The organism is Streptococcus sp. 27098_8_99, assembly GCF_041431935.1.
Lineage (GTDB): Bacteria > Bacillota > Bacilli > Lactobacillales > Streptococcaceae > Streptococcus > Streptococcus parasanguinis_D.
This window is the reverse complement of record NZ_JAPVYQ010000008.1, coordinates 1-57,671: the sequence shown is the minus strand read 5'-3', so window position 1 is coordinate 57,671 and position 57,671 is coordinate 1. Positions and strand designations below refer to the sequence as shown.

General features: G+C 42.9%; 49 protein-coding genes and 2 pseudogenes (1 of these 51 running past the window's edge). 44 read left to right on the top strand and 7 right to left on the bottom strand.

Annotated features, from left to right (window positions below):
* The 9 genes from O3605_RS06170 to O3605_RS06130 form a co-directional block, all read left to right on the top strand.
* Positions 1–133, top strand: the final stretch of a protein-coding gene (locus O3605_RS06170; RefSeq protein WP_023918495.1) for a dTDP-4-dehydrorhamnose 3,5-epimerase family protein. 461 nt of this gene lie to the left of the window's left edge; 133 of the gene's 594 nt are visible here — the last part of the coding sequence; its start codon lies beyond the left edge, outside the window; it ends in the stop codon at positions 131–133.
* A 269-nt stretch (positions 134–402) separates the two neighbouring features.
* Positions 403–1,449, top strand: coding sequence for a dTDP-glucose 4,6-dehydratase (gene rfbB / locus O3605_RS06165; RefSeq protein WP_003002700.1), 1,047 nt, complete (start codon positions 403–405; stop codon positions 1,447–1,449).
* 122 nt (positions 1,450–1,571) lie between these two features.
* Positions 1,572–2,651, top strand: a complete 1,080-nt coding sequence (locus O3605_RS06160) for a hypothetical protein (RefSeq protein WP_049498021.1) — start codon at positions 1,572–1,574, stop codon at positions 2,649–2,651.
* Between the two features lie 112 nt (positions 2,652–2,763).
* Positions 2,764–3,855, top strand: a complete 1,092-nt coding sequence (locus O3605_RS06155; protein WP_049498022.1) for a DUF1720 domain-containing protein — start codon at positions 2,764–2,766, stop codon at positions 3,853–3,855.
* Between the two features lie 141 nt (positions 3,856–3,996).
* Positions 3,997–4,635 carry a uridine kinase gene (gene udk, locus O3605_RS06150; protein WP_003002524.1) on the top strand — a complete coding sequence of 213 codons (639 nt, stop codon included), beginning with the start codon at positions 3,997–3,999 and terminating at the stop codon, positions 4,633–4,635.
* A 192-nt stretch (positions 4,636–4,827) separates the two neighbouring features.
* On the top strand, positions 4,828–5,508 hold the full coding sequence (locus O3605_RS06145; protein WP_049498023.1) for a YoaK family protein: 681 nt from the start codon (positions 4,828–4,830) through the stop codon (positions 5,506–5,508).
* A gap of 482 nt (positions 5,509–5,990) precedes the next feature.
* The gene (gene msrC, locus O3605_RS06140; RefSeq protein WP_049495976.1) at positions 5,991–6,488 is read left to right on the top strand and encodes a free L-methionine (R)-S-oxide reductase MsrC; all 498 of its coding nucleotides are present in this window, start codon (positions 5,991–5,993) and stop codon (positions 6,486–6,488) included.
* Positions 6,488–8,164: a DNA polymerase III subunit gamma/tau gene (gene dnaX, locus O3605_RS06135; protein WP_049495970.1), complete on the top strand. Its 1,677-nt coding sequence runs from the start codon at positions 6,488–6,490 to the stop codon at positions 8,162–8,164. The genes msrC and dnaX overlap by 1 nt, the downstream gene beginning before the upstream one ends.
* Positions 8,165–8,202: 38 nt before the next feature.
* Complete coding sequence (locus O3605_RS06130) at positions 8,203–8,400, top strand: DUF3272 family protein (RefSeq protein WP_371585564.1); 198 nt, start codon at positions 8,203–8,205, stop codon at positions 8,398–8,400.
* Positions 8,401–8,442: 42 nt separating this feature from the next.
* On the opposite strand, the gene O3605_RS06125 is transcribed toward O3605_RS06130, so the two are convergent.
* Positions 8,443–9,987 carry a helix-turn-helix domain-containing protein gene (locus tag O3605_RS06125; protein ID WP_371585562.1) on the bottom strand — a complete coding sequence of 515 codons (1,545 nt, stop codon included), beginning with the start codon at positions 9,985–9,987 and terminating at the stop codon, positions 8,443–8,445.
* On the bottom strand, positions 9,968–11,635 hold the full coding sequence (locus O3605_RS06120) for a sensor histidine kinase (RefSeq protein ID WP_371585560.1): 1,668 nt from the start codon (positions 11,633–11,635) through the stop codon (positions 9,968–9,970). The genes O3605_RS06125 and O3605_RS06120 overlap by 20 nt, the downstream gene beginning before the upstream one ends.
* A gap of 194 nt (positions 11,636–11,829) precedes the next feature.
* On the opposite strand from O3605_RS06120, the gene O3605_RS06115 reads away from it, so the two are divergent.
* The 9 genes from O3605_RS06115 (at position 11,830) to O3605_RS06075 (ending at position 21,503) form a co-directional block, all read left to right on the top strand.
* Complete coding sequence (locus O3605_RS06115) at positions 11,830–12,747, top strand: ABC transporter permease (protein WP_371585558.1); 918 nt, start codon at positions 11,830–11,832, stop codon at positions 12,745–12,747.
* Positions 12,748–12,762: 15 nt separating this feature from the next.
* Positions 12,763–13,659, top strand: a complete 897-nt coding sequence (locus O3605_RS06110) for a carbohydrate ABC transporter permease (protein WP_371585557.1) — start codon at positions 12,763–12,765, stop codon at positions 13,657–13,659.
* A 9-nt stretch (positions 13,660–13,668) separates the two neighbouring features.
* Positions 13,669–15,231 (top strand): type 2 periplasmic-binding domain-containing protein, encoded by a 1,563-nt coding sequence (locus O3605_RS06105; protein ID WP_049497847.1) that lies wholly within the window; start codon positions 13,669–13,671, stop codon positions 15,229–15,231.
* A gap of 104 nt (positions 15,232–15,335) precedes the next feature.
* Positions 15,336–15,974 (top strand): YesL family protein, encoded by a 639-nt coding sequence (locus tag O3605_RS06100; RefSeq protein ID WP_049497846.1) that lies wholly within the window; start codon positions 15,336–15,338, stop codon positions 15,972–15,974.
* 181 nt (positions 15,975–16,155) lie between these two features.
* Entirely contained in the window at positions 16,156–17,418 is a 1,263-nt protein-coding gene (locus O3605_RS06095; protein WP_049497845.1) for an ABC transporter permease, read from the top strand.
* Between the two features lie 6 nt (positions 17,419–17,424).
* Positions 17,425–18,066 (top strand): ABC transporter ATP-binding protein, encoded by a 642-nt coding sequence (locus tag O3605_RS06090; protein WP_049497844.1) that lies wholly within the window; start codon positions 17,425–17,427, stop codon positions 18,064–18,066.
* 12 nt (positions 18,067–18,078) lie between these two features.
* Complete coding sequence (locus tag O3605_RS06085) at positions 18,079–19,455, top strand: ABC transporter permease (RefSeq protein WP_049497843.1); 1,377 nt, start codon at positions 18,079–18,081, stop codon at positions 19,453–19,455.
* A 72-nt stretch (positions 19,456–19,527) separates the two neighbouring features.
* Entirely contained in the window at positions 19,528–20,181 is a 654-nt protein-coding gene (locus O3605_RS06080) for a response regulator transcription factor (RefSeq protein WP_009731294.1), read from the top strand.
* Positions 20,178–21,503 carry a sensor histidine kinase gene (locus O3605_RS06075; RefSeq protein WP_049497842.1) on the top strand — a complete coding sequence of 442 codons (1,326 nt, stop codon included), beginning with the start codon at positions 20,178–20,180 and terminating at the stop codon, positions 21,501–21,503. Before O3605_RS06080 ends, O3605_RS06075 begins: the two co-directional genes overlap by 4 nt.
* Positions 21,504–21,543: 40 nt before the next feature.
* Here the strand turns inward: O3605_RS06075 and birA are convergent, their stop codons facing one another.
* Both birA and O3605_RS06065 read right to left on the bottom strand, forming a co-directional pair.
* Positions 21,544–22,479 (bottom strand): bifunctional biotin--[acetyl-CoA-carboxylase] ligase/biotin operon repressor BirA, encoded by a 936-nt coding sequence (gene birA / locus O3605_RS06070; RefSeq protein ID WP_049497841.1) that lies wholly within the window; start codon positions 22,477–22,479, stop codon positions 21,544–21,546.
* 29 nt (positions 22,480–22,508) lie between these two features.
* The gene (locus O3605_RS06065) at positions 22,509–23,510 is read right to left on the bottom strand and encodes a LacI family DNA-binding transcriptional regulator (RefSeq protein WP_003002635.1); all 1,002 of its coding nucleotides are present in this window, start codon (positions 23,508–23,510) and stop codon (positions 22,509–22,511) included.
* Between the two features lie 141 nt (positions 23,511–23,651).
* On the opposite strand from O3605_RS06065, the gene O3605_RS06060 reads away from it, so the two are divergent.
* The 10 genes and pseudogenes from O3605_RS06060 to O3605_RS06010 all read left to right on the top strand — a co-directional run.
* The gene (locus O3605_RS06060) at positions 23,652–24,818 is read left to right on the top strand and encodes a galactokinase (RefSeq protein WP_371585555.1); all 1,167 of its coding nucleotides are present in this window, start codon (positions 23,652–23,654) and stop codon (positions 24,816–24,818) included.
* A gap of 9 nt (positions 24,819–24,827) precedes the next feature.
* Positions 24,828–25,487 (top strand): HAD family hydrolase, encoded by a 660-nt coding sequence (locus O3605_RS06055; protein WP_371585553.1) that lies wholly within the window; start codon positions 24,828–24,830, stop codon positions 25,485–25,487.
* Positions 25,484–26,956: a UDP-glucose--hexose-1-phosphate uridylyltransferase gene (gene galT, locus O3605_RS06050; RefSeq protein ID WP_070506298.1), complete on the top strand. Its 1,473-nt coding sequence runs from the start codon at positions 25,484–25,486 to the stop codon at positions 26,954–26,956. The genes O3605_RS06055 and galT overlap by 4 nt, the downstream gene beginning before the upstream one ends.
* Before the next feature lie 63 nt (positions 26,957–27,019).
* The gene (galE, locus tag O3605_RS06045) at positions 27,020–28,018 is read left to right on the top strand and encodes a UDP-glucose 4-epimerase GalE (RefSeq protein ID WP_371585551.1); all 999 of its coding nucleotides are present in this window, start codon (positions 27,020–27,022) and stop codon (positions 28,016–28,018) included.
* Between the two features lie 129 nt (positions 28,019–28,147).
* Complete coding sequence (locus tag O3605_RS06040; RefSeq protein WP_302692253.1) at positions 28,148–28,732, top strand: DUF1307 domain-containing protein; 585 nt, start codon at positions 28,148–28,150, stop codon at positions 28,730–28,732.
* Between the two features lie 134 nt (positions 28,733–28,866).
* Entirely contained in the window at positions 28,867–29,196 is a 330-nt protein-coding gene (locus tag O3605_RS06035; protein ID WP_371585550.1) for a hypothetical protein, read from the top strand.
* Between the two features lie 40 nt (positions 29,197–29,236).
* On the top strand, positions 29,237–30,088 hold the full coding sequence (locus tag O3605_RS06030) for an Imm63 family immunity protein (RefSeq protein WP_371585548.1): 852 nt from the start codon (positions 29,237–29,239) through the stop codon (positions 30,086–30,088).
* A gap of 284 nt (positions 30,089–30,372) precedes the next feature.
* Positions 30,373–30,612 carry a disulfide bond formation protein gene (locus O3605_RS06020; protein WP_371585545.1) on the top strand — a complete coding sequence of 80 codons (240 nt, stop codon included), beginning with the start codon at positions 30,373–30,375 and terminating at the stop codon, positions 30,610–30,612.
* 129 nt (positions 30,613–30,741) lie between these two features.
* Positions 30,742–31,164, top strand: coding sequence for a hypothetical protein (locus O3605_RS06015; protein WP_371585543.1), 423 nt, complete (start codon positions 30,742–30,744; stop codon positions 31,162–31,164).
* A 228-nt stretch (positions 31,165–31,392) separates the two neighbouring features.
* Positions 31,393–31,716, top strand: a pseudogene (locus tag O3605_RS06010) (transposase); the annotation flags it as partial.
* 180 nt (positions 31,717–31,896) lie between these two features.
* Here O3605_RS06010 and gshAB read toward each other — a convergent pair.
* Entirely contained in the window at positions 31,897–34,161 is a 2,265-nt protein-coding gene (gene gshAB / locus O3605_RS06005; protein ID WP_371585541.1) for a bifunctional glutamate--cysteine ligase GshA/glutathione synthetase GshB, read from the bottom strand.
* 381 nt (positions 34,162–34,542) lie between these two features.
* Between gshAB and O3605_RS06000 the strand changes: the two are divergent.
* The 5 genes and pseudogenes from O3605_RS06000 to trxA all read left to right on the top strand — a co-directional run.
* Positions 34,543–34,749 (top strand): annotated as a pseudogene (locus tag O3605_RS06000) (IS3-like element ISBt2 family transposase); the annotation flags it as partial.
* A 550-nt stretch (positions 34,750–35,299) separates the two neighbouring features.
* Entirely contained in the window at positions 35,300–36,337 is a 1,038-nt protein-coding gene (locus tag O3605_RS05995; protein ID WP_371585539.1) for a M42 family metallopeptidase, read from the top strand.
* A gap of 124 nt (positions 36,338–36,461) precedes the next feature.
* Complete coding sequence (locus O3605_RS05990) at positions 36,462–38,447, top strand: peptide ABC transporter substrate-binding protein (RefSeq protein WP_371585538.1); 1,986 nt, start codon at positions 36,462–36,464, stop codon at positions 38,445–38,447.
* A gap of 119 nt (positions 38,448–38,566) precedes the next feature.
* Positions 38,567–41,596 carry a CocE/NonD family hydrolase gene (locus O3605_RS05985; protein ID WP_371585536.1) on the top strand — a complete coding sequence of 1,010 codons (3,030 nt, stop codon included), beginning with the start codon at positions 38,567–38,569 and terminating at the stop codon, positions 41,594–41,596.
* Between the two features lie 97 nt (positions 41,597–41,693).
* Positions 41,694–42,008 carry a thioredoxin gene (trxA, locus tag O3605_RS05980; protein WP_371585533.1) on the top strand — a complete coding sequence of 105 codons (315 nt, stop codon included), beginning with the start codon at positions 41,694–41,696 and terminating at the stop codon, positions 42,006–42,008.
* Positions 42,009–42,196: 188 nt separating this feature from the next.
* On the opposite strand, the gene O3605_RS05975 is transcribed toward trxA, so the two are convergent.
* Positions 42,197–43,678 (bottom strand): alpha-amylase, encoded by a 1,482-nt coding sequence (locus O3605_RS05975; protein WP_371473637.1) that lies wholly within the window; start codon positions 43,676–43,678, stop codon positions 42,197–42,199.
* A gap of 182 nt (positions 43,679–43,860) precedes the next feature.
* Here O3605_RS05975 and O3605_RS05970 point away from each other — a divergent pair, with 182 nt between their 5' ends.
* From O3605_RS05970 to O3605_RS05955, 4 genes are read left to right on the top strand one after another with little or no spacing between them, the layout of a single operon-like run.
* Entirely contained in the window at positions 43,861–46,959 is a 3,099-nt protein-coding gene (locus O3605_RS05970) for a CocE/NonD family hydrolase (RefSeq protein WP_371585531.1), read from the top strand.
* 22 nt (positions 46,960–46,981) lie between these two features.
* Positions 46,982–48,613, top strand: a complete 1,632-nt coding sequence (locus tag O3605_RS05965; protein ID WP_371585529.1) for a M20/M25/M40 family metallo-hydrolase — start codon at positions 46,982–46,984, stop codon at positions 48,611–48,613.
* A 38-nt stretch (positions 48,614–48,651) separates the two neighbouring features.
* Entirely contained in the window at positions 48,652–49,395 is a 744-nt protein-coding gene (locus O3605_RS05960) for an ABC transporter ATP-binding protein (RefSeq protein ID WP_003010968.1), read from the top strand.
* Positions 49,385–51,031, top strand: coding sequence for a hypothetical protein (locus tag O3605_RS05955; protein ID WP_371585526.1), 1,647 nt, complete (start codon positions 49,385–49,387; stop codon positions 51,029–51,031). The genes O3605_RS05960 and O3605_RS05955 overlap by 11 nt, the downstream gene beginning before the upstream one ends.
* A 193-nt stretch (positions 51,032–51,224) precedes the next feature.
* On the opposite strand, the gene O3605_RS05950 is transcribed toward O3605_RS05955, so the two are convergent.
* Positions 51,225–52,067, bottom strand: a complete 843-nt coding sequence (locus O3605_RS05950; protein ID WP_049498226.1) for a DegV family protein — start codon at positions 52,065–52,067, stop codon at positions 51,225–51,227.
* 129 nt (positions 52,068–52,196) lie between these two features.
* Between O3605_RS05950 and O3605_RS05945 the strand changes: the two genes are divergently transcribed.
* From O3605_RS05945 to O3605_RS05915, 7 genes are all read left to right on the top strand, one after another.
* Positions 52,197–52,766: a TetR/AcrR family transcriptional regulator gene (locus O3605_RS05945; protein ID WP_371585524.1), complete on the top strand. Its 570-nt coding sequence runs from the start codon at positions 52,197–52,199 to the stop codon at positions 52,764–52,766.
* Between the two features lie 114 nt (positions 52,767–52,880).
* A complete protein-coding gene (locus O3605_RS05940) occupies positions 52,881–53,843 on the top strand; it encodes a hypothetical protein (RefSeq protein ID WP_342983370.1) in 963 nt (320 codons plus the stop codon).
* A 69-nt stretch (positions 53,844–53,912) separates the two neighbouring features.
* Positions 53,913–54,569 carry a DUF443 domain-containing protein gene (locus tag O3605_RS05935; protein ID WP_080978992.1) on the top strand — a complete coding sequence of 219 codons (657 nt, stop codon included), beginning with the start codon at positions 53,913–53,915 and terminating at the stop codon, positions 54,567–54,569.
* Between the two features lie 72 nt (positions 54,570–54,641).
* Positions 54,642–55,331 carry a DUF443 domain-containing protein gene (locus O3605_RS05930; protein ID WP_049498228.1) on the top strand — a complete coding sequence of 230 codons (690 nt, stop codon included), beginning with the start codon at positions 54,642–54,644 and terminating at the stop codon, positions 55,329–55,331.
* A gap of 12 nt (positions 55,332–55,343) precedes the next feature.
* The gene (locus O3605_RS05925; RefSeq protein ID WP_049498229.1) at positions 55,344–56,036 is read left to right on the top strand and encodes a DUF443 family protein; all 693 of its coding nucleotides are present in this window, start codon (positions 55,344–55,346) and stop codon (positions 56,034–56,036) included.
* Between the two features lie 2 nt (positions 56,037–56,038).
* Positions 56,039–57,019 (top strand): hypothetical protein, encoded by a 981-nt coding sequence (locus tag O3605_RS05920; RefSeq protein ID WP_350007285.1) that lies wholly within the window; start codon positions 56,039–56,041, stop codon positions 57,017–57,019.
* A gap of 27 nt (positions 57,020–57,046) precedes the next feature.
* A complete protein-coding gene (locus O3605_RS05915) occupies positions 57,047–57,616 on the top strand; it encodes an HD domain-containing protein (protein WP_350007286.1) in 570 nt (189 codons plus the stop codon).
* Positions 57,617–57,671: the final 55 nt, after the last annotated feature.

The window sequence follows — 57,671 nt, the reverse complement described above, 5'->3', positions numbered from 1 at the left end:
TGCTTTTGTCAACTACGCAGACCCAAGCCTAGACATCCAATGGGAAAATTTGGAGGAAGCTGAAGTCTCAGAAGCAGACAAGAACCACCCATTGCTCAAAGACGTCAAACCCCTAAAAGCAGAAGATTTGTAAGAATGAAGCTCTTAAAACAATCAAGAACATCATTATATAGTTTTTAGCTTTGCTATAAACGAGCGAAGCGAGCTATGTACTTAGCTTTCCGCCGTGAGAAAAGCAACTGAACCACTTTTGTTTCAGGTGCTCGGAAGTTTTGAGACACTAGGCTCAAAACTTAGTCATGGAACTTCGAAGAAGTTCGCTGACGTCCGTACTCACCTAAGGAAAGCTAAAAAAAGATTGATTTAAGGAACAATCAAAACTAAAAACTATTTGGAGAAAAAATGTCAGAATATAAACATATCATCGTAACTGGTGGAGCTGGTTTCATCGGTTCAAACTTCGTACACTATGTCTACAACAACCATCCAGATGTCCATGTGACAGTCTTGGACAAACTTACTTATGCTGGTAACCGTGCCAACATCGAAGAAATCCTTGGAGATCGTGTTGAGTTGGTGGTGGGAGACATCGCTGATGCTGAATTAGTTGACAAATTGGCTGCCAAGGCTGATGCTATTGTTCACTATGCGGCTGAAAGCCACAATGACAACTCCCTCAAAGACCCATCTCCATTTATCTATACAAACTTTGTTGGAACTTACACACTCTTGGAAGCAGCTCGTAAATACGACATTCGTTTCCACCACGTGTCAACAGACGAAGTCTATGGAGACCTTCCATTGCGCGAAGATCTTCCTGGACATGGAGAAGGTCCTGGTGAAAAATTCACTGCTGAAACCAAATACAACCCATCATCACCTTATTCATCAACCAAGGCTGCTTCAGACTTGATCGTGAAGGCTTGGGTTCGTTCCTTTGGTGTTAAAGCAACGATTTCTAACTGTTCAAACAACTACGGGCCATACCAACACATCGAAAAATTCATCCCACGTCAAATCACCAATATCTTGTCTGGCATCAAGCCAAAACTTTATGGTGAAGGGAAGAACGTCCGTGACTGGATCCACACCAACGACCACTCAACTGGTGTTTGGGCTATCCTCACCAAAGGCCGTATCGGTGAAACTTACTTGATCGGTGCCGATGGTGAAAAGAACAACAAGGAAGTGCTTGAGCTCATCCTTGAAAAAATGGGTCAACCAAAAGACGCCTACGACCGTGTAACAGACCGTGCTGGTCACGATTTGCGTTACGCCATCGATTCAACCAAATTGCGTGAAGAATTGGGTTGGGAACCACAATTCACAAACTTCGAAGCAGGTTTGGAAGATACCATCAAGTGGTACACAGACCACCAAGACTGGTGGAAGGCTGAAAAAGAAGCTGTAGAAGCCAACTACGCGAAAACACAAAAAGTTTTGAAATAATGAAGAAGGTCCAAGTGGAACATCGCTTGGACTTTTTCTTTTTTTCTGAAAAACAGTGATTGCCCTTTCATGTATGGTATAATAGGATCAGTTTGAAAACAATCATCGATTAGGAGGAATAGATGAATCAAAAAGATTGGGTTGACTATTTTGAAGCACTCCATAACCGGAAGCCGAGTCTGCAAGAGTTTCAAAATGCACGAGCGAATGGTGAGTTTGTAGTGGAACGAAAAGAGACCGTTCCTGAAGCACCAGTTCCATCAGCGGTAGCCTTACGAGAGAAAAGTGAGCAGGCTCAAATGCCGTCACAAGTGGAGTCAAGGCCTGAGACTCCAGCTATCAAACGCTTTAGTGTGAAATGGAATAAGCAGACAAAATGGGCTTTATCAGGTATGGGAATACTAGCTATCTTTGTACTGGCTTACTTCTTTTTCTTCCAACCGACTCCAAGTTTGGAAGGAATTTGGGTTGGGCCTGCTGATTCAACAGCAGTAGTTTATGAGTTAAATCAAGAAGAGCCACGATCGTATGGTAAGTATAAGATTGAGAAAGTTTATAAAGGAAATGAAGCAAAACAAGAGTTTCAGAAGGCTTTGAACCAGTTAAACTACTACAAGCTGAAAACCTTAGCAGATGTTGATAGAAAATTTGACCTCCACACAAGGGAAGTTATCATCATTAAAGACGAGCATGGGCTTGTTTATAATCTACTCCAAAGCAATGGGAGCAATGTGATTTTAGCCAATGACTTGATGGATTTGGTTACCTATAGTGATCATTCAGAGAGCTTTAAGAAGAATGCTATTTTTCACAAGACAGAAATTCCCAAAGTGCTAGTTGGGAAATGGAAAATTGAGCGTTCTTATGATGATGAAACCAATTATCTTGAATTAAATGCTCGTGGTATTCTTACTTATAGCGAATTTGATAGTAGCGAAGGAACGGCTTTTTATAGCCTAGAAGAGCTCCAAAAGATGCCTTCAACTAAGTTTGATCAAGAAAAGACAGCTGACAAAGTGAAAGAGGCCTATGAAGATCTTCAAGATGCGGTCGATTCTCAAGATTACCAGCTAACTAGTATGAAAGACGTGTACAAGCAACTAGGATCTGATTTTTATTATGTCCCTGTAAATGGAGGGAAGACAGTCCTTGTTTTCACAGAAGACTATCATTTAGTTGAAAAATTGGAAAAAGTGAAATAAATCAGAAGGGCCGAAAGGTCCTTTTCATTTATTTTCTGAAAATCACAAAATAAACCATGGATTTGTGGTATAATATGGTTAGTTTTTATAATGAATCAATAAGGGGGATATGATGAATCAAAAAGATTGGGTTGAATACTTTGAAGCGGTTAATGGTCGCAAGCCAAGTATGCAAGAATTTCAAGAAGCGCGTGAAAAAGGGGAGTTTGTCGTAGAGCGAAAAGAAGCACCAGCTCCATCAACTGAAGCGCAGGCTCCTTCTCAGGAAGCACCTGTTGCACCTAGTGCGCCTCTTTCACAAGAGCAGACGGGTTTTGTCCAACCACAACCATCTGCGAAAACCTTGCAACCTGTGCCAAGACCGAAAAAATTGACATTTTCTTTCAATAAACAAACAAAGATTGGGGTCGCAGTTGCGGGACTTGTCGCAGTGATTGCTCTTGCTTGGTTCTTTTTCTTTTCAGGTGGACCAAGTCTAGATGGGGTTTGGTTGAGAAATACGGATTCTAGTCCGGTTACTTATGAACTAAGTGGAAAGAAACAAAAAGTCAATGGTGGTGAGACCATCAAAAAGGTTCTCAAGGGGAATGAAGCGAAAAAAGAATTTAATACAGCACTTTCTTTGTTAAATGCAACAGACTTGCATTCACTTGCGGATGTCGATAAGAAATTTAACCTGAAGACGACAGAAATTGTTGTTATTAAGTCTGGTGGGAACACACGCTATAACTTGCTCCAAAAAGACGGAAGCAATATTATTTTAAGAAATGATTTATTCGACTTGAAAACTTATAAGTCATACAAAGGAAACTTTGAAGATAATTTGGTCTATCACAAGGTTGAAACACCAAAGGCCATGGTTGGAAAATGGAAGAATGTGACAGAAGGAGATAATACAACTGTTCAGATTTCAGATCATGGAATTATAAGTGATAAGTATTACGATAACAAGGCTTACGCATTCTATTCTCTAGCTGATCAAGAAAAGTATGATGGAGACACGACTTCTAAAGAAGAGATTGAACACACATTTGACGTAATTCAAGAAGCGGTGAAATCAGAAGGCTATCAAGTGAAGAGCGCTAAGGAAGTCTATATACAAGCTAATTCAAATTATTGTTTCGTACCTGTCAACGGTGGAAAAAATATACTCGTCTTACGTGGTGGGAATGAATTTGCCGCAAAATTAGAAAAAGTGAAATAATGAAAGGACCGCAAGGTCCTTTTTGTTTCAAAACTTCTTACTGAAAAACTATTCATGTCTAGGCAAAAATATGGTAAAATGGATAAGATGTGTCTGAGATGTCTATTGTTTCTCAGACGACTACAGGTAATGGAGTAGAAAATGCAAAATAGACCTATTATTATTGGTGTTACTGGTGGCTCTGGTGGTGGAAAAACCAGTGTGTCTCGTGCCATTTTGGCCAATTTTCCGAATGAAAAGATTGCCATGATTGAGCATGATTCTTATTACAAGGACCAAAGTCATTTGACCTTTGAGGAGCGGATCAAGACTAACTATGACCATCCTTTTGCCTTTGATACGGACTTGATGATTGCGCAGATCAATGAACTCTTGGAGGGTCGTCCGGTAGATATTCCAACTTATGACTATGCTGAACATACGCGCAGCAGCAAGACCTATCGTCAGGAACCACAAGATGTTTTCATCGTGGAAGGAATCTTAGTTCTTGAAGACAAGCGTCTTCGGGACTTGATGGACATCAAGATTTTCGTTGATACGGATGATGATGTGCGGATCATTCGCCGGATCAAGCGAGATATGGAAGAGCGTGGCCGGAGTCTGGATAGTGTCATTGAGCAATACCTTGGTGTAGTAAAACCGATGTACCACCAGTTCATCGAGCCAACCAAGCGTTATGCGGACGTGATCATTCCTGAGGGCGTGACCAACACAGTTGCGATTGACTTGATCACAACCAAGATTGAAAAAATCCTCAACGAAGCGCGTGAAGGAAAATAAAGATAGGGAGCAAGAGGGCAATCGCTCTCCAATCCTTTCACATTAATTGAATAATTGAATGTCGCAGTAGTTGGTGAGACTCTTCATTCGCTAAAAGACTCGAAAGAGTTCTCAATCAACTTTGCGGGGGTGGTACGGGAAACGTTATGTAACGTTCTGTACCACTCCCTCTTTTTCCTAGGGAGAGTGGAAATGAAAAGGGAGTTTCATTCGCGGACCAAGGCGTTCGCTTGTTTATTGACCATGTGTGCTGGTTTTTCAGACGCTTATACCTTTATCTGTCGGGGTGGGACCTTGGCGGCAGGCCAGACGGGGAATGTGGTCTTTCTATCGGTCGGCTTGATTGGCCATCAGATCTCGGATGTAGAAGTAAAGTTGGCAACCATGCTGTCTTTTATGCTGGGAATCTTTTTGATGACGGTTTTGCGGCGTTTGATTGACAATTCAGTCTGGCGCCTCAGTACCTTGGTGCCCTTTATCCTCACGACCTTGGTGACGGGATTTTTGCCAGCATCGGTAAAAAATGTCTTCATCGTGCCTTTTTTTGGCTTGAGTTTAGGAATCGTAGCGACCTCTTTTGGAGAAGTGGATGGCTACGCATATAATCATTCCTTCATGACGGGAAATCTCAAGAAAACCATGGTGGCTTATGGGAATTTTGCCAGAGAAAAGCAGAAGAAATTCCTTTGGGAAGCCATCTTTATGACCTGTTTGATCGGGAGCTTTGTCTTTGGGGCCATTTTTTCAACCTACTTGATCCAGTTTTATGGATTAGAGACCATCTGGCTGGTATCCATTATCTTGACTATCTTTTTAATCTATCGTGCCATTCAGTATTTTGAAGTCTTTCACTTCAATCGGCGACATGAATAGATAAAATAATTTTTAGAAGAATGAGTTAAATGATTCTGCAAAGAAATAAAACTGAGATTTCATTTTTAAAATGAATCAAGAATATATTGAAACTTTCCGCCGTGAGAAAAGTGCTAGAAACAAAATTGTTTCTAGCACTCGGAATTATTGAGACCTTAGGCTCAATAATTAGTCATGGAACTTCTTTGAAGTTCGCTGACGTCCGTCCTCACCTAAGGAAAGTTTCTAAGATAACTTTATCTATATTCCAGAGGCTGGGACAAAAGTCCTAGCCTCTCAATTGTTTTTGGATTGTCGAGCAAGACGCAGTGGTTGAGTGGGCTCTACTACGCTGATTTCATCAGCTTTTACAGTCCTACTCAACTGTGCGGAGGTGGGACGACGAAATCGAATTCTAACGAATTACTGATTTCTGTCCCACTCTCTTTTCTTTCGCTGTTTGAAGCTTAATTTTTGGGCAAAGATTTGGTATAATGGAAGGTATGAAACATTCGGAAAAAGAATCACAATACCAGCTCTTGCTGGCTCAATTAGATGCTCTCTTAACTGGAGAAACCAATGCCTTGGCTAATCTGTCCAATGCCAGTGCTCTCTTAAATCAAGCCCTGCCTCGTTCGGTCTTTGCGGGTTTTTATTTGTATGACCAAACGGAATTGATCTTGGGACCTTTTCAGGGAGGTGTTTCTTGTGTCCATATCGCTCTTGGAAAGGGTGTCTGTGGAGAAGCCGCTCAAAAGCGGGAAACCATGATTGTCGATGATGTGCGCCAACACGCTAATTATATTTCCTGTGATAGCCGGGCTATGAGTGAGATTGTGGTGCCTATGATCAAGGACGGTCAGCTCCTTGGGGTTTTAGATCTAGATTCAGAGTGTGTCTCTGACTATGATCAGCTGGATCAAGAGTATTTAGAAAAGTTTGTCGCTCTCTTGATCGATAAGACAAACTGGGACTTTAAGATGTTTGGAGTTAAGAACTAATGTATCAAGCTTTATATCGGAAATACCGTAGCCAGACCTTTGGCCAATTGGTCGGACAGCAAGTAGTGGCACGGACATTGAGACAGGCCGTCGAGCAGGAGAAGATCAGCCATGCCTATCTCTTTTCTGGTCCTCGTGGTACTGGGAAAACCAGTGTGGCCAAGATCTTTGCTAAGGCTATGAACTGTCCTAATCAAGTCAATGGGGAGCCGTGTAACGACTGCTATATCTGTGAATCCATCACCAATGGGAGCCTAGAAGATGTTATCGAGATCGATGCGGCCTCTAACAATGGGGTCGATGAAATTCGGGATATTCGCGACAAATCCACCTATGCTCCGAGTCTAGCCAAGCATAAGGTCTACATTATCGATGAGGTCCATATGCTCTCGACAGGGGCCTTTAACGCCTTGTTGAAGACGCTGGAAGAGCCGACGGAAAACGTAGTCTTTATCCTCGCAACAACGGAGTTACACAAGATTCCTGCGACCATTCTGTCACGGGTGCAACGCTTTGAATTTAAATCCATCAAACTGCCAGATATCGTTCACCATTTGGAAAGTATCTTAGCTACTGAAGGCATTGCCTATGAAGCAGATGCTGTTCAGATCATTGCCCGGCGCGCTGAAGGTGGGATGCGGGATGCCTTGTCCATTTTGGACCAAGCCCTGAGTCTGACTGCGGGTAGTGAGTTGACGACAGCAATCGCCGAAGAGATCACCGGCTCTATCAGCCTAGCTGCGCTTGATCAGTACGTAGCTGCCATTCTGGCTCATGATGCGACAGCGGCGCTGGATCAGCTGGCGATTATCTTTGATAATGGGAAGAATATGGCCCGTTTCGTCACGGACTTACTTCAATACTTGCGGGATCTTTTGATTGTCCAGACAGGTGGAGAAAATACCCACAATAGTGACTTGTTTGCCGTTAATCTTGAAGCCGATCAAGCCCGTCTTTTTGCCCTGATTGACCAGGCGACGACCAGTCTAGCGGATATCAAAAATAGTCTGCAACCGCGCATCTACACTGAAATGATGACCATTAAATTGGCTGAAAGCACAGGCCAAGTTTCTAACTCAGCTACTGTGGAGGTTCCTTCCAATCTGCTAGCTCAGCTGGAAGATTTGAAGAAGGAAGTCGCTCAACTCAAGCAACAGTTAGCGCAATCAGGTAGCAGTCTTCCTGCTTCAAAACCAGCAGTAGCTCGTCCAACCAAGTCGAGCAAGGGCTACTGTGCAGATCGAAACAAGGTCAATGCCATTTTACAAGAGGCGGTTGAAAACCCAGAGTTGGCACGAACCAACTTGATCCGTCTTCAGAACGCTTGGGGGGAAATCATCGAGAGCTTGGCAGGTGCGGATAAAGCCCTCTTAATCGGATCCCAGCCGGTCGCTGCCAATGAAAATCACGCTATTTTAGCCTTTGAGTCTGCCTTTAATGCTGAACAGACCATGAAGCGGGACAACCTCAATACCATGTTTGGAAATATCCTCAGTAATGCTGCCGGTTTCTCGCCAGAGATTTTAGCGGTTTCGATGGAAGAATGGACTCAAATTCGGGCAGAGTTTTCGGCTAAGGCGCGTGGGCAAAAAGCGGAAGTGGTGGAAGAAGAGGAAAGTGTCATCCCTGAGGAATTTCACTTTTTATCCGATAAAATCACCCTGCAAGACGATTAATACATGAATTTTTTACTGAATCATGGTAAAATAATTTTATGAATAGAAAACAATTTGCAGTGATAGCAGTCTTTACTGCTATGGAGACATACTTTTTCAATGAAGCGACCATGGCGGGTCAAATGCTCTTTGCATGCTTTTGGGCCCTCTTGATCTTGCGCAATCTCCAGACGGCCTATATTGTGGAGAAGATTGCTAGTGCCATTGAAAAAGAAATCAGAAAGAAAAGAAAATAAAACCTTTGAAAAGAAATCCTTTTTCAAAGGTTTTTTCTTGTTTTAAAAGGCTTCTTGGCATTGTTTGCGGTAATCTCCTGGGGAGAGGCCGACCTTTTGTTTAAAAGCCTTTGTAAAGTAGGAGTAGTTGTCATAGCCCACCTGGAGGGCGACTTGGTAAATGGGGGTATCGCTTTGCGATAGCATCTCTTTTGCGGCGGCCATCCGTTTATCGGTGATGTATTTCACCAGGGTTTCGCCGGTGTCGCGCTTAAACATCCGTGCTAGATGATCTGGACTAAGAAAAACCATCTCTGCCAGCTTGGTGCGACTGATTTCTTCCTTGTAATGGTGGTCGATGTAGTCGGTGATCCGCTGGATGAGATTGGATTGGTGTTCTAGATCGATCACATAATGGCGAGCAGAGCTCCAGTAATCCCCAATATAGGCTTCAAAAGCTTCGATGGCATGAAAACGCCGTTCGAAGAGAAATTGATGGTGTTTGTTTTGAAATAACTTGTGGGCGAGAATGCCGTTCTTGTCCAGATAAATCCCAATTTGCTGGGTCCAGTCTAGCTGGAGTTCACTCAGAGCTGAGAGCGGGATGCGATCTTGAGTCTCTAAGCTATGGATGATTTGGAGAAGCTGTTCCGTCTCTAGTTGATTTGTAAAAGTAAGCGATGTCCGATGAGCGGGCTTTTGAGGTTGTGGACCCAAAGAAGCATAGGAGTGGATACTGTTCCAATGGAAGACTTGTTCTTCACTGTATTGGCAGAGTTGCAGAGCCTTCATCAAGAGCGTCTCAAGGGAAATAGCATCTGAATAGAGAAGGATAGAGGATCGGTCTAAGTCTTGCTGGATCTTCTGCTGGATAGCCTCTAGGAAGTCTACACACTCTGTAGTCTGATTCTTTTTGAAGAGGCAGAGGTAGCGATCGGTCTGGCTTTCGATTTTACTGAGGGCGCAGTAGTGGACAGGGAAATCCAGGGAGAGATCCTTGATACAATGGCGGAGCTGCAAGCGCCAAGAAGGGACACTTGGCTGAAAGTCTTCTTCAACTAAGTGGAGGGTGATGAGGACCAAAAGGTAGTCTTCATGTGGGTTGGGACTATAGCCGTGCTTCATGACTTCTTGAAGGAGCTGTTCTACCTGAGATGGACGCGGTTTTCGCAGATAGTCATGCCAAAATTCAGCTTCTCTTTGTCCTTGCTGGGCTAATTGGGCTACACTCTTGTGGCGCTTGATCTTATTGAGGGCTTTTTGAATGATAAACTCTAAGCGATCTGGGTCAATCGGTTTAAGGTAGTATTCAAAACTTTGGAGTTCAATGGCTTTTTGAGCATAATTGAAATCAGCATAATTTGTGAGGAAGATCGTTTGAATATCATATTTTTCTGACCGGACCCAGGCTAAGAGATCTAGCCCACTGCCTTGTGGCATCTCGATATCACTGATCATGAGCGCGATTGGGTGGTTTTGAATGATGGCTTGGGCTTGGCTCAGGCTGGAGGCGGTATATACCTGCTCAATACCCAAGGCTTCCCAATGAATGGTTTCCTCAAGGGCTTTAATGATAAAACGATCATCGTCAACGAGTAGGATATTCATGTGTGTCTCCTTTGTAGGGTTTATAAGGCAAGCTCAATTGGATGTGGGCTCCTCCTTGGGATCCATTTGAGAATTGAAGCGTGTAGTGATCTGGATAGAGGAGATCCAGTCGCTCCCGTGCATTGGTCAAACCAATGTGGTGGCCATCTTCTGTGACTAAGGATTTTTTCTCTGCTAGATCTTGTAAGATAGCGGAGCTAAAACCAGGACCATTATCCTGAAGGCAAATGGCAAGGTGTTGGTTTGCTTCTTCATGAATAGAAAGCTGGATGTGGAAGGAATCTTGGAAAGAAAAGCCGTGTTTGATGGCATTTTCTACAAAGGTTTGTAGAAGAAGGGGGGGAATAGCTGCATCTTTCAGACCAGGATCCCAGTCTAGGTCAAAGTGGATGCTATCCCCATAGCGGATTTTCTGGATTTCTAGGTAATTTCGGATATGTTGGATTTCATCTGCTAGGCGATTAAAATCTTGGTGGGCTTGAAAGAGGTGACGCAAGTAATTGGAAGTCACCTTGGTCAACTCCTCGATTTCCTTATAGTTCTTGGTTTGGAGCATGCTGTGAATCATGGAAAGCATGTTGAGGTAAAAATGAGGTCGGACTTGATTTTTGAGGTAATTGAGTTCGACTTTTTTGAGGTTGAGTTGCGCGTGGTAGGCTCGAATTTGGAGGTCTTTCATGTGGATCAGCACCTGATTGAGCTTGTGATTGGCCTGATCGATCTCTAAGATCCCTTGGTCTTCGATCACGTCGAGCTTAGTTGAAGCAGCATCCAGCTGAGAAAGCCGCTGGGTGAGTCGTTTCATCGGCTGGATCATTCGCTGACGAATATAAAGGATAAGAACGGTGGAGAGAACAGCGATGATCAAAGGAACCAAGGAGAGTAGAGTTTCTAGAACGATATTTGTACGGAAAACATCCCCGTAATCGACCGTCACATAAAGATCAAAAGGCAGATGGGTTTGATTGCTGTCGGCTTGAATGACGGAATCTGACGCATGGACCTGGTTAGGGCGATCGATGGCTAAGCGTCCTTTTTTCCCGATATTGAGCTTTTGCAAGGGTTTTAAAATATCCTGGGTGGAAATGATGGCATAGATGGCCTTACCCTTGTAATGGAGGGATTTCAAGAGGTAATCATGCTGGTTCAGGCTGATCCGTTGCCATTTTTGACTGGTGCCGTCAGCGTCTTTGTCATAGGTTTTAAGATGATCTTTCAATTGCACATAGTCCAGGTAGGGCAGTTGAAGACTGGAGGCATTGAAAAAATGGGGGATATCTCTTGTCTCTATGAAAAAGGTAATGGGGCTATCCACCTGGTACTGAAACTCAGTGAAATCAATCCGCAGTTTTTTTAGGTTTTCTTGGAAATCCGTGAAATCAAGCGGACTATTGAGTTCTGTCAAATAGTCATTGTGACTAATAGTACTGTACATAAAACGCTCAACGGAGTGAAGCTCTGTATTTAAGGAGTCCGCATAGATATGAATGGAGTCCTCTAAATGGAGCATATTTTGGTGTTTAATAAAATTTCGGCTAATCCCGCCAATCAGAAGGTTGATCAAGGTATTGACGACCAAGAGAAGAAAGAGTAAGCGTGAAAAAAATTGAATCGAGTGATCTCGTGTACTTCTGTGAATAGCTTTCATAATGAGCACCTCACATATATTATAGCACTATTTGAAAGCGGATTCATGAACAAAACCGATAATAAAGTAAAAAAATCGGGAAAGTGCATGTTTTTGTGTGGAGAAAACGGAAAAGTGGATGAAGAAGCACGAAAAAGTTCTATAAAGATGGAAAGGATTCCTATAAAATAAAGGAGAAAGAAAAGGAGGGCCTTATGAAAAGCGAAGTAAATGCGAAGCAGAGCAAATTTAAGAAAAATATTCCTTTATATGTGCTGCTCCTGCCATCGATTATTTTATTGATTTTATTTGCCTATATCCCTATGGCGGGTCTAGTCATCGCTTTTAAAGATTACTCTCCTGCTACTGGGATATTTGGAAGTCCTTGGGCTGGTCTCAAGTATTTTAACCAGTTCTTCTCATCCTTCCAATTTACAACAACCATGAAGAATACCTTGAAAATTTCTATTTACAGTATTCTAGTTGGTTTTCCTTTGCCGATTGTTCTAGCTATCATTTGCAACCAGATTCGTGTGGGCAAGTTCAAAAAAATCTTTCAAGTAACGACTTATTTGCCTCATTTTATCTCGACCATGGTCATGTGTGGGATGATTATTCTCTTTCTCTCTCCAAGTAGTGGACTGTTAGCCAATGTCCTCAAACTGGTCGGCTTAAAGATGCCTGCCCTCTTATCCAAACCGGGTAGCTTTGCAGGTGTCTATGTCTGGAGTGATGTCTGGCAACATATCGGTTGGGATAGTATCATCTATCTAGCCGCGCTATCGGCCATTGATCCGACCTTTTATGAAGCAGCGACTATGGATGGGGCGAGTCGATTGCAAAAGATCCGTCATATTGACTTACCCTTACTTTTACCAACGGCCATGATTCTCCTGATTCTCAGAGCAGGAAGCCTACTCAGTGTTGGTTTTGAAAAGGTCTTGCTCTTGCAAAATCCACTCAATCTGGCAGGAAGTGAAATCATTTCGACCTATGTCTACAAAGTGGGGATGATTAATTTCCAATATAGTTACTCGACAGCGATCGGTCTCTTTAATACCTTGGTCAACTTGATCATCTTACTGTCGGTTAACTGGTTTGCGAAACGCTATACCAAGACGGGATTGTTCTAGAAAGGAGGAGAAATTGTGAAACTATTTCAACATGCGAGAAAGACTAAGTCAGAAATCCTCTTTGATATTTTTATCTATGGTCTAGCGATTTGCTTGATTCTGTTGATTGTTTACCCTTTGTGGTTTGTTATCATTGCCTCCTTCAGTAATCCGTCTGATGTGGCAACTGGTAAAGTTTGGTTTATCCCGAAGGAATGGCGACTAGACGGCTATCAACGATTGATTGAGCAGCCGTTATTTCTAAAGAGCTATCTCAACACCATCCTTTACACGGTTGTGGGGACCATCGTTGCTCTGGTCATTAATATCCCGGCTGGTTACGCCTTGTCGCGAAAGGACCTCTTTGCTAAGAAATGGGTCAGCGTCTTCTTTATCGTCCCCATGTTTGTCTCTGGAGGCTTGATTCCCATTTATTTGACAGTGAAACAAATGGGGTTGGTTGACACCTTCTGGGTGATGGTCGTACCGTTTGCAGTATCTCCTTACAATATCGTTGTAGCTCGCACTTTCTTTAACAATAGTATTCCAGAAGGGATGTGGGAAGCCGCCCAGATCGATGGTTGCGGAACCATTTATTACTTCAGAAAGATCGTGCTCCCCTTGTCCAAGGCTATTATTGCCGTTATTGGACTTTGGACAGCAGTAGGGATCTGGAATTCTTGGTTCAATGCCTTGATTTATTTGACCAATGAAAATCTCCAACCCCTACAACTGATCCTGCGCCGTCTCTTAATTAGTAATCAAATGTTGCAATCGCAAGCAACAGGGGAGGTAGCTTCTGACCTCCGTATTAAGGCTGATATGATGAAATATGCAGCCATCGTTATCTCAACAGCACCGATTATGATGCTGTATCCATTCGTCCAAAAATACTTTAATCAAGGTGTCATGATAGGGGCCTTGAAAGAATAGGAGAAGATCATGAAAAACAGGAAATTTGCCTATCTGCTCCTTGGAGCAGCTGCTTTAGCTGGCTTGACGGCTTGTGGAGCTTCCACAAATAAATCAAGCAATGACAAGAATGATGGAAATACCTTCAAGATCACGACCGTTCGTTGGTCGGATTGGGGGGAAGACTATCACAAAGGTTTTCTAGATGATTCAGCCAAGGAATCAGGTATCAAGATCAAATGGGATACCATGGTGGCTGCAGACTGGTCTGATAAGAAATCTGTTCTTGTTGCCAGTGGAGATTTACCAGACGCTTTCTTGGGATCCAATGCCTTCACGGATTCTGAAATCGCTCAGAACCAAAATATGTTCATTCCATTGGAAGATTTGATAAAGGACAATATGCCTAACTTGAACAAGGCCTTTGAAAAAGAACCGAAATTAAAAGCCATGGTGACCAACCCAGATGGTCATATTTACAGCCTACCTAAGAAATTGCCAATGCGGCCAATCGTCGGCAACCAGCTCTTTATTAATAAGAAATGGTTGGACAACCTTGGCTTGAAGATGCCGGAAACCTATGACGACTTGGTGACTGTTTTACAAGCCTTCAAGGACAAGGATGCTAATGGCAATGGCGATGTCAATGATGAAATTCCATTTGGCTCTGGTAACTTTGATCCGACCTTCTCTTATATCTTGCCATTCAACAACCGTCTGGGTGGAGATAATACCTATGAAATGTCCGTCAAAGATGGCAAACCGGTCTACCTCCGGACGGAAGAAAGTTATAAACAAGGGATAGCGGCTATGCATGAAGCCTACAAGAAAGGCTTGATCGACCCTGAACTCTTTACAGAAGATACCTCCATGTCTGTTGCCAAACGGATGGACAAGGGAGTGGCGCGTGTCGGTGTATCAAGTGGTTGGACAGCAGATGCAACCTTTGGCCAACATGCCAGCGAATATGCTCCTCTTCCAGCATTGAAGGGCCCAGATGGCAAACAATATGTCATTTCTGACCCAGATCATTTGAACTATGGACGCAATGAAATCCTGATCACGAATAAGTGCAAGGACCCTGCAAAATTGCTCAAATGGTTGGATAAATTCTACACGGATGATGCCAGTATCCAAAACTTCTATGGATCCTTTGGCATTGCGACTGAAAAAGATGGCGATAAGTACAAGGTCTTGGCTCCAAAAGATGGTAAATCTGCCGATGAATGGGCTTGGATCAATTCCCTTCGTGACTTTGGACCAAAATATGTGTCAGATGATATCAATAGTCATGTCGACATCGACCAAACACAGGGTGATGGCCTCAAATTGAAGATGGACAAAGAATTGAAACAATACGCTTTGCCAGCATATCCAAATGTCATCTACTCTCAAGAAGAATTAAACAAATTATCCTCTATTTATGTAGATATCAACTCTTATGTTACCCAACAAGCTTCTAAATGGGTAGTAGAAGGGGGCATCGAAAAAGAATGGGATGATTACAAAGCAACCTTGAAGAAGATGGGCATTGATGACTTTATGAAGATTCAACAGGATGCCTATGATCGTTACCAAAAAGAAGTGAAGTAATAGGGGTCTAAATGGATTCAAGTAAGTAACTCAGGGGCGTAGAGCCCCTGAGTGCTTCCTTAGAGGAAGTAGCAGAAATTGAGATGAAGAACAAGGAGAAGAAGATGCAAAAATTATTTTCATTGGATGGACGCTTGGTCAAGACCTTGACCCGGTTGACAGACATCATTATCTTGAACACCTTGTTTATCGTTTGCTGCCTTCCGATTCTCACGATCGGTGCATCGCTTACGGCTTTAGCAACCATGTGGCACCGCTTGTTGAAAGGGGAAGATACGGATCTCGTCTTTCATTTTTTCCGTCTCTTTCGCGCTAATTTCAAGCAAGCGACGGTGATTTGGCTGACTTGCCTAGGACTATCAGCCCTTCTTTATTTGGATTACTGTCTTTTTTCAAATACAGCCTTCTTAAGTGAGTATGGGATTTGGATCTTGCTTCCCTTTATCGTCCTTCTATTTGGAGGGATGACCTTGATCTTCCCTTATATCGGCCTCTTTGAAGATCCTACAAGAAAGGTCTGTCTAAATAGTTTCCTCATTGCTCTCTTAAATCCTATTCAAACTATCTTTCTTATCTTCTTCAATCTGGCAGTGGTTTATATCAGTCTTAGTAGTCCTGAACGGTTACTGACAGCTATTTATCTCTTTACCTTTGGTGGTTTTGCTCTTTGGAGCTTCTTGAATGTCCGACTGACCGATCAGATCTTTGCAAGGATCCAAGAAGGAGGAATCTTTGAAAAATAAAGTCAAGCAAGTGGGACGTATGTTTTACTGATATTATTTAAATCGAATAAAGTTTCCTAGAAAATCTAGGAAACTTTTTCTATTTCATAAACATTTCACATTTCTTTTCTATAATAACTATAACAAATGATGAAAGCGTCCACATTGTATTGTCGTGGACCTTGAAATGGAGGGTGAGATCATGCTCTTACAACAGGCAATAGCCTATATTTCTCGAAAAAGAACGAGGAATCTGGTCCTCTTTCTGATTCTCCTCTTGATCCTATCTTGCTTGTATTTCTGTTTTTCACTGATGCAAGTAGGAGGAAGACTGGAGGAACATATCAAGCAGTCGGCTGGGACCAGCTTTGCCCTGACCAGTAAGCAGGGGGATAGGCCCTTTGCTCTGAAGGAGGCTGAAAAGGTGCAGCAGATAGCTGGGGTAGGAACCATGGTTCCTCAATATGAAAGTCCCGTTCGCATTCTTGGTAAAGAAGCGGTGACGGGGCAGCAGTCGGTAGAGCGGGATGATTTGGGTCAGGAAGCCAAGCAAGCGCTAGGTGCTGTCTTTACCCAGAAGACAGACCAGCACCTGGATTTCCGCAGTAGCAGTTTCCAACTGGTGCAAGGCAAACACTTATCCGACAAGGCTCGTGGCCAGATCTTGATCCACCAAGAGTTGGCTAAGAAGAACAAGCTTAAGGTCGGAGATTCCTTGACCTTATCCAGCTTTCAGATGGGAGAGACTCCTGCCAAAGAGCAAACCTTTAAAATCGTAGGGATCTTTTCAGGTAAGAAACAGGAAAAATTCACAGGAATGACCTCTGATTTGAGTGAAAACCAAGTCTACCTCCCTTATGAGGATGCGACCAAGCTCCTAGGTCTCAGTCAGCAAGAAGTGACCCAGGTCACCTTTGGCGTCAAAGATCCTGAGAAAATCGATGCTCTCTTGAAGCAAGTCAAAAGCTTGGATCTGGATTGGCAATCGCTACGCGTGGTCGAAGATCGCAAGGCCTTTGACCAGATGAAGGAATCCTCTCAGACCCTAGAAGGCCTGGTACGAATCATGATGATCGTCCTCCTGGTGACGGGAGCCGGTGCCCTTTCGCTCTTACTGAGTCTCTGGACACGGGAGCGGATCCACGAAATCGGAGTCCTCTTATCTATTGGGAAGAGCAAGGGACGGATCTTTAGACAGTTCCTCTTGGAAGTGGTGCTGGTATCCTTACTAGCGGTGCTCCCAGCCTTTCTCATCGGGCGGATGGTCAGCCATCGTTTCTTAGAGCAGTTTGTCGGACAGACCGGTCAACAGCAGACCCTAGACTTGCTCAAGCAAATCCCTCAAGGCCTTTCCTTAGGAATCGCCTATGCTAGCCTCTTGTGCTTGATCCTTCTGTCGCTGGGTGTAACTACCAGCATGATCTGGCGCAAGACCCCAAAAGAAATATTAACAAAAATGAGTTAAGGAGAAATGACACCTATGTTAGAACTCAAACATGTAGCCTATAGTTACCAAAGTTACCAAGAAGAGATTTTCTCAGACGTGAACTATCAGTTCAAAAATGGGACATTTTACAGCATTATCGGTCAGTCTGGAGCTGGGAAATCGACCCTCCTCTCTCTCTTAGCTGGACTGGATAATCCCAAGAAGGGACAGGTTCTCTTTGATGGGGAGGACATCCAGACTAAAGGGTCTAGCTACCACCGCAAGCACCATGTCTCCCTGGTCTTTCAGAATTACAATCTGATTGACTATTTGACGCCACTTGAAAATGTCCGCCTGGTTAACAAACAAGCTGGGAAAGAGATTCTCTTGGAATTGGGATTGGACGAAACGCAAATCAAACGCAATGTCCTTCAACTATCCGGCGGGCAGCAACAGCGGGTGGCCATTGCGCGTGCGCTCGTTTCAGAAGCACCTGTCATCTTGGCAGATGAACCGACAGGAAACCTTGACGAACAGACAGCAGGTGACATTATTGCCATTTTGAAGAAGTTGGCCAAGGAACGCCAAAAATGTGTCATTGTCGTCACCCACAGTAAGGAAGTGGCAGAGGCCTCCGATGTGGTCTTGGAATTGAGTCGCCGTAGCCTCGTTGAGAAGAGCAAGTAAGGAGGGAATGCTATGTTGCGCAATGCTTTTGCTTATATCACACGTAAATGGCCCAAGTCTCTCTTGCTCTTTGCCATCATTCTCCTCATGGGGACCTTGAGCTTGATCGGACTCTCCATGAAGGGAGCCACCCAAAAAGCTTCATCGGAAAGCCTGGGATCCATCACCAATAGCTTCTCCATGCAGATCAACCGCAGGACCAATCCAGGAACCCCTCGGGGAGCTGGGAATCTCAGAGGAGAAGATATCGAAAAAATCAGTCAGGTAGAGGGGATCACCTCCTCCATCAGGCGGATCAATGCCATTGCGGATATCCTAGACCACGAGATCATTGAGACCGAAGAAACCCTGCAAAATCAGTCTCCAGAGCGGGCCAAATACTTCAAGAATACCTTGATGGTGACGGGGGTCAATGACTCTTCAAAAGAAGATAAATTTGTCTCTGGGGCCTACAAACTGGTCCAAGGGGAGCACCTGACAGATAAGGACAAAAACCAAATCCTCATGCACGAAGATTTGGCGAAAAAGAATGGTCTTAAGGTGGGCGATAAGGTGCGTCTCAAGTCCAATCTCTACGATGCTGACAATGAAAAAGGGGCCAATGAAACTGTCGAAGTGACCATCAAGGGCTTGTTCTCAGGGAAGAACCAAGCTCCTCTAACTTACGCCCAAGAGTTGTACGAAGATACCCTCATCTCTGACCTGGATACAGCTGCCAGACTCTATGGCAATACTGTCCAAACAGCTACCTATGAGGATGCGACCTTCTTTGCCAAAGGGGATCAGGATCTGGATGCCTTGATCGAAAAAATCAAAGCACTCGATATTGACTGGAACCTCTATGACCTGGTTAAGAGCTCTTCCAACTACCCAGCCTTGCAAAAATCCATCAGCAGCATGTTCCAAGTGGCAGACTACTTGTTTATCGGAAGTCTCGTCTTTGCTAGCTTGCTTCTCACTCTTCTCCTCGTCTTGTGGCTCAATGCCCGTCGCAGAGAAGTGGGAATCTTATTGGCTCTAGGACTTTCTAAGGTACAGATTGCGGGACAATTCGTGGCAGAATTAGTCATGATTTCCATCCCAGCCTTCCTCCTCTCCTATGGAGTTGCAGGACTTCTTGCCAAAGCAGTCGGAGATACGGTGCTTAAGAACGTAACCAGTGGCATTGCCAAACAAATGGCTCAAGAATCCTCTGCAGCCAACCTTGGTGGGGGAGCTGAGGCAGAAAGCTTTAGTAAGACCTTGACAGACCTCCATATGGACATCCAACTGAGCCAATTGTTGGTGATTGTCTTGGTTGGCGGCCTCCTCTTGATTCTGGTATCCATCCTTTCTTCTCAATGGCTCTTGTATAAGAAACCAAAAGATCTCTTGGTGGATGTCGAATAAGAGATTGTTTCCTAAAATAGAAATAGGGTATAATAGGAGGTAGAAGAAGTTTCTTAGATAAAAGGAAAGTGTATGAAGATACTAATTGTAGAAGATGAAGTCCTGATTCGCGAAGGGATGAGCGACTATCTCATGGAATGTGGCTATGAGGTCTTTGAAGCAGGCGATGGGCAGGAGGCCCTGGACCTCTTTCACAGAGAAGCGCCGGATCTGGTCTTGCTGGATATCCAGCTCCCGATCCTCAATGGCTTGGAAGTCCTCAAGACCATCCGGAAGACCAGCTCAGTCCCTGTCCTCATGCTGACGGCCTTCCATGATGAGGACTATAAGTTGACAGCCTTTGGAGAGTTGGCAGATGGCTACCTGGAAAAACCCTTCTCCTTGTCCCTCTTGAAGGTCCGTATCGAAGCTATTTTTAAAAAGCTTCAGCCTTCCCGGGTCTTCACCTATGGAGAGGCACGAGTGGATTTTGAGAGCTACACAGCCAGTTTAGCTGGGCAAGCCATCTCCATGAATGCCAAGGAGTTGGAAATCTTGGAATACTTGCTCCAGCATGAGGGTAAGGCCCGGACTCGCTCTCAGATCCTCGATGCCGTCTGGAAGGAGACGGAGGAGATTCCTTTTGACCGGGTGATCGATGTCTATATCAAGGAACTACGAAAAAAACTAGAGCTGGACTGTATCGTAACGGTACGCAATGTCGGCTATAAATTGGAGAGACCATGACCAAACGAAGTATCTTTGCAAAGATCTTTCTGATCACCTTTGCCCTTTTTAGTGGCTTAGTCATCCTTCTACATGCTTCGGTTTACTTTATTTTCCCCTCGACCTATATCGAGTCTCAGCGCCAGACGATTTTAAAGAAATCACAGGCCCTGGCCAAGAGTTTCCAAGGCCAGGAAGAAGGGACCATTGAGTCCGTCATCGACCTTTATTCCAAGACCAACGATATCAAGGTCTCGATCAAGGGCAAGGAAAAACAAAATGCCCTAGAGGTTAAGGATGACTTGCTCCTGAACCCTGATAGCCAGAATAATTCGCTGGTCATTGAAGAGCGAAAGATTCAGACCAAAGAGGGGAAGGACTTGACCTTGCAATTCTTAGCAACTGTCGATTCCCAAAAGGAAGCGCGGGACATCAGTCTGGGCTTCCTTCCCTATAGTCTCCTTGCTTCCTTTGTCCTGTCGCTGATCGCTTCCTATCTCTATGCCCGCCTGATTTCTGCTCCAATCCTTGAGATCAAGCAGATGACCAAGCGGATGAAGCGTTTGGATCGGACAGCTAGTCTTCCCATTCACTCGCAGGATGAGATCGGCGTACTCAAGCAACAGATCAACGACCTCTATCACCATCTCCTAGAAGTGATCGACAATCTAGAGCAGCAGAAACAGGAAAATCTGAAGTTGGAGCAGATGAAGGTGGAATTCCTACGTGGAGCCTCGCATGAGCTCAAGACGCCTCTGGCCAGCTTGAAGATTATCCTAGAAAATATGCGGGATAAGATCGGCCGCTACAAGGACCGGGACCGCTATCTGTCGGTCTCCCTTGATATCGTCGATGAGATGAACCAGATCGTCCTAGAAATCCTGTCCCTTTCTTCTGTCCAAGAATTGGCCGGAGACAAGGAGTGGATCCAGCTGGATCAGGTCGTAGAGCAGATCCTCGACCAGTACAAGGTCTTGGCTCAATCACGCGAGCTCACGATTGACAATCAGATCCCAGCTAAACCAATCTATATGGACCCAGCGATTCTGAAATTGGTCCTCTCAAATGTTATCAGTAATGCCGTTAAGCATTCGGATGCCGGTGGAGAGATCCAGCTCCGTCTCGAAGAGGAAGGGACGCACTTGGCGATTGAAAATACCAGCCAGGAAATGGTAGAGACCGCTGAGCTGCCAATGACCGCTAGTCGCCAGAAGAAGGAAGGCGGCTTGGGACTCTTCGTGGTCCAACACTTGCTAGACCATGAAGAACTGGCCTACCAATTTGATAAAACGGCTATGGGCTTGTGCTTCTGTATGGAACTGCCCAAGGAGTCACAAGAATAAAAAAAAGCCACCATCGGGTGGCTTTTTTCTATAGGTGATTTCACCATTTCGTCAAGGAGATTTCTCCGCTATTGAGCCAGATTTCTTCTTGATTGTCTAATTGGACCAAGAGTTGGCCGGTATCAGAGATGTCTTTGGCGAGGCCCTGATAGGTTTGCTGGTTCTGCTCAAAGGTAACGGTTCGTCCTAAGACCAGGGAGCGCTCTTTGTAGAGGTAGACCAGTTCATCGATATCCGTTTGGAAGAATTCTTTCCAGATCTCGCTGATGAGGTCATTGCGGGTGATGGGACAAGGTCCTTCAAATAAGGAACCAGCCTTGGTTTGTAGCTCATCTGGAAAAGTAGGGATGGCTAAATTGAGACCGACTCCGATAATAACATCCGTGACGAGACCAGTCTCAATCGACGTGATAGCTTCGGTGAGGATTCCCCCAATTTTTTTATGGCGGTAGTAAATATCATTGACCCATTTGATATCGATATCGATCAGGGTCAAGTTTTTAATAGCCTTGTAGATAGCTCCAGCGACCATCAAGGTATAAGGAGGGAGCTCCGCAGGTGGCAGTTGAGGCTTGAGATGAAGGGACATGTAGATGCCCCCTTGATCAGGGCAGTAGTAGTCACGACCAAAGCGGCCTTTTCCAGCGGATTGCGAATTGGCCAGGTAGAGCGCCTTGCCTTCTTTATGGGTTTCTATGCCTAATTTGGCATCCAATTGGGTGGAGCTACATTGTTCGTTTAAGGAAACGGTCAATTGGGTATTTTTTGCAATCACTGCAGGAAGCAGAATATCGCCTGAGACCAGTTTGTAGCCCTTCTTTTTGAGGGATTCGATGACGACCCCATCTTTTTCTAGACGTTGGATGGCCTTCCAGATAGAGGTGCGGGAAACACCTAATTCTTTTGCCAGCTGCTCCCCATTGACATAATCATCTGCCTGAGAAAGGGTTTGAAAGAGGATTTCGTGTGTTTTCATAGTTTTTTATTCTTGGAAAGGATGGAGGATCATCCATTCTTCGTACTTTCTCTAATAGTTAGCTTGGTTCCTAGCATAGTGAGGGTTGGTATTTCTCTCGGAGATAGGACTTGTTTATTTAGTACATCCATTGCGGTTCGTCCCATTTCTTCTGTAAAAACGGTGATGGTAGAGAGGGGAGGAAAGACTTGCTTGGCTAAACTGGTATCATTAAAGGAAATGAGTTGGATATCATCAGGGACCTTAATGCCGGCTTCTTGAAAAGCCCGGAGAGCCCCAATGGCTAAACTATCACTCGCAGCAAAATAGGCATCTGGTAAGGGTAAGCCAGACTGAAGCTTAGAGGAAATGAGGTCATAGCCTGATTGAGCTGTAAAACTTCCAGTGAGGATGAGTTCAGGGTGATAAATACTTCTTTCAATACAATAGTTTCGATAGGCTCGTCGCCGAGGATCGGGAATACTTTCCAATAGGTCAGTTGTTTTTTCCTCACCGCTAAGGAGCCCAATTGTTTGACAGCCTTGTTTTCGTAAATAGGAAAGAGCAGTCTGTACAGCATTTTCAAATTCAGTCGCGACGCAAGGGTGGCCTTGGTTAAGGGTGTTACTATCGACAAAAACCAGAGGTTTGTCTAGCCTTTCTAACTCGACAATCTGAACCCTACTAAACTTTCCGATACAAAGGACCCCAATAACTTCCTCACCTAATCGAAAAGGAATATCATTGAAATAGCGGAGAATCCCATAGTCGAGATCCTGTGCTCTTTTTTCAATGCCTAAGCGGATGTTGTAATAGTAGAGGTCGTCCAGTTCTCCCTCTTCACTTTTCCATTGGATGATGACAATTTGCTGTTTTTCTTTTTTAAAGTTCCCACTTTTCTGATGTCTGGTGTAGCCTAGTTCGTCAGCAACAGTCAAAATTCTGTGGCGGGTTTCCTCCGTTACAGAAAGACTGGCATCTTGGTTCAGAACACGAGAGACAGTGGCGATGGATACGTCTGCGAGGTTAGCAATATCCTTTAATGTGGCCATTCGTTTTCTCCTTCTTTCTTATAGTATATCATAGGTTTCGTCATATTAGCGAATTTTACTAAAAATTTAGTAAAATAATTGATTTGTCGCATGAAAGGGGTTACACTAGTGGTAAATAACTATATAAGTGAGGTAATCTCAATGAATACTCAAGAAATTCGGGAAGCTTTTCAAACAGTCTTTAGAGCAGAAGCAGATCACACTTTCTTTTCACCAGGACGGATCAATCTGATTGGTGAACACACTGACTATAATGGTGGTCATGTCTTCCCAGCAGCCATCACACTTGGTACCTACGGAGCTGCAAGAAAGCGTGAGGATAAGGTCTTGCGTTTCTTCTCAGGAAACTTTGAAGACAAGGGGATCATTGAAGTTCCACTTGAAAATCTCCACTTTGAAAAAGAGCACAACTGGACCAACTATCCAAAAGGTGTGCTCCATTTCTTGCAAGAAGCGGGTCATGTCATTGATAGCGGTATGGATGTCTATGTTTATGGCAATATTCCAAATGGATCCGGTCTTTCTTCTTCAGCCTCCCTTGAGCTCTTGATTGGCGTCATCGCTGAGAAACTATATGATCTTCACTTAGATCGTCTAGATCTGGTCAAGATCGGCAAACAAACCGAAAATCACTTCATCGGAGTCAACTCTGGGATCATGGACCAATTTGCCATCGGTATGGGGGCGGATCAACGGGCTATTTATCTCGATACCAACACCCTAGAGTATGATCTGGTACCGCTGGACCTCAAAGACAATGTCGTAGTCATCATGAATACCAACAAACGCCGGGAATTAGCGGATTCAAAATACAATGAACGTCGTTCAGAATGTGAAACCGCCGTCTCTGAACTCCAAGAAAAATTGGATATCCAAACCTTAGGAGAATTGGATCTCTGGTCTTTTGATGCCTACAGCTACTTGATTAAGGATGAAAATCGCATCAAACGGGCTCGCCATGCTGTACTTGAAAACCAACGAACCCTCCAAGCTCATAAGGCACTTGAAGCAGGTGATTTAGAAGAATTTGGCCATCTCATGAATGCTTCCCACGTATCCTTGGAGCATGACTACGAAGTGACAGGTCTAGAATTGGATACCTTGGTGCATACAGCCTGGGAACAAGAAGGCGTCTTGGGTGCTCGTATGACAGGAGCAGGCTTTGGCGGTTGCGCCATCGCTCTCGTAAACAAAGATAAAGTTGAAGCATTTGAAGAAGCTGTCGGCAAACGCTATGAAGAAGTCGTTGGCTATGCGCCTAGCTTTTATATTGCAGAAGTTGCGGCAGGGACACGAGTTTTAGACTAGGTGATAATAATGGAAGCTGTAATATTTGATTTAGATGGCTTATTAGCCGATACTGAAATCATTTCTCTAAAAGTTTATCAAGAATTGCTTAGAGATTTTGGAATTCCTTTCACAGAAGAAACCTACTCTAGAGACTACAGTGGACATAGGGAAGAGGAGAATGTTCAACGATTTTTGGATAGCTATGATTTACCCTGGAACTTTGACCAAACCTTGGATAGAGTTTATGAGCTGGAAGCTCAAATCTTAGCTCAAGGTGTCAATTTAAAAAAAGGTGCTAAGAATTTACTTACTTTTTTGAAAACAGAGGGCATCCCAATCGCCCTAGCAACTTCAAGTGTTGAATCTCGGGCTAGAATGATCTTGGATAGCAATGGGATACTGTCCCTATTTGACCATTTAGTTTTTGCAAAAGATGTCAAACGAAGTAAACCTTACCCAGATATATTTTTAAAGGCTTGTAGTGATTTGAATGCTTTACCAGAGAATTGCTTAGTGCTAGAGGATAGTGAAGCAGGGATTGAAGCAGCCTATCGGGCTGGAATCCCAGTCATATGTGTTCCAGATTTAAAAGTACCAGCACAGTCTTTCTTAACTAAAGCAGAACAAGTTTTCCAGGATTTGGATGCTGTCAGAGACTATTTAAAACGTAAGAAGGAGAATCAATGAATCAGGGAATTTTAGACGCATTTGTCACAGCCGTCATTGCGGCGAGTGATTACGAAGAGATGGATCGGATTTATCTAAAAAATCGCATCATGAGTCGCGTTGGAGAAGAAGGGCTAGACGCCCCAGCTCAAAAAGAAGAGTTGATCGCACTTAAAGATCAGCTGGTAGAGATCGCTGTTGCAAATAGCAAGATCCAGGATAGTATGGCCGCAAAAGACAGTTTGGGTGCGGAGTTGATGGATTGGATCACCCCTAGCCCTAGTCAGGTCAACCATCGTTTCTGGGAGACCTACCGTCAGTCCAAAGAAGACGCGATTGCGGATTTCTATGCCCTCTCTAAACGCAATGATTACATCAAGGTAGAGGCCATTGCGCAAAATATTGCCTTTGAGGCTGAAACTCCCTACGGTTCTCTCGAAATCACCATCAATCTGTCAAAACCTGAAAAAGATCCTAAAGACATTGCAGCGGCCAAGCTTGCAAAAGCCAGTCATTATCCAGCCTGCCAATTGTGCTTTGAAAATGAAGGCTATCAAGGCCGCCTAGACCATCCAGCCCGGGCCAATCATCGGATCATCCGCTTTGATATGGACGGTCATGATTGGGGCTTCCAGTATTCCCCTTATGCCTACTTCAATGAACACTGCATTTTCCTTGATAGCCAGCATGTGCCCATGGCCATTAGTCGCAAGACCTTTGAGCGACTCTTGACCATTGTCGAGACTTTTCCAGGCTATTTTGCAGGGTCCAATGCAGATCTTCCCATTGTAGGGGGATCCATCCTGACTCATGATCATTACCAAGGCGGACGCCACACCTTCCCTATGGAGCTGGCTCTTGTTGAGGAAAGTTTCACCATTGGGGGATTTGAAGCAGTGTCACTAGGAATTGTTAACTGGCCCATGTCAGTTCTTCGTTTGAATTCAGTTGACAAGGAGCAATTGATTGCCCTGGCAGACCATATCCTAACAGCCTGGCGAGGCTACTCGGATCCAGCGGCTCAAGTTTTAGCGGTATCCGATGGTCAGCCCCACCATACCATTACCCCCATTGCACGGATTCGTGATGGGCATTATGAACTGGACTTGGTGCTCCGTGACAACCAAACCTCACCAGAGCATCCCGATGGCATTTATCATCCACACGCGGATGTGCAACACATCAAAAAAGAAAATATCGGCCTGATCGAAGTCATGGGCTTGGCCATTTTGCCACCTCGTCTCAAAGAAGAGCTCAAGCAGGTTCAAGACTATTTGCTTGGGCGTGAGAGCACAGTGGCAACCTACCACCAGGCTTGGGCAGATGATTTGAAAGCCACTCACCCAGCCATCACAGACGAAGCAGAGGCAAAAGCCCTTGTCCGTGAATCAGTTGGCCAGATCTTTTCGCGCGTGCTCGAAGATGCTGGAGTCTACAAGCGAACAGCAGAAGGACAAGCTGCCTTTAGACGCTTTGTTGCGACACTTTAAGTATGGAGAAGCGGCAGAAATTTGGTACAATAAGAGAGAAGACAAGAAGCGAAAGGAAAACAAATGGCAATACTCGTACTCGGAGGAGCTGGCTATATCGGTTCCCACATGGTGGACCGTTTGGTCAATGAAGGACAGGAAAAAGTCGTCGTGGTCGATAGACTGGTCACAGGCCACCGTGCAGCGGTGCATCCAGATGCCGTCTTTTACCAAGGAGACCTGGCGGATCAAGACTTTATGCGCACTGTGTTTAAGGAACATGCCGATATCGATGCGGTCATCCACTTTGCGGCCTACTCACTGGTTGCTGAGTCTATGGCAGATCCATTGAAATATTTTGATAACAATACAGCAGGCATGGTCAAACTCTTGGAAGTCATGCATGAATGTGGGGTGCACTACATCGTCTTTTCTTCAACTGCTGCCACCTACGGCATTCCAGAAGAAATTCCGATTCTTGAAACCACTCCGCAAAAACCAATCAACCCTTATGGTGAAAGCAAGCTCATGATGGAAACCATCATGCGTTGGGCCGATCAAGCCTACGGGATCAAGTATGTGCCCCTTCGTTACTTTAATGTAGCGGGTGCCAAGCCAGATGGATCCATCGGAGAAGACCATGGACCAGAGACTCATCTCTTGCCGATCGTCTTGCAAGTGGCCCAAGGCAAACGCGAGAAGATCTCTATTTTTGGAGATGACTACAAGACACCAGATGGCACCAATGTTCGGGACTACGTCCATCCATTTGACTTGGCAGATGCCCATCTTTTAGCGGTTGAGTATCTGCGTAATGGGAATGAATCGACTGCCTTTAACCTGGGCTCGTCGACCGGATTTTCCAATCTTCAAATCGTTGAAGCAGCCCGCAAGGTGACAGGACATCCGATCCCACTTGAGCTGGCCGATCGCAGACCAGGAGATCCAGATACCTTGATTGCCTCATCTGAAAAAGCGCGTGCCATCCTTGGTTGGCAACCCAAATTTGACAATATCGAAACCATTATCCAAACAGCCTGGGCTTGGCATTCCAGCCACCCAGATGGCTACAATGATCGATAAGGAGGGGACTGCAACCATCATTTTTGAGGCTTATCTAATAACATCTAAAACGACAGTTGATCTTGCTAAATGACTCATTTCAGACGTCAGTCATTTCCCTAACCATCATAAAATAGTGAGGTATTCAAAATGAATAAAACCACAAAAATGTTAGCCGTCTTCTTGACAGCGGGTCTTCTTTTAGCTGGTTGCGGACAAAAAGAGACTACGAAATCTACTAGTCCATCGTCCACTAAAGCGACCAGTAAAGCAACAAGCAAATCATCTGCTAAAGAAAAGAAAAAAGAGTCATCAACTGATGAAAGCAAAAAAGAGGATGCACTAGCAGGTGCACAAAAAACCGTTCTCGAAACGAGTGATGAAGCAGGTAAGACCACTGTAACCTTGTATTACAAGGGAGATACCTTGTTATTACAAGAAAAAGTTGATGATTACGATGTCTCAAAAGTTCCTGGTGAGAATCCTCTTGAAACCATGAAAGAAGCCGTTGCTAAGAGCCAAGAAAAATTCAAAGATCTGATGGGCCATGGATTTGAACTGACATCAGAATACAAAGACGGAATCTTTTATATTCGCAATACTATTGATTACACAAAAATCGATTTTAATAAATTAAAAGAAATCGTCCCAGGCTTTAATCCCCTACATGACAAAACAGTTAGTTATTCAGTAACGAAAGACAGTCTTATCAAGGGCGGAATGGTAGAAAAATAAACAAAATGGAGAGTAGCTCAGTTTGCTGCTCTCTTTTTGTTTTAGTATGAATTCATGGGCATATTTTGGTAGAATAGGATTTAAGGGAAATAGTGAAATGGATGAACACGTCATTATGATAGCAGGAGTATAAGGTGAATATTCTTAAAAAAATTGAAGATAAAACATATCAAAAAGAGGACTTAATAAATAATATAGATTTAAATCCTATAGTCTCCTACCATATCATTAAAGAAATTGTTAACAGTAAGATCAATGAGATTGACGTGATTCATAAATTAATAGAAATTTCTGTCAGACTGTCTGTCAATGATTCAGTTTTAGGTCCAATTTGTTTGGGGCATATGTCTTTAGCTGCATTAAGAAAATTAGGAATTGACGTAAGGAAACTTGATAATCATTCAGCTATTTCTGATTATGATTGGGAATTAGTTGATAAATTTTATCATGAGAATGGATGGTGAGAGCGTAGTTATCTAAACGGCATTGAACGAGGTGAAAATAATGCATTTAAAGCAAGAATTAGCGAAGTTACTATTAAAAATAGGGGAGTCAAATCTGAATCAGTCGGATTTATTTACAGAGGAAAAACCATCTCTATTCTTACCAGAAGGACGTACTATTTATTTAGAGGGCGATCATTACTACATTGTTAGTGTTGAACGAGGCAAAATAAATTCTGAGAAAAAATTTGATAATAAGGAAGATATTCTTTATTATCTTTTACAATCATATGTTACTAAAATAGCCTCACAGGATGCTTGGAATAAAGCTAGTGGGGACATTGAACTTTATGATAGGTTTTTTCAAGAAGAACAAATTCGCTTATTTAATATAATTGATCCTAAATATGGAGAGAAGAAGGAAGAAAGAATGAAAAGAGGGGAAGATAGTTTTCCAGTGACCATAAATGAATTCGATGTCAATAAAAAACTACCATTCCGAGAAAGATATAGTGAGAGGTATGAAATCGTGAAAAATAGAATTCATTACATTACAAAACTTGAATTGAAAGATCGATTGCCTTTCAGTGGCTTTGTAGCAATTTTTGATGGGAAGCAGATCCAAAACAAAGAAGTGCTATTTCATTTTCTTGAAAAAACTGTCGGCCTTCCCGATGCGAATAATTGGTCGTCTATTACGGATTGGCTAACGGACCTCTCATGGATAAAAGCTGAAGAATACAGCTTTATTTTTGAAAATTATGATAGTTTCTTAAAAGATGACTTATCTTCTAAAGACTTATTTTTAGAAATTTTGGAAGAAAATGTTCTTCCTTGGTGGGAAAGTGATGTTAAAAAACATGTTGTTGACGGTAAGGTCAAGAGTTTTCAAGTTTACATAGTGGAAAATTAAAAAATGGGAAAATTTTTATGGATCTGTTTTATGGTAACAAATTGGATGTTCATCCTTATCAAAAAGGTAAATCTCGGGGCCCTGAACGAATAGTCATTGGTGATGATGGTTCAATTTGGTTTATTGAAGATCACTATCAACCATTTAATAGAATACGGTAGCATATAATTAGAAGATTTACAGAGAAGCTGATCAAGTTTTATTACCAAATCCATGGCCATTAGACTGGATAATGGAATACGAGCTGTACCAAATTGAGGTTTTGAATTATGGAAAACAAATATATGAAGTATGCAGACAAATTACAAGATTTAATTGACTTAGAATATCCAAGTCAGAAGTTATACCCGGGAATTATACAGGATATATATAACTTAACTAAGCGTATAGGAAGAGGAGAAAATATCGATAACATTAGTTTTTTTAGTTTAGCAAGAAGATTTGTAGATGAAACAATGGATTATAAAAGCGAAATTTTAGTAGTCTTAAAACAATTAGAGAAAGAGTTAAAAAAAGAGAATTGATGGACAATAGATTTATTGATTTGATAACGAAACTAAGAATTGATTCCGGTTGCTGAGAAGCAGTGGATTGAATCTGAAGGAGAACTTCCAAATGATTATGTGTCACCACTTAAATAAGGAAGGTATAAAATGAAACCAACAAAACTAGAATGGGAAGATGTTATCAAGTTTGAAGAAGTAGAAGGATACGGGAAGTCAATCTGGAAAAATGAGGACAAGTATTATTTAGTTTTAGAAGAAGGCACCGTAGCTTCTTGGTTAGTAATCTATGAACTCCCACAAGAATTATTTGCTCTATTAGAGAGTGGAGAGAGAACGTTCCAAGAAGTTTCCTGGAAAGTTCAAAATGACTGTTGGCCACCGACGGAAGAAGAAAAGAAAGCTAGTGAGAAACGATTCATAGAAGAGAGTCCCACATCATTAATTGATATACCTGAAACTAGAGAATTATTTACTCAGGAAGAGCTTAAAAGATTAATTCCGATTGCTGAGCAAATGTGGATTGACTGGAGAGGGAAACTTCCAGATGATTATGTATCACCGCTTAAATAAGGAAGGTATAAAATGAAACCAACAAGACTACAATGAGAAGAAGTTAGTAAGTTTGAGGAAATAAAAGGTTATGGACAACATATTTGGCGACATCATGAGAAATATTTTTTTGTTACAGATGAAGGGGGAATAGCTGAACAGAGGGTAGTCTATGAATTCCCATTAGAACTATTTCAATCACCCTACCAAGTTTTTCTGAGTTACTTGAAAAGTCTAACTTAATTTGACAATTTAGGCAATAAAGAAATCCTAGACAAGCTTTTGAGCTATTCAGAAGACTTGAAATACCACTATAATCTCTATCAGCTCTTGCTTTTTCACCTTCAGAATGAGGAACCAGAGAAATTTTTTGGACTCATTGAAGACAATATAAAGAAGGTTCATTCTCTTTTTCAGACTGTCTTTAAAACATTTCTAAAGGACAAAGGGAAAATCATCAATGACCTTCAGTTATCCTATTCCAACGCAAAATTGGAAGCGACTAATAATCTCATCAAACTTATCAAACGCAATGCCTTTGGTTTTCGGAACTTTGAAAACTTCAAGAAGTGAATTTTCATCGCTCTGAATATCAAAAAAGAAAGGACGAAATTTGTCCTTTCTCGAGCTTAGATTTTCTTCAACCCACTAAAGTTGACAAAGAGCCGTAGATTTTAGGTATTTACCTTGTCTACTTAAGAGGTATCATATCATCGAGATAAAGGTGATTTGTTTGTTCCTAAGAATTAGGTTTTAGGTTTGACTTGTGGCAACTTCTGGAAAAAGCTTGTCTAGAATTTTTGGAGTGATAGCTTGTCCAGGACCTTCAGCACAATAGGTGTGAATATACATAGCGGGATTGAAGTTGAGCTCGATACAAGTGAAATGAGGTTTTTCCTTGCTAGCAGGCTGAGTTTTATCTGGAATGATGAGGTCAACCCCGCAAGCCCAGGCCCCCATGCTAGTTGCCATAGCTGCTGCCAATTCTTGGTAAGAGGAATCTATTGTCTCAGTGACATCAATAGAGTCACCACCCGTAGAAATGTTGGAGTTACGGCGGAGATTGACCTTTTTCCCTTCTGGGAGAATATCATCAGGTGCATAACCTTGCTGAGTCAACATCAATTGTTCGATGTCTCCTAGCTTAATGATTTCCAGAGGTGAGCGGTGGTCACGGCCTCGCAATGGATTGGCATTTTTCTGAGCGACTAATTCACGAATGGTGTGTTTGCCATCACCGACAACATTAGCAGCGACACGAAGGAGGACAGACTCACAACGCCCGTCCAGAATGAAGAAACGGTATTCGGTTCCTGGGATAAATTGTTCAACAAGAACAGCTGTATCTTCTGCAAAGGCAATCTCGAGAGCTTTCTTATAGTTATCAAGGCTGGCAGGCTCTTGGAAAATGGAAATGCCCAGACCGAAGTTGGTTGATTTTGGTTTAACCACAATTTGCTTGCCCTTGATAAGAGGATAGTAGGCTAGACCTTGTTCTAGACTGGTAAATTCGTCGCCGGCAGGGACAGGGAAGCCAGCATCAGCCAGGATTTTTTTGGTCACGGTTTTATTAGCCATGGCAAGAGGAACTACATAGTTGTCTTTTGAGGTCATGTTACCATTTTTGACGTACTCGACATGATCTTTATGCCAGAGTTTAAGGAATTGATCCTGCTCATCTAGGATTTCAAAATGAAGCCCTTTTTGAATGGCATCAAAGAGCAGCATCTGGGTAGAAAGTTCCATCTCCTCATAACCCTTAAGGGCATAGTGGGCAGTCCAGTCGTAATCATGATAGGCAAGCGCCTTGTCAAGGGCAAAGTCAGAAAGGGACTTGTCTTTGATATGAGGAAGAAGTTGAGCAGCTAGTGTCTGACTGGAATCTGCAAAGGCATCTTTAACTTGTTTGACCAGCCCTTGATGATAGTCACCAAGCCCAAAATGTTGCACCAGTTGGTCTAGAGCTGTCGTAATGTTCTGAGTTTCAGCTTCAGAAGGTAGAGGTTCTAAAGGATGAGAGAGGGCAATTTTTTCATTCAGCGCGTGACCTTGAGCCAGAGCCTGATCAACATTTTCAGGGGCATCCAGCCAGAGGAAGGCTAGAAGGAGTAGGTGTACGGTATCCATGGTAGTTTGGCTAATACCGATACGCTCAAAGGGGTTGAGGTCGAAGTTACGGAATTCTAGGTAGGTGATTCCCTTGTCAAGGAAGGAGCGATTAACCTTTTGTCCACGGAAACGAACAGCCGAGTAAAATTCCTTTTCCGCAATCAAATCACCTTGTTCGATATAGTTTTCGATGGCAGAGACATAGTCTTCTAGGCTTGCAAAAGATACTTGTATTTCTTCCTTATTGACATAGCCGTGGTCACTGTTACGGAAGGAACGCACAGGTTCTGGAACTTCTTGGTCGAAGAATCCTTGCTCAGCAATAGGTGCAGCCCCAAAAAGATAGGTAATCACCCAACGGTAGCGCAAGTAGTTTTGAGCCAGCTTAAGATAGAGGGCGTTTTTGAAAGCAATTATATCAATCTGGTCACTTTCTTGGAATAGGGCTTCAACCAAATCTTTCCCTAGTTCCATATTATAGTGGATACCTGAGATAGCTTGTAGTTTAGTTCCGTATTTTTCGGCCAGGTAGTTACGATAATGGCGTTCAAATTCATTTTCCAGTTGGGCAACTTGGATTTCTTGGGCGTTGATACGAGGAGGCATGGACAAGGGCCAGAGAAGTTCATCTTTACTGATGGAACGTCCAGCTACATCGGTAATGGCTCCAAGAAATCGACGAGCCTCAGTGGTAGATTTAGCAACTGGTGTGATGAGTTCCATCTGAAACTCACAAAAATCTGTTTGAATATAAGGGTGGAAACTTCGAGCTCCTAGCCATGAAGGGTGAGGCGTATGTGCTAATTTTCCCTGTCTATCGACACGAAGACTTTCGCGTTCAATTCCAAAGTTAGCTTGAAGGATAGGGCTAGTAGGCTCCAGCTTTTGAAGCAGTTGATTTATAGTCATAGAGTCACCTTTTCATCTAATGTTAGTGATAGTCTATTATAAATAGGAGAAGAAAACAACTTTCCGCTACGGTTAAGGGGAATTTCCGAATGTTTCAGATAAGAATTCTTAAAACCAATTGTTTTTTAGCTCTATTATATGCAAAAATTGTAAAATACCCACTGATTTTTATGTAAAATGTTATTTCTCTTGGAATTTAAATCAAATTAGCCTATACTAATGACGTATATATGAGAACGAAAGAATCCCTAGGGTCGGCACTGCACCCATAAAATGAGACACAAGAAAACACTCCTGTTGAATTCTGGTAAACTAGAAACAGGGGTGTTTTGTTATGGTCAAAAAGCATATTCAGTAGAAACTAAACTAGCCTGTATCGAAATGAAGAAGGCAGGCAAATCAAATAAAGTTATCATGGATACCCTCAGCATCAAAAATGCTAGTCAGGCCAAGACCTGGTAGCGATGGTATCAGAATGATGAATTGTACCGTTTCCAACAACCCGTGGGGAAACAATATACTTATGGTAATGGGATGAAACAGTTATCTGAAGTGGAACAGTTACGTTTGCAGGTAGAATTACTAAAAAAGTATCAGAACTTGATAAGAGAATCGACAAAGTAAGTCTTATCAAGCTAGTAGAAGAGTATAAGAAAACGTGCCCTGTATCGATTATTTTAGAATGTTTCGGCGTCAAACGCTCCACCTTTATCGCTGGAAACAGGAGTGTAAGAATTCTCAGAAAAGAGACAAAATAGCAGATAATGGCTGTATCGAATGGTTTCACTCTGTTCTCAAGTCTGAAACCTTCTATCTCCATAAGTGGAGAAACATAACTGAAGATAGTCTAACAGATATTGTCAAAAATTACATCATATTTTATCCTGATAATTATGTATCACCATTGAAATAGCCTGCGTGGAACTTGTTTAGACACCGTTAGTTGTGGACAAGTTTCTTTTTTTATTTTAAGTGCACTAGATGAATCTCTCCCAAAATGTGTTGAAAATATAAATAGAACTCTGGCTTTCTCCTAATGCAAGTACGGGAAGAGTTGAAAAACGCTAACCTGTAATCTCTCCTCTAGCTATTCCACCTATTTCATGCTAGAATAAAGAAAAACACATTTGGAGGCATTATGAATCAGACAGTGACTTATTTGCAGGAATTGACAGCCATTCCTTCACCGACCGGTTTTACACGTGAGATCGCAGACTATTTGGTCAAAACCATTGAGGGCTTTGGGTATGAGGTAACTCGGACGGCTAAGGGAGGCGTGAATGTGACCGTTCCTGGTGTGATCACAGACAAGCAACGCTATGTCACAGCCCATGTGGATACCTTGGGGGCTATTGTCCGCGCTGTGAAAGCAGATGGTCGCCTCAAGCTAGACCGTATCGGTGGTTTCCCTTGGAATATGATTGAAGGGGAAAATTGTACAGTCCATGTAGCCAATACAGGAAAGACCCATTCGGGGACAATTTTGGTCCATCAGACTTCTTGCCATGTCTACAAGGATGCTGGAACTGTCGAGCGGACCCAGGACAATATGGAAGTCCGTCTGGATGAAAAAGTGACCAATGAAAAAGAAACCCGTGCCCTTGGCATTGAAGTAGGTGATTTTGTCAGCTTTGATCCCCGGACCATTGTGACAGATACTGGCTTTATTAAATCTCGCCACTTAGATGACAAGGTGAGTGCGGCGGTTCTCTTGAATCTTCTGCGCGTGTACAAGGAAGAACAGATCCAATTGCCAGTAACGACCACCTTTGCCTTTTCAGTCTTTGAAGAAGTGGGGCATGGGGCTAATTCAAGTATTCCGGCTGAAGTAGTCGAATACTTGGCAGTGGACATGGGAGCTATGGGAGACGACCAAGCGACGGATGAATACACGGTATCCATCTGTGTCAAAGACGCTTCAGGACCATACCACTACGAATTCCGTCAGCATATAGTAGCCTTGGCAAAAGCTCAAGAAATCCCTTATAAGTTGGATATCTATCCTTTCTATGGATCAGATGCCTCTGCAGCCATGAGCGCAGGAGCAGAAGTCAAACATGCCCTCCTCGGAGCAGGGATCGAATCTAGCCACTCATATGAGCGGACTCACTTGGATTCTGTAGTCGCAACAGAGCGCATGGTCGATGCCTACCTCAAGAGCGACTTGGTAGATTAAAAATTGGAACTACTCTCCGGAGTAGTTTTTTTATATAACTAAAATTTTCTGAAAATTCCTTTTCTTCTGAAAACCTTTGTGGTATAATCTTAAAATAAACTTAAAATTTCTTGAGGAGATTTACATGAAAAAAAGAAATGTCATTGCACTTGCGGGAGTTGCTCTCCTTTCAGCAGGGATCCTAGCAGCTTGTTCTGGTGGTTCGAAATCATCTAGCTCAAGCAACGGCCAAAAATTCTCATATGTCTATGAGACGGAGCCTGAAAACTTGAACTATATCACATCTGGTAAAGCAGCAACCCACGATATCACAGGAAACTTGATTGATGGCTTGTTTGAAAATGACAAGTACGGTAACTTGATTCCATCTCTTGCAAAAGATTGGACAGTTTCCCAAGATGGCTTGACTTACACTTATAAACTTCGTGACGATGCTAAATGGTATGATTCAGAAGGCGAAGAGTATGCGGATGTCACGGCTAAAGATTTCGTCACAGGGATCAAATATGCAGCTGATAATAAATCAGAAATGCTCTACATCATCCAAGATTCTATCAAGGGCTTGAATGACTATGTCAGCGGTAAAAATAAAGATTTCTCAGCTGTAGGAGTAAAAGCAGTTGATGATCATACCCTTCAAATCACTTTGAACCAACCAGAATCTTTCTGGAACTCTAAATTGACACTTGGGATCACTTTCCCTGTCAACGAAAAATTCGTAAAATCAAAAGGGGATAAATTCGCTCAAGCAAGTGATACTAGCTCCCTTCTTTACAATGGTCCTTACATCTTGAAGAGCTTTACTTCAAAATCTTCTATCGAAATGACTAAGAATGAAAACTACTGGGATAAAGACAAGGTCTACGTCTCAGATGTAAAATTGGAATTCTACGATGGACAAGACCAAAGTAAATTAGCGAAATCATTCGGTGAAAATGCTCTTAGCTTGGCAAAACTCTTCCCAACTGGATCTGGTTACTCAGAGCAAGCCAAAGAATTTAAAGACGAAATCACCTACACTCCTCAAGATGCTGCTTCTTATGTCATTGGTACCAACATCGACCGTCAATCTTACAAACACACAGCTAAGAAGACCGATGAAGAAAAACAATCTACTAAGAAAGCCCTCTTGAACAAGGACTTCCGTCAAGCGATCAGCTTTGCCTTCAACCGTGAAGCTTATGCTGCCCAATTGAACGGAAAAGACGGAGCAAGCAAGATCATCCGTAACCTCTACATTCCACCAACATTTGTCCAAGCTGATGGCAAGACCTTCGGTGAATTGGTGAAAACACAATTGGATACCTATGGAGATGAGTGGAAATCTACTAAACTAGATGATGGTCAAAACGGTCTCTTCGATGCGAAGAAAGCGAAGGAAGAGTTTGCAAAAGCGAAGACTGCCTTGGAAGCAGAAGGTGTGAAATTCCCAATTCACATCGATATGCCTGTAGATCAAACGACTCCATCAAGAGTTCAACGGGTGCAATCTTTCAAACAATCAGTTGAAGAAGCGCTTGGTAAAGAAAATGTCGTCATCGATATCCAAATGCTTTCGAAAGAAGACCTTCAAAATGTGACCCTCTTTGCGCCAAATGCGGCTGGCGAAGACTGGGATCTCTCTGATAATGTTGGATGGAGCCCTGACTACCAAGACCCATCAACTTACATGGATATCTTGAAAGCTTCATCTGGTGAAAATACTAAGACTTTCCTTGGATTTGACCCAAGTGAAAACAATGAAGCAGCTAAAAAAGTTGGTCTGTACGACTTTGAAAAGATGATCAAAGATGCTGGTGCAGAAACACAAGACGTCAACAAACGCTATGAAAAATATGCGGCTGCGCAAGCTTGGTTGACTGATAGCGCCCTTGTTATGCCAACTTCTTCATCAACTGGACGTCCATTCTTGACACGTATCGAACCATTCTCAGCTCCATTTGCATGGACTGGTGGTAAAGGAAAAGACCACGTGATCTACAAAGGAATGAAACTCCAAGACAAAGCTGTGACAAGTACTGATTACAACAAAGCCCTTGAAAAATGGCAAAAAGAACAAGCAGAGTCAAATAAAAAAGCACAAGAAGATCTTAAGAAACACGTTAAATAAGGATCGATAACCGAGGCTGATGCCTCGGTTTTTTTGTGGATCAGATGAATATCTGTTTGATATTAAAACGCTTACATAGTATAATGGGAGTGTTGATTACAAAAAGTGAGGAGACTGACATGAAAAAGAAAACAATGGTTTCCATTGTCGCATCGAGCTTACTGATCGCGCCAATGGTTTTGCACCAAGTAGCAGCCGCAGATGAGCAGACAGAAGAGTTAGCACCATCGACAGAAGTGGTTCATGCTCCATCTACTGAAGCAAGACCGAAAACAAGTGACGCAAGTGCTGTCACTAGTGAAGAAGGAGCGAGCTTGAGTGAGGCATCGCTTGATCGGACGGCAGGTGCCAATCAAGTAGCCCCTGCTACAGAAGAAAACACAAGACAAAGTGAGCCTTCGGTCCCAGTAGCAAGTCCAGTAGCAACAAACAGGGAAGCTGCACCTCAATCTGCTCCTCCTTCAGAAGCTCCGGCAAAAAGTCAGGATTTGGCAAAGGTTACAGGTAGCACCCTTGCAGCGGATCAGGCCTCTAAAGAGTTGACGGTCCAAGATGCTGTTAATGGCTTGCTCCAATGGGCAGCAACAGATCCTAGCCAATTGGGCCAAAGCCAAGCAGATCGCGAACGCTTTGCCAAGAGTTTAGGCTTGATTGAAAAATCAGAAGATCTAAACCGTAAGGTCAGTCAGCCAGAATTGGCCAAGATGTATGAAACAGCTAAGAAACTCTACGATGCCTACCGGGCTGAAAAGAAAAGTCCGCTCTTTTTAAATGGTCGTGCCCAGCCGATTTTCCCTTATACGACGGGAGAAAAAGAAGACCAAGACTACAAATATGAGGACAGCCAAATTGTGCGCTTCCCAGTCTATGTCGAAACGGACTATGACACCGATGCAGATGGCAAGCCTGACTTAGTCAAAGCCATTGTTCAATTACCAAAAGCAGTCGCTCAAGGGGATTTTAAGGCAGCCACTATTCTCGAAGCGCGCCCTTACGTAGCGGGGACGCTAGACGAAAACTACGTGACCCTCGAAAGTTTGGGGCTTCCAACAGACGGTAGCTATGATATGAAGAAACTGCACAGCCAACCTGCAAAGAGAAAGCCAGTAAGCAGTGAAACAACAGTAGAAGCAGCGAAAAAAGCCAAGGCATCGGATTGGTACTACTACAGTCCCTACGAGTATATCTATGACTACGAAGATCTCAACTGGTACGACTATTTCTTGGTCAGAGGCTATGCCTTTATCTCGAGTGCTGGACTTGGGACCAAGGGATCAGAAGGCTTCAATACAACCGGATCTGACCTCGAAATCAATGCTTTCAAGAATATCATCGAATGGGTCAATGGTAAACGCAAAGCCTACACCGATAAGACCAGCAATATCGAAATCAAGGCAGACTGGGCAAGTGGCAATGTCGCAATGACCGGTCTATCCTGGGCTGGCACCACAACCTTTGGTGTGGCAGCGACAGGCGTAGAAGGCCTAAAGACCATCGTTCCAGCAGCAGGAATTGCTTCTTGGTATGATTATTTCAATAGCCAAGGGACCCAATTTGGCAATGCACCTTATAGTGACCTTTCATGGCTCTCTCTCTACGTTAGCACACGGATGCTGGACCAAGACGATTGGGCAGGGATTTGGCAAAACTATTCCAACTACATCAACCAATTGAACAAGGACCAGTACGCTCATGATCGCAACTACAGTGATGTCTGGAAGGAGCGGGATTATACCCTTCATCCAGAAAATCTCAAGACCAGCGCCCTGATCGTCCATGGCTTGAACGATGACAATGTCAAGACCAAACATTTTGAACTCATGTACGATGCGCTCAAGAAAGCGGGCCAAGATGTCAAGCTCTATCTCCACCAAGGAGACCACGTCTATCCAGCAGCTATGTCTCGTGGCTATGGGATCACAGCCAAGGGACAAGATTTCTATGACCTACTCAATACTTGGCTGACCCATTACCTCTATGGTGTGGACAATCACGTCGAAAGCTTGCCAGCGGTTCTAGCTCAAAATAACTATGATCCAAGTAAGTGGACCAGTTATGATAACTGGAAGAGCAGTCAGCGTCTCTTCTTGAATGCTCAGTCGAAACGCTTGGAAGAAACCATTTCAAGTGATTATGCGGCTGCAGGTGTTGAGATCGCTAACCGTAATGAAACAGTCAGCAAAGCCTCCTCTAAGGCCAATCTGACATTCGTTTCTGATGTTACTGAGGACACTACGATCAAGGGCCACATCCCGGTTCATTTCAAGGCAGCTCTGGCCAAGGGTCAAGGAAAGAATTTCCAAATCAACGCCCTTTTGGTAGACGTGGCAGATGAGGACTTTGACGTGGTAGGAAATGGTAGCGTCAAGCAAGATAAAACAGCAGACGGTTTTTGGATGGGAAGCAATTTAAGCAACCTATCTGTTGCCGAATACGAAACCATCAAGACCAAGTACAAGGTCATCGCAAAAGGCTGGATCAACCTTGCGAACCCTGAGTCTGGCTACGATTCAGCAAGCTCACGCGCTAGCATCGAGCCTAAAGTAGGAGAATACCACGATTATACAGTCTATCTCCAACCAAATCTCTATACGGTTAAGAAAGGTCACAAGTTAGCGCTTGTTTTCAACACCTATGACCCATCTGATTTAACGGTGGAGCATCCATATGAAGTGACCTTTAAGACAGATTCTATCCAGGCGGCGATTCCAATTGTCGAAAAGACCCGCGCCCAAAAGGCAGCCTATGTGCCAAGTGCAACAGATACAGACTATGCAAACTTGCCAGAAGTTGAAGGAGCTGCTCTAGTTGCTCCAGAAGTACACTACAAGGAAGAGTATACACTGCCAAGCCCAGAATACTTTGTCCAACCAAGTCAAACTCTTCCTGAAAAAGATGAACAGATGCAAACAGCATCAGCAAGACAAGGGCAACCTCATCTTTCACTAGCTGTATCCTATGGAACTCAATTTGTTTCACAAGGATTGGCAGAAGATCCTCAAGCTGCAACTCTTGTAGTCGGAGGAGAGCAGGTAGACCATACCCTTCCTCAAACAGGGAGCAAAGATCATGCTCTGGGTCTCTTAGGGGTGATCAGCCTAACAGCTTCTAGCTTCATCTTTTGGCGCAAAAAGAGAGAAGATGCCTAAGGAGTCCCCGTAGCAAATATTTCTAAAATGGCATCATTTAGTGTAAAATAAAAGTAGAAATGCAGAATCAGTAGTCACTACTGAAAAAGGAGGAAATATGGCACACGTAATCACAGATGCAACTTTTGAACAAGAAACCAGCCAAGGCCTTGTCCTGATTGACTTTTGGGCAATTTGGTGTGGTCCATGCCGCATGCAAGCTCCAATCTTGGATCAGTTGGCAGAAGAAGTACATGAAGATGATTTGAAAATCTGTAAGATGGATGTCGATGAAAATCCAAATACAGCTCGTCAATTCGGTATCATGTCGATCCCAACTCTTCTATTTAAAAAAGATGGACAAGTTGTCAAACAAGTGGCTGGAGTTCATACGAAAGCCCAATTGAAAGAAATCATTGCAGAATTGAGCTAAAAAGAAGACTCGTTTTCCAAACTGGAAAACGAGTTTTTTTTTGCTCTTTATTTCTTTCAAATAGACGCGATACCCGTTGACAGCGCTTTCTTATAATGCTAAAATGAAGCTGTATTTCCTATAAAAATTTTACAGGAAAAAATTCTCCTAGGAACAGGTAGATCCTAGGAGAAAATCACATTTATTGGTTATTGGCCCTCTGTATCTTGGGCTACCCAGACGCTGACAGAGCGTTCTGCCACTGGGAATTCGGCAGTACCGTCTTCTTGAACTTGGACAGTTTCGCTACAATTTTCAAGGACATCATAGTAGGTAAGACCAGCGTATGTTGAGCCGATCTCCATAACTTTTGTAGCAGTTTGATTATTGGAAATCAAGCAGGCAATCGGTGCTGCTTCTTCTGTACCTGAGCGTGTCCAACCGATGCAATTAGGATCATCGAAGTAGTCCGTTTGTTCCCCGTAGGCCAGATCTTTACGAACCCGTAAGAGACGATCAAGGACCTCTTGGAAACTTTCTTGCGCAAATTTGCCCTTGATACCGTAGTAGTCTCCATAGAAGACACAAGGCAAACCAGCTTCACGAAGTAAGATCAAGGCATAGGCTGCAGGCTTAAACCATTCTTCAATGGTAGATTCCAAGGCTTGCCCTCGTTGGGTATCATGGTTGTCCACAAAGGTTACGGCTTCTTCAGGATGATTCAGCGCTAGTGTTCCGTCAAAAATAGTTCGAAGGTCGAAATTTTCACCCTCTTGACTAGCTCGGAAGAGATTTTGGTGGAGGGCTACGTCGACCAGGTCATACAGGTAATCAATGCTTTCCAAGTACTCATCGTTGGTTTCTGTGTCCCCATTCCAAAATTCACCAAAGACGTAGAAATCTTCACCATACTTTTGGGTAATATTGTGGATGAAATTCTTCATAAAGAAGGAGTCGATGTGTTTGACCGCATCCAGACGGAATCCCTCAACCCCTGTCGTTTCGATAAACCATTCAGCCCATTGGTCGAGATTTTCTACAACCTCGGGATGTTTGAAATCGATATCGGCGTACATGAGGTAATCGTAGTTTCCGTTTTCCTTGTCTACCAGATCTCCATGGGCCCAACCTTTGTTGTCCCCTTGGATTTGGTAGATCCCATTCTTATTACGTGAAGCATCGTAGTCAGTGCCGGTGAAGTGGTACCAATGCCAGTGGAAGTCATTATAGGCGCCATTTCGGCCATCAAAGGTGAATTTGGTCCATCCTTGAATGGTGAAGGGCTCAGTGAGAACCTTGTTTCGATCCATCGGATCGACCTCAACGACCTCGAATTCCTCTAAGCCATCAGCGGCAGCTTTATGGTTGAGAACGACATCGGCCATTGGTTGAATCCCTGCATCTTTGAGGGCTTGAATGGCTTGAAGATAATCGTCTTTGAAGCCATATTTGGTACGAACCGTTCCTTTTTGGTCAAACTCGCCCAAATCAAAGAGGTCATAGACCCCGTAACCAACATCATTGTTAGAAGTAGCTTTAAAGGCAGGTGGCATCCAGACCTTGCGAATACCCAAGTCTGCTAGGTGTTGCGCATCTTCAGCAAGACGCGTCCAGTGGTTCCCATCAGCAGGCAAATACCACTCAAAATATTGCATTAAGGTTTGATTTTCCATTTTTATTTCTTCTTTCATGTGAATGTCCTTATTTTACCAAAAATAGTTGGATAGGACAAACGTTTGCACTGGAAACAAGCCCTTCCTAGAAAAAAATCGCATACATGAAAGAAATGAAGAAAGTATATAAAATAATAGAGTCAGAATGGTAGTGCTATCTGCCAGGACTGACTTTGAAAATGGTGAAAGGAGACCATTTTATGAAAAAAACAACTCTTGTTTCTCTACTCGTTGCAGGTTTACTGATTAGTCCTGCTGTACTCGCCCAGCATGTGCAAGCAGATCAAGTAAGCGGCACAACTACTGAGGAGACGGTGACTCCTCCAGCGATAAGATCTGAAGTTACTGAAACAGTGAGCTCAACACAAGGAGACAATAAAGAAACCGTACAGCCTGCAAAAGCGGAAGAGGCGCTCGTCTCTACCCAACCAACCACTCTACCAACTTCCCCGACACCTGAGCGACATGAAGAACCTGCTGTAAGTCCAGCGGTAGTGAGCGCCCCAACTGTTGAGTCCACTCTAGCCAATCAGTCAAGCCCTGCGCCTGCGACGCCTGCCGTTCGCAGTCAAGAGGTGAGTGCGACTCCAAAAGTAACCCAAGGGGATTTGGCTAAAATTACTGGTGCGACTGTAACCGACCAGGATCGTGAAAAAGAAGTTACGGTGACGGAGGCAGTCAATCAACTCTTGAACTGGGCTTCGACCAAGGAAAACCAAGTCGGATCTACTGATAAAGACCGATTAGCTTTTGCTAAGAGCCTTGGGATGGTCAAGGAAGGAGTGGAGGGTTCTGCTCCAGTTACTAATCTTACTTCGATGGTTGATGTAGCCAAACAGCTCCGTGCTGCTTACCGCGCAGACAAGAAGACTCCTCTGTTTTTGAATGGCAAAGCACAACCTATTTTCCCATTTACGCCAGGAGACGATCCGGAGCATTACTCCTATGACAAGAGTGACATCGTTCGCTATATTGTCTATGTGGAAACCGATTATGATACGGATGGCGACGGCAAGCCTGACTTGGTTAAGACTTTTGTGCAGGTGCCAAAAGCTGCTGTCAATGGGGACTATAAAGCTGCGACCATTTTTGAAGCTAGTCCTTATGTAACAGGAACAACAGAAGAGCGTACCTTAGAGGGAATTGGTCTCAAAGAAGGTGGAAACTTCGATATGGCCAAGCTCTATGAAAAACCTGCCAAACGCCAAGCAACCAAGACCGTTACGACTGAGGAAGTGGCCAAGGCTACCAATCCAAAGGATTGGTACTATGTCAATCCGCGTGAAAGCTCTGAAGACTATACGCATTATGATTACGAAAATCTCAACTGGTACAATTATTTCTTAGTCCGTGGTTATGCAGTGGTGACCAGCAGTGGCTTGGGCTCAAAAGGATCAGACGGGATCAATACGACCGGCTCTGACCTTGAAGTTGCAGCATACAAAAATATCGTGGAGTGGCTCAATGGCAAACGCAAAGCCTACTCAGATAAGACTAGTAACCATGAAGTCAAGGCAGACTGGTCCAACGGAAATGTCGCCATGACAGGTTTGTCTTGGGCAGGTACGACAACATTTGGTGTGGCTTCTACTGGTGTTGAAGGTCTCAAGACCATTGTGCCGGCTGCAGGGATTGCTAGTTGGTACGACCATTTCAACAGCCAAGGATCTCCTCTGGATACAGGAGCTTCCAATGACCTATCTTGGCTATCTGTCTATACCTCAGGCCGAATCCTTGATAAGGAAGATTGGGATAAGGTCAAGGATTACTATGCAGCCTATATCACCAAGCTTAATGAGCTCCAACACAAGGATGGTCATAATTACAACGAAGAATATGCCAAACGCGACTACACGCTAAACGCAGCCAACTTGAAAGCGGCTCCTCTCATCATTCAAGGTCTCAATGATGACAATGTCAAACCCAAACATTTTGAACTCATGTTAGAAGCCTATAAAAAGGCGGGGATCGATGCCAAGGTCTTGCTCCACCAGGGCAATCACGTTTATCCATCTACTCGTTGGTCAGGAACCGAAGTCGCAGGTCAAGCCTTTAATGACCTGATGAATCTCTGGTATAGCCATTACCTCTATGGTATTGAAAATGGGATTGAAAACCTTCCACAAGTAACAGCTCAGGACAATTTGGATCCAAGCAAGTGGCGTCGTTTTGATAAATGGGATACCAACAATGCCATCTCCGCTCGAATTTATTCCAAACGGGAGGATGTGACAGTGACTGGGGATTACTATGGTACGGGAAATAACTGGACCACACGCAACCAAGATGCGGCCTTCCATTCCTCAGAAGTAGCGGCTTCCTATGTAGCACCAGTTGATCAAGATGTCACCATCAAAGGCCATATTCCTGTACATTTTAGCGCCGCATTTGTCAAGGGAGACAAAAACCATGCCCATGTCAGTGCGACCCTGATGGATGTTTCAGACGAAGACTTTGATGTGGTCAAAGAAGAAATCACCTATGATAAAGACGGTTATAGCACACGCACATTAGACAAGGAAACCATCGATGAGACAGGCTACTGGAATGGTAGCAACCTTGAAACCTTGCCTCTCAAACGTTACAAGACCCACAAGGTTAAGAGTGTGGTGATTGCGCGTGGTTGGATGAATTTGGCTAATCCAGCATCTCGCTATGACTCAGCAAGTTCTAGTCATTCTATTGATCTGAAAGAAAACGAATATCATGATTACACCATGTATCTGCAACCAAATCTCTATACAGTGAAAAAAGGCCATCGACTGGTTTTGAGTTTGCACACCTATGATCCGGATTACATCTATTTTGCAGATCCTTATGAAGTGACCTTCAAGACAGATTCTATTTCTGCAACGATTCCAATCGTAGAAAACAGTCGGTCTCTCTTGTTCCGTTATCAACCAAGTGAAAAAGATACAGAGTATGCCACAATGGCAGATCGGATCTTGCCAATTGCAACCATTCAACCAAAAGTAGATCCTGAACAAGACCCAAGTCCAGTAGATCAAGCAGAAAAACCAATTGTTCCAAGTAATCCAATGACTCCAACCAATCCAGCTGCTTCTGAAATTCCTCAAAAACCAAGCCACGGTCGGGATCTGATGGACTTCCGTAAGGAACAAAAAGAAGAAACTGCACAAGAATTGGCTCAAAGAGCTGATAAAGATAAAATAGAAGCGTCAAGCCAACCAAGCCTTCCAAAAACAGGTCAAGCAACAAGCTCTTGGACTCTCTTTGGCTTCCTAGGACTCATGCTCACCAGCCTGTTGTCACTTGGCAAAGCTCACAAAGATGAATAATAGAAAAGAAGGATGGAGAAAAGTGAAAACCACCAATAGAGAGAGCATCGAAACGATTTTTACTGAAGCCTTGGCGATTCCAAGCTTTACCAACACTGAGACCGAGCAAGGAATCGAAGCCTACCTGGATCAACGGATTGGCCAGATCCCCTATTTCAAGGACCATCCGGACCATTTTGGGCGCTATCAGGTGCCACAGGATCACTTGCATCGGTCGGTCAATTGGGCCTTGGTTGATAAGGGAAAGAAAAAAACAGTTATCCTTTTCCACCACCATGATACAGTCGATCTAGAAGACTATGGAAATTTGTCGGAAATCGCACTCGATTCTGATCAAGTAGCAGAAGCCTTGAAAGGACTGGACAGTCGACCTGATATGCAGGAAGATTTAGCTTCTGGAGAATGGAAATTTGGCAGAGGATCTTGCGATATGAAAGCAGCATTGGCCCTTCAATTGGGGGTACTGGAAGCCTATGCAGCAGATCCTACAGAAGGTCAGGTCAATCTGCTCTATCTCTCTGTTGGAGACGAGGAATCCTATTCACGTGGGATGCGGGGAGCTTTGGGCCTCCTCACAGATTTGCAGGAAACCTTTGATCTGAATTATGTATTAGCAGTGGATTCAGAACCCTTTGAATCAGAGGTAGGAAAAGAAAAGGTCCTTCACATCGGCACAGTTGGTAAACTCATGCCAGTCGTTGTGGCGCAAGGCGTTTTGTCTCATATGAAGGAGCCCCTTAAAGGGATCAATGCCTTGTCGCTCTTAGTAGCCATCGCAAGTCAGCTGGATCTTCATCCCGATCTGGCAGATCAGGCCTTGGGAGAAACGTCCCCCCTTCCTTCTTGGTCCTATCTCAGAGATTTGAAGGAGCAGTACGATGTATCGACCGTGCTTTATGCGGCTGGCTATTTCAGTGTGTTGCATTTGAAGAAAACACCTCAAGAGCTCCTACAGCGGATTTATGAGCTTAGTCAGGAGTCCTTGGACGCCTTTTACAAGAAGTACGAGTACTTGCAGGATCAGGCTGGCCAAGACCATATTATTGCAAAGCCAAGAGTCATCACCTATCAAGAACTAGAGGAACGTTGCCAAGCCTTAGAGGGCTACCAAGACTATAGAGAAGCTTCTAATAAAAAAGCGGAGCAAGATTTTCGTAATGGGACCAGCTACCAGAGCCTTGCGATTCAGCAAATCCAGCGACTCCTTGAGTTTCTAGGAGATAAGGATCCTATGGTGGTCATCGGTTTTGCGCCCCCCTATTATCCTTCCATGAATTGCCGCTTTTTGGACAATACCGATCTCAATATCGTGTCCCTCATCACTGATTACCGCGAGTATCTGGACACAAGAGGTTACCTCTTAAAAGTCGAAGAATACTTTATGGGGATTAACGACACCAGTTATTGTGCCTTGGAAAAGGATGTGGCTTCTTATCAAGTCGTCCTAGATAGCCTAGCCACACCAGCCCAGGTCTATGATCTGGATCTGGAAAAAATTGCTCAAATTCAGGTTCCAGCGGTCAATCTAGGCCCTTGGGGCAAAGAATTGCATAAGCGAGGAGAGCGGGTCTACAAAGAAGACTTCTTGGAGACCATTCCAAACTATCTGCTAGAATTGCTCTACCATTTCGATGATCGCTTATCAACAGAATAAGAAAAACGGTCCCAATGAGGATCAATTAGGGAGTTAACATGATTACATTTCACGGAGTTACCAAAGATTACGATGGGCATATTGCCCTCAACCACTTGGATCTGACCATCGAAGATGGGCAAATTGTCGGCCTGATTGGCCACAACGGAGCTGGAAAGTCAACGACGATTAAGAGCCTGGTCAGTGTCATCACCCCAACCACTGGATCCATTGAAGTAGATGGTCAGGACCTCTATAGCCATCGACTGGCGATCAAAAAGAAGATCGGTTATGTGGCAGATTCGCCAGATCTTTTCTTGCGTCTCACAGCCAATGAATTCTGGGAGTTGGTTGCGACCTCTTATGATATGAGTCAGAAAGACTGTGATCAACGATTAGAGGAGCTTCTTAGGATCTTTGATTTTCAGAGCCACCGCTATGAAGTGATTGAATCCTTTTCACATGGGATGCGCCAGAAGGTCTTTGTTATTGCAGCCCTCTTGTCAGATCCAGATATCTGGGTCTTGGACGAACCGATGACCGGTTTGGATCCACAAGCTTCTTACGATTTAAAACAAATGATGCGCCAGCATGCGGATCGCGGCAAGACGGTCATTTTCTCTACTCACGTCTTAGAAGTGGCCGAACAACTCTGTGATAAAATCGCCATTCTCAAAAAGGGAAATCTCATTTTCTATGGGACGATCGAGGAATTAAAGGGCCAGCACCCCGAACAAAGTCTGGAAAGTATCTATCTCAGTCTAGCGGGTCGGAAGGAAGAAGGTGGCGATCATGCGTCTTAAGATTATCCAGCAACTGGTCAATGTTAATATCATCTATGCCAGTCAGCCCGCTCAGATCGCAAAATTACGTGCCAAACAGGCAAAAAAACCGGACGTCAAACTCAATGTTGCCCGTAAATCGGTGTTCAACTATCTCTTTTTAGGCCTGGTCTATTTCCTCATATTTGGCTTGCTCTTTAGTATCTATGATTTTGTCCATCAACCAGCCTTCTTTGTCAATATGGTCGCCCTCTTTTCCTTGATGACCATTTCCCAAGGCTTTATGAGTTTTTACAATGTCTTTTATGAAAGCAAGGACCTGCAGTTTTACCGGCCCTATGCCTTCTCAGATGCAGAAGTCATAGCAGGAAAGAGCATCTCGGTCATCCTGACCCTCCTCATGGCTATCCTTCCCTTGGTCAGCTATTTTCTGATCCTGCCTGTGCAAGCAGGCGGCTTCAATCCGTTAGGGATCCTGCTAGGCCTCTTTTGTGCCTTAATTCTCTTAGGCGTTCTCTTTTTAGCGACGATATTACTAGCTCATTTGATCACCAAGACCTTGTTTTTCAAAAAACACACGACCCTGGTCTCTAACATCATGGTCGGAATTGGTTCTCTTCTGAGTCTAGGAGCTTATCTCTATCTGAATCTAGTTCAGACCCATCGGGTAGAAGTGACGGGGGGCGCAGATATTCCCATTCTATTTCCACCTTTTACGGCCTTTCATCAGTTCATCCTCCATCCTTTTGATGGAGAAGCAATCCTTGGCCTTCTGGGCTGGATCCTGGTCCTTCTGGTCTTGATTGGCCTGGTTCGCAAAATCGTGATCCCACAGTTCTATGATGCAGCCCTTGCAGTTGCGACCAACCAAACCGTTAAGGAACGCGTGAGAGTGCTCCATGTGGGTCAGAAAGACTCCTTTAGACGATTTGTCATTCAGTATCATCGCAGACTCTTGAGCGATGGAACCCTTATGGTGCAAGTCCTCTTGATGATGAGTATTCTGCCATATATTTTCCTCCTCAGTGGAGCAGCAGGAGCATCGAAAAATATAGGAGGCCTCAGTCCTTACTTGACGCCCCAGTATCTGGTGCCACTAACCCTTGTTGCCATCTTGATCGGTGTTTTCAATAGTTTTGGAGGCTTGACCAGTATCGGTATTTCGCTAGAGCGTGAAAACTTTGAGTACTTGAGATCCCTCCCTATTGATTTCAAACGCTATCTCTTTATGAAGTTTTGGTTGCTCTATCTGGTGCAATCCATCCTTCCTGTCATTCTTCTAGTTGGCGTTTGTCTCTATTTTTGCGTCCATCCCTTGGCTATCCTAGCCATGTTGCTGATCTGGGTTGTAACGACTATTCCGATTTGCATCCGAGACTATGTCAAAGATTTTCAGAACTTTAGCACCAATTGGACCAATATCACGGAGTTGATGACCCGCCATCGTGGGAATGCAGTTCTTCAGTCTATTCTCTTGATTGTCTTTCTCTTTGTGATGTTTCTCTTGATTATTATCAGCTTCATTTGGACTTATCATTCCGTCAGCACCCTACTGGCTGTGATCCTTTATAGTATCATACTGCTGATTGGAGCTGGAATCAGCTATACCATCTACCGCAAAAAAATCCGTACCCTCTACCAAGAGATCGGAGAATAAAAAGAGAGAGTGGGACAGAAATCGGTAATTCGTTAGAATTCGATTTCGTCGTCCCACCTCCGCACAGTTGAGTAGGGCTGTAAAGCTGATGAAATCAGCGTAGTAGAGCCCACTCAACCACTGCGTCTTGCTCGACAATCCAAAAACAATTGAGAGGCTAGGACTTTTGTCCTAGCCTCTTTTTAGTGGTAACTTAAATTTCATAGCCCATGAGGAGGCCGCCTTCTTCGGCGTAGAAACTACAAAGTCCAGAAGTAGGAAGGACTTCAATCATTGCATGGGCAAATTTTTCTCGAACCAATGCAGAGAATTGCTCGATAAATTTTTCATTGTTGCGGTGAGCGATGGTGATATGACCGCCAGCATAACCCGCCTTGATTAATTCATCAAAAGCAGCCTTGATCGCTTTCTTTTGGCCACGAGCTTTTTGAAGCAACTCAAGAGTACCGGTCTTACTAGCTTCGCCGACCATACGGATATTGAGGAGTCCGACAACAGTCCCGATCAATTTGCTGAGACGCCCATTTTTTACCAGATTATCAACCTTGGCCAAAACAAAGAGCAACTTCGTCTTAGACTGGTAGGTCGTGATCACATCGACTACTTGATCAAAATCGAGGCCTTCAGCGACCAACTGATTGAGCTTGCGAACGATCAGGTCCACCTCACCCCCAGCTGATAAGCTGTTAATCACGTGAATATTGGTATTCGGATGCTCTTCCAGATAAATCTTCTTGGCCACCTCTGCGCTGTTGTAGCTACCTGAAAGGGTTCCAGTGATGGTCACAACGACGATATTTTCAGCCCCTTCAAAAGACTTCATGTAGTCATCAGGACTCGGACAGGCAGACTTAGAAGCAGTCGTAGTCGCATACATCTCCTCCATCATCTGATCGATATTGAGCTGGGCATCATCTGTATAGATGGTATCACCCACTTGGATGGTCAATGGGACACTGACAAACTCCGTGTCCGGTGCCAGATTGTCCAAAGAGCGGTAGTCACAGCCTGAATCCGCAATAATTTTCCATTTCATCAGTTCATACCTCATAATTGTATAAAAATGTACATTGACAAGTAGTATGTCTTCTTTTACAATTATATCATGAAGAGCAATGCTATCCAAGCAGATATCATCAGGTGAGACAGATAGAAAGTAAATGTTATGGCAGAAAGAAAAATATCTGAGAAATCCTTGGAAAATCTCAAACGATTTAACCAAGAAAACAATGCGATTACACGAGAATCCATCGAAATCTCTCTCCTGCAATTGTTGGAGAAAAAGGATCTGAAAAAGATCACTATCTCTGAGCTGGTTCAGCGTGCAGGTGTCTCTCGCGCAGCCTTTTACCGAAATTATGACTCCAAGGAAGAGATTCTAGAGTCTATCTTTCAATCTAGTATCTCAAAGATTACCAAGTCTTTAGATGGCTACAACCTCAAGACAGATCTCTACCAAGTCTGGGTCTACCTCTTTAAGGAAGTCAAGAAAGAAGCCAAGATCATCAGTCTAGCCATTGACTACAATTTCGAACGGCTCTTGACCAAGGCTGTTTATGATTTTTTAGAAAAAAGAAATGGCAGCTCCTCGAATGGCGCTGGCAGCTACCTCAATTCCTTCTGGAGCTCAGCTATCGTATCTGTCATCTCCAAATGGATCAAGGATGGCATGAAGATTCCCGCTGAGAAGATCGCTACGTTAGGCCTACCCCTCTTTCCACAAAAGAAAAAGTAAACACCACCGAGAGGTGGTTTTTTTCTTGCAACTATTTCCAACTAGTGAGGAAGTTGCCCCAGTCGAAAAATTTCGGTATCATGGTAGGAGTTAACTACGAGCGTGGAGGTTGAAATGAAACGAGTGAAAAAGAAAGTAGTAGGATTGCTAGTCCTTTTAGTAAGTATAGGATCTTTCTACTTGTTGAAGCAAGTTCAAAAGCATGGAAAAACGAGTCAGCAAGAAACCAAGCAGAAATATATCAATGCGAAAACTCAGAAACCTACAATTCATCTTTTTGAGGATAATAAATTTGTATTTATTGCGCAAAAAGATGGGATAGGTGGGATAGCATTCGGTCAAGATTATATTTCGGTTTTGGATGTCCATCAAAAAGAGATCAATCAAAGTATGATTGATAGAGAGAAAAATGGCTCACCTAAAATTGCAAAAGATGAGTATTTTAATATTATTTCTTATGATTTGAATGCTGCTGGCTTCCCAAGTAAAAAGACAGAACTATATCAATTATTAGGGAAAAAAGAGTATCGAGGCGCATACGATATCAATCAGTATTATGCAGATAACAAGGATTATATACCGGTAACTTTGTATAAAGTTGGAAATAATGATAGTAGAAAAATCATAGTTGATATTTCGAATCAAAAAATTGAAGATCTTGAAAATTTTGAGGATTATGGGAAATCAACTTTTTCTGTCGCTGAGCAGGAATTGTCAAAGGGGAATGTATATAATAACATTCGACAAGCTATGCAAGAGAAGTACCATTTGAAATTCACAGCTGGTTATATTGATACCTTACTTTCAAAAGAAGATCGTGAAAAGATAGATATTTCCAATACAAATTTTGCACAAGACTATCCGGAAATGGCTAAGGATATAAAGAATTTAGCTCGTTTATATATGAGACCTAAACAGTACTCAACCAAAGAGTGGTTTGATACAGTTCTTCATTGGTTTGCACCAAAGGGGCAGGATGTGTTAGAGGTCTATGCGACGGATCCAAAGACTGGTGAGAAAACACAAATAAAATCCTACGATGAACTGCAGGTTTGGTCTGCTAATCATCCAGAGTAGAAAGGGTAAGAAATATTATGAAAAGAAAAAGTTACGTTGAAAATATTAAAAATAAAAATGAGTAAACAAATGGAACTAAAATTTAAAAATTCAAATATGACCTGTTTTCAGATTGTCCAGATAGATCAAGAATCGAAAAAGTATATCATGGATACGAGTACAATGAGTCCTAAGAGTTACTACTGGGGAATTAAAACAGATACGATTACAGTGGATATGGTGGAGATCGAAAAGAATAACAATCATTTCGAAATTAAGCCTACAACACCTGTCAGTACGACAATGGCAGCCATCATTGTCCAACCAATTGTCAAAGTTGGTTATGATGTTCTAAAGCGGCTTTTTATTCAAAACAATCTTAGTGAGCAAGTGTTATTAAAGTTATTGCTCTTTGCAATTTCAATGCTGATTTCTTATTTTGCCATTCTGATTTCATTAAAGGTGGCCCATAAAAAAGCTGATAAATGGATTCCTAAAAACAGCCGTAAATACACAGTTACCTTTACAACTATTAAGAAAAGTAACGGAGGAGTATATCCTTTAGTTGGAGCAATTTTCAGTTGTTTACTTTTCTTTATTGGTTTGAATAATGGAACAGAAGGAGCTTTTTTGGTAATCAATGGAATCGTATCCTTATTCTTTTTCATGTTTACTCTAGGAAGTTACCCAATTGCTTATCCCTACAAGCAAGGTCAAATTGTTCTTGAAAAAATAGAAGAACAGTAGAAGTTTTGTGATATCGTAGAAGTTACTTAATTGGCAAATACCATTAATTCAGAAAGTGATGAAATAAAATAAATGGAAGTTGATTTTAGAGCCTTGGATGTCTATTATTTTGGCATCCTTGAAATGAATGGAAAAAGGTATGTTTTAGATTCAAATTCTATGACATCTAAACGTTACTATTGGGGATTTGCTCCTAAGGAGTTCAAGTTGGATATCATAGAGTTAGAGGATTCAAATAGAAACTTTGACAAAAAGATTAAAATGGCTCCAGAAGGTAGACGTTCGATAGCGATAAGTATTAGTGTTGCACTTAGTTCGGCTCTATATAGAATAGGGGCTGGAATTTTTAGATATTATAGCATTAGTCAGAATCTCTATTTAAAAATCTTGTTATTTTTAATTTCAATTCTGGTAGCTTTTGTCATTTATAGGGGAATCCTTTGGAAATCTCGAAAGGAAATTGCCAGACGACTCACACCCAATCGTCCAAAGTATAAGATTGTCTTTCGAAATGTAAAGAAGCAGCGACAATTTCATGCTTATCTTTTTCTTATTCCAATTTTTATTGTGTTTGGATTCTATATGAATACTCATGATGGAACGGAAGCTTGTTTTCTTTATATCAATGGCATGTTGGCTTATCTTTGTATTTGGATAGAGTCAGGTAGTATTCTATTTGAATATGCCTATAGAAAGAGGCGTGTTGAATTTGAGAGACTAGAAGCAGTGGATGAGGATCAATCTGCTTACAAGGAGAATTAGAAGGAACTATGCATGCTAAAAAAAGCAAAAATAGAACAATTATCAAAAATCAATCTTCGTTACCGGATTTTACAAATGGATGGTGAGTCATATTTAGTCGATGCTGATCGTCCATTTCTCATCAGCTATTTCTTTCCATGGATTTTAAGCTTCATCCCTCATCTAGCCTATCCTTTAACTAAGGAAGAAGTGCAGTCTCTAGCTCCTTCGGATCTTTCTAAATCTCTCAATAAAAAAGATACTAAGAAGAAAGGTCTTGCTTCAGCTTTCGGTGGGGGTGCAACTGCCATGCTTTTGTCCAAAGCCTTTCCTATTGAAAAGTATCTCTATTTTTCTTCGCATGTGCTAAATCTGGGGATCTTGCTTCTAGTATATAGCCTTGTAATAGGGATTCGTATATGGATAAGCATTCGGAAACCGATGACCAACATTGTGAATAGCAACCACTCTATAAAGATATACCTCGTCACAAATGATAGAAAGCATCGATTATTATCAATGATGGCTCCAACTTTTTTTGCTGGGTTGGTTGTATTTTCATCCTGTGCAATATTTAGTAATATTGCTCCAAACTTTATCCTTCATATAGTTTTGTTGTTATTTTTATCGATCTTCATGTTTTCAGGTAATGTGCTATTTTTTTCACCAGTGGTGGATTACAAAGTGAAAATTAAATCACCTAGAAAGGATCTGTTTAAATCGTGAAAATGACAAAGAAAAAAATGATGCTAGCCTTACTGGTTTTGCTCTCGCTCATTGGTGGTATTTGGCTCTATGTGCGTTTTTCAACTGAGAGTTATTATAAACAATTTACTGATTATAGTGGAAAAGCGAAAATTGATGACTATGAGATGATTGCGGATGGTGCGGGCATTATTACTCACTGGAAATCAACTGATCCTAAGGAAGATCGGTTGATGAGGGAATATGGGTCTTATTATTATTTTGATCCTATCAGAGTCGGTTCAAAGCAAATTTTGCATATGAATGTGAAATTTAGAGAAAATTTTTACTATCGTACAACTCCTCCAGAAAAGGATGAATATTGGACTGTTAGTGTCTATAAGGTTAATGGAGAACGATTGAAAGAAGAGAAAGAGATTGATTTGTTTAAAGTTGTTGAACAGTTCGATCCGGATTATATTCCTACAGAATTAGGCTCAGTGTATTCATGGAATGGACGTGAGTTAGTTTCCTTACAAATTCGCAGTACCAAAGATAACTCAGTTCGAAAAATGATGTACTTGAATCTAGATACTCGTAAACTGGAAAGAAATGAGACCTTAGAGAATGATCACCAAAGAAAACCGATTCCAGATTTCAATGTACCAATTAATCGTGAGAAGAGCAGTATTGAAGAATTGAAATTTTTTAAAAATTGGTTTTCGATTGATCCCAAGGATCTCTCAAAAACGCAATTTAAGAAGTCTTCGAAGGTCTATAAACTCTTAAATCAAAAAGATACGAAAGTCATAGTAATAAAACCCCAGAATAGTGCGGATCAATATGCAAGAAGTATTGCTGTATTTGAACTCTTTATGAAGAAAGGTGTGAATCTCTATCAAGATGTCACAATTCCAGCTGAGGTATCTAAAGATGGACAAGTCCATACAACACAGGCTAAAGAAGAATTTGATCAATATTACGATGTGGAAAAGGCTCGTAAGGTGTATAATGAGACTGATTGAAGTAAGAAACTACAAAGGACAAGAACGATGATCGAAGAACGAATCCAACCTGCTAAGCAGTATGTTAAAACCTTATTTGCTGATCGAGCGGATGGCCATGATGTAGAGCATACCCTCCGCGTCTATACCAATGCGATGAGAATCGCACAAGCAGAAGGCCCATGTGATCTGGAGATAGTGGGCTTGTCAGCTCTTCTTCACGATGCTGATGATGATAAATTGTTTCAAACAGAGAATAATGCGAATGCTCGCATGTTTCTAGAAGAGATCGGTATTCCTCAAGACCAAATCGACCAGATTTGTCGGGTCATCAATGCTGTTTCTTTCAGCAAAAATCGTGGGAAACATCCAGAAACCTTAGAAGGCAAGATTGTCCAGGATGCAGACCGCCTGGATGCGATAGGAGCTGTAGGAATTGCGCGAACTTTTTCCTATGGTGGCCACAAAGGGAGGCCCCTCACTGATACCGTCCAACATTTCCATGACAAGTTGCTCCTCTTGAAAGATGAGATGAACACGGAGACTGCTAAGCAAATAGCAGAAAGTCGCCATCAATTTTTAATCACCTTTCTAAAAGAACTAGAGAAGGAACTCTAACAAAAGAGGCTGGGACAAAAGTCCTAGCCTCTCAATTATTTTTGGATTGTCGAGC

Bases quoted from the DNA above. Each gene is read 5' to 3' on its own strand.
- rfbB (WP_003002700.1), top strand. From the start codon at position 403: ATGTCAGAATATAAACATATCATCGTAACTGGTGGAGCTGGTTTCATC.
- O3605_RS06160 (WP_049498021.1), top strand. From the start codon at position 1,572: ATGAATCAAAAAGATTGGGTTGACTATTTTGAAGCACTCCATAACCGG.
- O3605_RS06155 (WP_049498022.1), top strand. From the start codon at position 2,764: ATGAATCAAAAAGATTGGGTTGAATACTTTGAAGCGGTTAATGGTCGC.
- udk (WP_003002524.1), top strand. From the start codon at position 3,997: ATGCAAAATAGACCTATTATTATTGGTGTTACTGGTGGCTCTGGTGGT.
- O3605_RS06145 (WP_049498023.1), top strand. From the start codon at position 4,828: ATGAAAAGGGAGTTTCATTCGCGGACCAAGGCGTTCGCTTGTTTATTG.
- msrC (WP_049495976.1), top strand. From the start codon at position 5,991: ATGAAACATTCGGAAAAAGAATCACAATACCAGCTCTTGCTGGCTCAA.
- dnaX (WP_049495970.1), top strand. From the start codon at position 6,488: ATGTATCAAGCTTTATATCGGAAATACCGTAGCCAGACCTTTGGCCAA.
- O3605_RS06130 (WP_371585564.1), top strand. From the start codon at position 8,203: ATGAATAGAAAACAATTTGCAGTGATAGCAGTCTTTACTGCTATGGAG.
- O3605_RS06125 (WP_371585562.1), bottom strand. From the start codon at position 9,987: ATGAATATCCTACTCGTTGACGATGATCGTTTTATCATTAAAGCCCTT.
- O3605_RS06120 (WP_371585560.1), bottom strand. From the start codon at position 11,635: ATGAAAGCTATTCACAGAAGTACACGAGATCACTCGATTCAATTTTTT.
- O3605_RS06115 (WP_371585558.1), top strand. From the start codon at position 11,830: ATGAAAAGCGAAGTAAATGCGAAGCAGAGCAAATTTAAGAAAAATATT.
- O3605_RS06105 (WP_049497847.1), top strand. From the start codon at position 13,669: ATGAAAAACAGGAAATTTGCCTATCTGCTCCTTGGAGCAGCTGCTTTA.
- O3605_RS06100 (WP_049497846.1), top strand. From the start codon at position 15,336: ATGCAAAAATTATTTTCATTGGATGGACGCTTGGTCAAGACCTTGACC.
- O3605_RS06095 (WP_049497845.1), top strand. From the start codon at position 16,156: ATGCTCTTACAACAGGCAATAGCCTATATTTCTCGAAAAAGAACGAGG.
- O3605_RS06090 (WP_049497844.1), top strand. From the start codon at position 17,425: ATGACACCTATGTTAGAACTCAAACATGTAGCCTATAGTTACCAAAGT.
- O3605_RS06085 (WP_049497843.1), top strand. From the start codon at position 18,079: ATGTTGCGCAATGCTTTTGCTTATATCACACGTAAATGGCCCAAGTCT.
- O3605_RS06080 (WP_009731294.1), top strand. From the start codon at position 19,528: ATGAAGATACTAATTGTAGAAGATGAAGTCCTGATTCGCGAAGGGATG.
- O3605_RS06075 (WP_049497842.1), top strand. From the start codon at position 20,178: ATGACCAAACGAAGTATCTTTGCAAAGATCTTTCTGATCACCTTTGCC.
- birA (WP_049497841.1), bottom strand. From the start codon at position 22,479: ATGAAAACACACGAAATCCTCTTTCAAACCCTTTCTCAGGCAGATGAT.
- O3605_RS06065 (WP_003002635.1), bottom strand. From the start codon at position 23,510: ATGGCCACATTAAAGGATATTGCTAACCTCGCAGACGTATCCATCGCC.
- O3605_RS06060 (WP_371585555.1), top strand. From the start codon at position 23,652: ATGAATACTCAAGAAATTCGGGAAGCTTTTCAAACAGTCTTTAGAGCA.
- O3605_RS06055 (WP_371585553.1), top strand. From the start codon at position 24,828: ATGGAAGCTGTAATATTTGATTTAGATGGCTTATTAGCCGATACTGAA.
- galT (WP_070506298.1), top strand. From the start codon at position 25,484: ATGAATCAGGGAATTTTAGACGCATTTGTCACAGCCGTCATTGCGGCG.
- galE (WP_371585551.1), top strand. From the start codon at position 27,020: ATGGCAATACTCGTACTCGGAGGAGCTGGCTATATCGGTTCCCACATG.
- O3605_RS06040 (WP_302692253.1), top strand. From the start codon at position 28,148: ATGAATAAAACCACAAAAATGTTAGCCGTCTTCTTGACAGCGGGTCTT.
- O3605_RS06030 (WP_371585548.1), top strand. From the start codon at position 29,237: ATGCATTTAAAGCAAGAATTAGCGAAGTTACTATTAAAAATAGGGGAG.
- O3605_RS06020 (WP_371585545.1), top strand. From the start codon at position 30,373: ATGAAGTATGCAGACAAATTACAAGATTTAATTGACTTAGAATATCCA.
- O3605_RS06015 (WP_371585543.1), top strand. From the start codon at position 30,742: ATGAAACCAACAAAACTAGAATGGGAAGATGTTATCAAGTTTGAAGAA.
- gshAB (WP_371585541.1), bottom strand. From the start codon at position 34,161: ATGACTATAAATCAACTGCTTCAAAAGCTGGAGCCTACTAGCCCTATC.
- O3605_RS05995 (WP_371585539.1), top strand. From the start codon at position 35,300: ATGAATCAGACAGTGACTTATTTGCAGGAATTGACAGCCATTCCTTCA.
- O3605_RS05990 (WP_371585538.1), top strand. From the start codon at position 36,462: ATGAAAAAAAGAAATGTCATTGCACTTGCGGGAGTTGCTCTCCTTTCA.
- O3605_RS05985 (WP_371585536.1), top strand. From the start codon at position 38,567: ATGAAAAAGAAAACAATGGTTTCCATTGTCGCATCGAGCTTACTGATC.
- trxA (WP_371585533.1), top strand. From the start codon at position 41,694: ATGGCACACGTAATCACAGATGCAACTTTTGAACAAGAAACCAGCCAA.
- O3605_RS05975 (WP_371473637.1), bottom strand. From the start codon at position 43,678: ATGAAAGAAGAAATAAAAATGGAAAATCAAACCTTAATGCAATATTTT.
- O3605_RS05970 (WP_371585531.1), top strand. From the start codon at position 43,861: ATGAAAAAAACAACTCTTGTTTCTCTACTCGTTGCAGGTTTACTGATT.
- O3605_RS05960 (WP_003010968.1), top strand. From the start codon at position 48,652: ATGATTACATTTCACGGAGTTACCAAAGATTACGATGGGCATATTGCC.
- O3605_RS05955 (WP_371585526.1), top strand. From the start codon at position 49,385: ATGCGTCTTAAGATTATCCAGCAACTGGTCAATGTTAATATCATCTAT.
- O3605_RS05950 (WP_049498226.1), bottom strand. From the start codon at position 52,067: ATGAAATGGAAAATTATTGCGGATTCAGGCTGTGACTACCGCTCTTTG.
- O3605_RS05945 (WP_371585524.1), top strand. From the start codon at position 52,197: ATGGCAGAAAGAAAAATATCTGAGAAATCCTTGGAAAATCTCAAACGA.
- O3605_RS05940 (WP_342983370.1), top strand. From the start codon at position 52,881: ATGAAACGAGTGAAAAAGAAAGTAGTAGGATTGCTAGTCCTTTTAGTA.
- O3605_RS05935 (WP_080978992.1), top strand. From the start codon at position 53,913: ATGGAACTAAAATTTAAAAATTCAAATATGACCTGTTTTCAGATTGTC.
- O3605_RS05930 (WP_049498228.1), top strand. From the start codon at position 54,642: ATGGAAGTTGATTTTAGAGCCTTGGATGTCTATTATTTTGGCATCCTT.
- O3605_RS05925 (WP_049498229.1), top strand. From the start codon at position 55,344: ATGCTAAAAAAAGCAAAAATAGAACAATTATCAAAAATCAATCTTCGT.
- O3605_RS05920 (WP_350007285.1), top strand. From the start codon at position 56,039: ATGACAAAGAAAAAAATGATGCTAGCCTTACTGGTTTTGCTCTCGCTC.
- O3605_RS05915 (WP_350007286.1), top strand. From the start codon at position 57,047: ATGATCGAAGAACGAATCCAACCTGCTAAGCAGTATGTTAAAACCTTA.